The sequence below is a fragment of the Rhizobium sp. CNPSo 3670 genome (genome assembly GCF_057784555.1).
In genome coordinates this window covers 1-55,143 of the sequence record NZ_JBXSOL010000030.1, presented here as the reverse complement: position 1 = coordinate 55,143, position 55,143 = coordinate 1, and the positions used below count along the sequence as shown (strand labels likewise).

General features: G+C 60.9%; 57 protein-coding genes and 3 pseudogenes. 22 read left to right on the top strand and 38 right to left on the bottom strand.

The annotated features are described in order from the left end of the window. Nucleotides 1-230: 230 nt before the first annotated feature. Complete coding sequence (locus tag AC13QO_RS24725; RefSeq protein WP_488542145.1) at nt 231-752, bottom strand: winged helix-turn-helix transcriptional regulator; 522 nt, start codon at nt 750-752, stop codon at nt 231-233. Nucleotides 753-841: 89 nt separating this feature from the next. Between AC13QO_RS24725 and AC13QO_RS24720 the strand changes: the two genes are divergently transcribed. Beyond that, complete coding sequence (locus AC13QO_RS24720; RefSeq protein WP_488542144.1) at nt 842-1,483, top strand: dihydrofolate reductase family protein; 642 nt, start codon at nt 842-844, stop codon at nt 1,481-1,483. A 207-nt stretch (nt 1,484-1,690) separates the two neighbouring features. Here the strand turns inward: AC13QO_RS24720 and AC13QO_RS24715 are convergent, their stop codons facing one another. Next, a complete protein-coding gene (locus AC13QO_RS24715) occupies nt 1,691-3,136 on the bottom strand; it encodes a DUF5939 domain-containing protein (protein WP_488542143.1) in 1,446 nt (481 codons plus the stop codon). 369 nt (nt 3,137-3,505) lie between these two features. Here AC13QO_RS24715 and AC13QO_RS24710 point away from each other — a divergent pair. Continuing rightward, a pseudogene (locus AC13QO_RS24710) lies at nt 3,506-3,708 on the top strand (hypothetical protein). A 102-nt stretch (nt 3,709-3,810) separates the two neighbouring features. On the opposite strand, the gene AC13QO_RS24705 reads toward AC13QO_RS24710, so the two are convergent. Next, nucleotides 3,811-4,461: a TetR/AcrR family transcriptional regulator gene (locus AC13QO_RS24705; protein ID WP_488542142.1), complete on the bottom strand. Its 651-nt coding sequence runs from the start codon at nt 4,459-4,461 to the stop codon at nt 3,811-3,813. Nucleotides 4,462-4,552: 91 nt separating this feature from the next. On the opposite strand from AC13QO_RS24705, the gene AC13QO_RS24700 reads away from it, so the two are divergent. Further along, nucleotides 4,553-5,206: an O-methyltransferase gene (locus AC13QO_RS24700; protein WP_488542141.1), complete on the top strand. Its 654-nt coding sequence runs from the start codon at nt 4,553-4,555 to the stop codon at nt 5,204-5,206. Between the two features lie 151 nt (nt 5,207-5,357). Here AC13QO_RS24700 and AC13QO_RS24695 read toward each other — a convergent pair. After that, nucleotides 5,358-5,528, bottom strand: a pseudogene (locus AC13QO_RS24695) (GNAT family N-acetyltransferase); the annotation flags it as partial. A gap of 96 nt (nt 5,529-5,624) precedes the next feature. Here AC13QO_RS24695 and AC13QO_RS24690 point away from each other — a divergent pair. The 3 genes and pseudogenes from AC13QO_RS24690 to AC13QO_RS24680 all read left to right on the top strand — a co-directional run. Continuing rightward, nucleotides 5,625-6,437 carry a hypothetical protein gene (locus tag AC13QO_RS24690; RefSeq protein ID WP_488542140.1) on the top strand — a complete coding sequence of 271 codons (813 nt, stop codon included), beginning with the start codon at nt 5,625-5,627 and terminating at the stop codon, nt 6,435-6,437. Nucleotides 6,438-6,553: 116 nt separating this feature from the next. Next, nucleotides 6,554-7,552 carry a DUF808 domain-containing protein gene (locus AC13QO_RS24685; protein ID WP_488542139.1) on the top strand — a complete coding sequence of 333 codons (999 nt, stop codon included), beginning with the start codon at nt 6,554-6,556 and terminating at the stop codon, nt 7,550-7,552. Between the two features lie 141 nt (nt 7,553-7,693). After that, nucleotides 7,694-8,170: pseudogene (locus AC13QO_RS24680) on the top strand (NmrA family NAD(P)-binding protein); the annotation flags it as partial. Between the two features lie 139 nt (nt 8,171-8,309). Here AC13QO_RS24680 and AC13QO_RS24675 read toward each other — a convergent pair. After that, complete coding sequence (locus tag AC13QO_RS24675) at nt 8,310-8,777, bottom strand: Lrp/AsnC family transcriptional regulator (RefSeq protein WP_488542138.1); 468 nt, start codon at nt 8,775-8,777, stop codon at nt 8,310-8,312. A gap of 125 nt (nt 8,778-8,902) precedes the next feature. Here AC13QO_RS24675 and AC13QO_RS24670 point away from each other — a divergent pair, with 125 nt between their 5' ends. The 4 genes from AC13QO_RS24670 (at nt 8,903) to AC13QO_RS24655 (ending at nt 12,567) form a co-directional block, all read left to right on the top strand. After that, the gene (locus tag AC13QO_RS24670) at nt 8,903-10,117 is read left to right on the top strand and encodes an argininosuccinate synthase (RefSeq protein WP_488542137.1); all 1,215 of its coding nucleotides are present in this window, start codon (nt 8,903-8,905) and stop codon (nt 10,115-10,117) included. Nucleotides 10,118-10,403: 286 nt separating this feature from the next. Then, a complete protein-coding gene (locus AC13QO_RS24665; protein WP_176536321.1) occupies nt 10,404-10,577 on the top strand; it encodes a hypothetical protein in 174 nt (57 codons plus the stop codon). 317 nt (nt 10,578-10,894) lie between these two features. Beyond that, a complete protein-coding gene (locus AC13QO_RS24660) occupies nt 10,895-11,671 on the top strand; it encodes a phosphodiester glycosidase family protein (RefSeq protein ID WP_488542153.1) in 777 nt (258 codons plus the stop codon). A 497-nt stretch (nt 11,672-12,168) separates the two neighbouring features. Next, a complete protein-coding gene (locus tag AC13QO_RS24655) occupies nt 12,169-12,567 on the top strand; it encodes a GFA family protein (protein WP_488542152.1) in 399 nt (132 codons plus the stop codon). A gap of 39 nt (nt 12,568-12,606) precedes the next feature. Here the strand turns inward: AC13QO_RS24655 and AC13QO_RS24650 are convergent, their stop codons facing one another. Next, nucleotides 12,607-13,080: a VOC family protein gene (locus AC13QO_RS24650; protein ID WP_488542136.1), complete on the bottom strand. Its 474-nt coding sequence runs from the start codon at nt 13,078-13,080 to the stop codon at nt 12,607-12,609. A 162-nt stretch (nt 13,081-13,242) separates the two neighbouring features. On the opposite strand from AC13QO_RS24650, the gene AC13QO_RS24645 reads away from it, so the two are divergent. Continuing rightward, nucleotides 13,243-13,458, top strand: coding sequence for a hypothetical protein (locus AC13QO_RS24645; RefSeq protein WP_085778556.1), 216 nt, complete (start codon nt 13,243-13,245; stop codon nt 13,456-13,458). 144 nt (nt 13,459-13,602) lie between these two features. Next, on the top strand, nt 13,603-14,391 hold the full coding sequence (gene dapB, locus AC13QO_RS24640; RefSeq protein WP_285195771.1) for a 4-hydroxy-tetrahydrodipicolinate reductase: 789 nt from the start codon (nt 13,603-13,605) through the stop codon (nt 14,389-14,391). 31 nt (nt 14,392-14,422) lie between these two features. On the opposite strand, the gene AC13QO_RS24635 is transcribed toward dapB, so the two are convergent. The 4 genes from AC13QO_RS24635 to AC13QO_RS24620 form a co-directional block, all read right to left on the bottom strand. Further along, the gene (locus AC13QO_RS24635; RefSeq protein ID WP_488542151.1) at nt 14,423-15,361 is read right to left on the bottom strand and encodes an ornithine cyclodeaminase family protein; all 939 of its coding nucleotides are present in this window, start codon (nt 15,359-15,361) and stop codon (nt 14,423-14,425) included. 83 nt (nt 15,362-15,444) lie between these two features. After that, a complete protein-coding gene (locus tag AC13QO_RS24630) occupies nt 15,445-15,951 on the bottom strand; it encodes a GNAT family N-acetyltransferase (protein WP_285195772.1) in 507 nt (168 codons plus the stop codon). Between the two features lie 399 nt (nt 15,952-16,350). Next, a complete protein-coding gene (locus AC13QO_RS24625; RefSeq protein WP_085778559.1) occupies nt 16,351-16,722 on the bottom strand; it encodes a hypothetical protein in 372 nt (123 codons plus the stop codon). A gap of 140 nt (nt 16,723-16,862) precedes the next feature. Beyond that, a complete protein-coding gene (locus tag AC13QO_RS24620; RefSeq protein ID WP_488542135.1) occupies nt 16,863-17,684 on the bottom strand; it encodes a helix-turn-helix transcriptional regulator in 822 nt (273 codons plus the stop codon). A 93-nt stretch (nt 17,685-17,777) separates the two neighbouring features. On the opposite strand from AC13QO_RS24620, the gene AC13QO_RS24615 reads away from it, so the two are divergent. The 3 genes from AC13QO_RS24615 (at nt 17,778) to AC13QO_RS24605 (ending at nt 20,875) form a co-directional block, all read left to right on the top strand. Further along, nucleotides 17,778-18,701 (top strand): phytanoyl-CoA dioxygenase family protein, encoded by a 924-nt coding sequence (locus AC13QO_RS24615; RefSeq protein ID WP_488542134.1) that lies wholly within the window; start codon nt 17,778-17,780, stop codon nt 18,699-18,701. 164 nt (nt 18,702-18,865) lie between these two features. Then, nucleotides 18,866-20,269, top strand: a complete 1,404-nt coding sequence (locus AC13QO_RS24610) for a pyridoxal phosphate-dependent decarboxylase family protein (RefSeq protein ID WP_488542133.1) — start codon at nt 18,866-18,868, stop codon at nt 20,267-20,269. Nucleotides 20,270-20,386: 117 nt separating this feature from the next. Next, nucleotides 20,387-20,875, top strand: coding sequence for a hypothetical protein (locus AC13QO_RS24605; RefSeq protein ID WP_488542132.1), 489 nt, complete (start codon nt 20,387-20,389; stop codon nt 20,873-20,875). Nucleotides 20,876-20,983: 108 nt separating this feature from the next. On the opposite strand, the gene AC13QO_RS24600 is transcribed toward AC13QO_RS24605, so the two are convergent. Both AC13QO_RS24600 and AC13QO_RS24595 read right to left on the bottom strand, forming a co-directional pair. Further along, on the bottom strand, nt 20,984-21,406 hold the full coding sequence (locus AC13QO_RS24600; protein WP_085778563.1) for a TIGR02594 family protein: 423 nt from the start codon (nt 21,404-21,406) through the stop codon (nt 20,984-20,986). A 416-nt stretch (nt 21,407-21,822) separates the two neighbouring features. Further along, complete coding sequence (locus AC13QO_RS24595; RefSeq protein WP_085778564.1) at nt 21,823-23,406, bottom strand: Na+/H+ antiporter; 1,584 nt, start codon at nt 23,404-23,406, stop codon at nt 21,823-21,825. Nucleotides 23,407-23,622: 216 nt separating this feature from the next. Between AC13QO_RS24595 and AC13QO_RS24590 the strand changes: the two genes are divergently transcribed. Together AC13QO_RS24590 and AC13QO_RS24585 are read left to right on the top strand one after the other, a co-directional pair. Beyond that, nucleotides 23,623-25,524, top strand: a complete 1,902-nt coding sequence (locus AC13QO_RS24590) for a potassium transporter Kup (protein ID WP_488542131.1) — start codon at nt 23,623-23,625, stop codon at nt 25,522-25,524. Nucleotides 25,525-25,641: 117 nt separating this feature from the next. Further along, a complete protein-coding gene (locus AC13QO_RS24585) occupies nt 25,642-26,418 on the top strand; it encodes a dioxygenase family protein (RefSeq protein ID WP_488542130.1) in 777 nt (258 codons plus the stop codon). Between the two features lie 105 nt (nt 26,419-26,523). Here AC13QO_RS24585 and AC13QO_RS24580 read toward each other — a convergent pair whose 3' ends face one another. The 18 genes from AC13QO_RS24580 to AC13QO_RS24495 form a co-directional block, all read right to left on the bottom strand. After that, a complete protein-coding gene (locus tag AC13QO_RS24580) occupies nt 26,524-27,993 on the bottom strand; it encodes a right-handed parallel beta-helix repeat-containing protein (RefSeq protein ID WP_285195777.1) in 1,470 nt (489 codons plus the stop codon). A 351-nt stretch (nt 27,994-28,344) separates the two neighbouring features. Beyond that, the gene (locus AC13QO_RS24575; protein WP_488542129.1) at nt 28,345-29,835 is read right to left on the bottom strand and encodes a right-handed parallel beta-helix repeat-containing protein; all 1,491 of its coding nucleotides are present in this window, start codon (nt 29,833-29,835) and stop codon (nt 28,345-28,347) included. 382 nt (nt 29,836-30,217) lie between these two features. Further along, nucleotides 30,218-31,444: an ABC transporter permease gene (locus tag AC13QO_RS24570; protein ID WP_488542128.1), complete on the bottom strand. Its 1,227-nt coding sequence runs from the start codon at nt 31,442-31,444 to the stop codon at nt 30,218-30,220. Nucleotides 31,445-31,448: 4 nt separating this feature from the next. Continuing rightward, nucleotides 31,449-32,588 (bottom strand): ABC transporter permease, encoded by a 1,140-nt coding sequence (locus AC13QO_RS24565; RefSeq protein ID WP_488542127.1) that lies wholly within the window; start codon nt 32,586-32,588, stop codon nt 31,449-31,451. After that, nucleotides 32,585-33,289 carry an ABC transporter ATP-binding protein gene (locus AC13QO_RS24560; protein ID WP_488542126.1) on the bottom strand — a complete coding sequence of 235 codons (705 nt, stop codon included), beginning with the start codon at nt 33,287-33,289 and terminating at the stop codon, nt 32,585-32,587. The genes AC13QO_RS24565 and AC13QO_RS24560 overlap by 4 nt, the downstream gene beginning before the upstream one ends. A 309-nt stretch (nt 33,290-33,598) precedes the next feature. Continuing rightward, nucleotides 33,599-34,867, bottom strand: coding sequence for an efflux RND transporter periplasmic adaptor subunit (locus AC13QO_RS24555; RefSeq protein WP_488542150.1), 1,269 nt, complete (start codon nt 34,865-34,867; stop codon nt 33,599-33,601). Nucleotides 34,868-34,970: 103 nt separating this feature from the next. Next, nucleotides 34,971-35,978 carry a helix-turn-helix domain-containing protein gene (locus AC13QO_RS24550; protein ID WP_488542125.1) on the bottom strand — a complete coding sequence of 336 codons (1,008 nt, stop codon included), beginning with the start codon at nt 35,976-35,978 and terminating at the stop codon, nt 34,971-34,973. Between the two features lie 143 nt (nt 35,979-36,121). Beyond that, nucleotides 36,122-36,703, bottom strand: coding sequence for a dienelactone hydrolase family protein (locus AC13QO_RS24545; RefSeq protein WP_085778575.1), 582 nt, complete (start codon nt 36,701-36,703; stop codon nt 36,122-36,124). A 111-nt stretch (nt 36,704-36,814) separates the two neighbouring features. Further along, on the bottom strand, nt 36,815-37,180 hold the full coding sequence (locus AC13QO_RS24540; RefSeq protein WP_488542124.1) for a cytochrome C oxidase subunit IV family protein: 366 nt from the start codon (nt 37,178-37,180) through the stop codon (nt 36,815-36,817). Between the two features lie 7 nt (nt 37,181-37,187). Further along, nucleotides 37,188-37,907 carry a heme-copper oxidase subunit III family protein gene (locus AC13QO_RS24535; RefSeq protein ID WP_064810664.1) on the bottom strand — a complete coding sequence of 240 codons (720 nt, stop codon included), beginning with the start codon at nt 37,905-37,907 and terminating at the stop codon, nt 37,188-37,190. An 11-nt stretch (nt 37,908-37,918) separates the two neighbouring features. Further along, nucleotides 37,919-38,632, bottom strand: coding sequence for a cytochrome c oxidase subunit 3 (locus AC13QO_RS24530; protein ID WP_488542123.1), 714 nt, complete (start codon nt 38,630-38,632; stop codon nt 37,919-37,921). Further along, on the bottom strand, nt 38,629-40,407 hold the full coding sequence (gene ctaD, locus AC13QO_RS24525) for a cytochrome c oxidase subunit I (RefSeq protein WP_285195786.1): 1,779 nt from the start codon (nt 40,405-40,407) through the stop codon (nt 38,629-38,631). The genes AC13QO_RS24530 and ctaD overlap by 4 nt, the downstream gene beginning before the upstream one ends. 66 nt (nt 40,408-40,473) lie before the next feature. Continuing rightward, nucleotides 40,474-41,292, bottom strand: coding sequence for a cytochrome c oxidase subunit II (locus tag AC13QO_RS24520; protein ID WP_285195787.1), 819 nt, complete (start codon nt 41,290-41,292; stop codon nt 40,474-40,476). A gap of 144 nt (nt 41,293-41,436) precedes the next feature. Continuing rightward, nucleotides 41,437-41,826, bottom strand: coding sequence for a c-type cytochrome (locus AC13QO_RS24515; protein WP_198175452.1), 390 nt, complete (start codon nt 41,824-41,826; stop codon nt 41,437-41,439). Nucleotides 41,827-42,059: 233 nt separating this feature from the next. Further along, nucleotides 42,060-42,983, bottom strand: a complete 924-nt coding sequence (locus AC13QO_RS24510) for an MYG1 family protein (RefSeq protein WP_085780108.1) — start codon at nt 42,981-42,983, stop codon at nt 42,060-42,062. 155 nt (nt 42,984-43,138) lie between these two features. Then, nucleotides 43,139-43,702, bottom strand: coding sequence for a hypothetical protein (locus AC13QO_RS24505; RefSeq protein WP_085780109.1), 564 nt, complete (start codon nt 43,700-43,702; stop codon nt 43,139-43,141). Nucleotides 43,703-43,850: 148 nt separating this feature from the next. Next, nucleotides 43,851-45,128: a bifunctional sulfur transferase/dioxygenase Blh gene (gene blh, locus AC13QO_RS24500; protein WP_488542122.1), complete on the bottom strand. Its 1,278-nt coding sequence runs from the start codon at nt 45,126-45,128 to the stop codon at nt 43,851-43,853. 94 nt (nt 45,129-45,222) lie between these two features. After that, nucleotides 45,223-45,591 (bottom strand): DsrE family protein, encoded by a 369-nt coding sequence (locus AC13QO_RS24495; protein ID WP_085778582.1) that lies wholly within the window; start codon nt 45,589-45,591, stop codon nt 45,223-45,225. Nucleotides 45,592-45,693: 102 nt separating this feature from the next. Between AC13QO_RS24495 and AC13QO_RS24490 the strand changes: the two genes are divergently transcribed. After that, the gene (locus AC13QO_RS24490) at nt 45,694-46,689 is read left to right on the top strand and encodes an AraC family transcriptional regulator (RefSeq protein ID WP_488542149.1); all 996 of its coding nucleotides are present in this window, start codon (nt 45,694-45,696) and stop codon (nt 46,687-46,689) included. A gap of 26 nt (nt 46,690-46,715) precedes the next feature. Here the strand turns inward: AC13QO_RS24490 and AC13QO_RS24485 are convergent, their stop codons facing one another. Next, nucleotides 46,716-47,198 (bottom strand): cupin domain-containing protein, encoded by a 483-nt coding sequence (locus AC13QO_RS24485; RefSeq protein WP_488542121.1) that lies wholly within the window; start codon nt 47,196-47,198, stop codon nt 46,716-46,718. Between the two features lie 43 nt (nt 47,199-47,241). After that, nucleotides 47,242-47,622 carry a VOC family protein gene (locus tag AC13QO_RS24480; protein WP_488542120.1) on the bottom strand — a complete coding sequence of 127 codons (381 nt, stop codon included), beginning with the start codon at nt 47,620-47,622 and terminating at the stop codon, nt 47,242-47,244. Between the two features lie 167 nt (nt 47,623-47,789). Here AC13QO_RS24480 and AC13QO_RS24475 point away from each other — a divergent pair, with 167 nt between their 5' ends. Then, complete coding sequence (locus AC13QO_RS24475; RefSeq protein WP_488542119.1) at nt 47,790-48,269, top strand: 2'-5' RNA ligase family protein; 480 nt, start codon at nt 47,790-47,792, stop codon at nt 48,267-48,269. A 151-nt stretch (nt 48,270-48,420) separates the two neighbouring features. Here the strand turns inward: AC13QO_RS24475 and AC13QO_RS24470 are convergent, their stop codons facing one another. Beyond that, entirely contained in the window at nt 48,421-48,816 is a 396-nt protein-coding gene (locus AC13QO_RS24470; RefSeq protein WP_085778587.1) for a hypothetical protein, read from the bottom strand. Nucleotides 48,817-49,124: 308 nt separating this feature from the next. On the opposite strand from AC13QO_RS24470, the gene ftsZ reads away from it, so the two are divergent. After that, entirely contained in the window at nt 49,125-50,147 is a 1,023-nt protein-coding gene (gene ftsZ, locus AC13QO_RS24465) for a cell division protein FtsZ (RefSeq protein WP_085780110.1), read from the top strand. Nucleotides 50,148-50,798: 651 nt separating this feature from the next. Here ftsZ and AC13QO_RS24460 read toward each other — a convergent pair. Together AC13QO_RS24460 and AC13QO_RS24455 are read right to left on the bottom strand one after the other, a co-directional pair. Further along, nucleotides 50,799-51,254, bottom strand: coding sequence for a hypothetical protein (locus tag AC13QO_RS24460; RefSeq protein ID WP_198175453.1), 456 nt, complete (start codon nt 51,252-51,254; stop codon nt 50,799-50,801). 159 nt (nt 51,255-51,413) lie between these two features. Beyond that, nucleotides 51,414-52,238 (bottom strand): helix-turn-helix transcriptional regulator, encoded by an 825-nt coding sequence (locus AC13QO_RS24455; RefSeq protein WP_085778589.1) that lies wholly within the window; start codon nt 52,236-52,238, stop codon nt 51,414-51,416. A 91-nt stretch (nt 52,239-52,329) separates the two neighbouring features. Here AC13QO_RS24455 and AC13QO_RS24450 point away from each other — a divergent pair, with 91 nt between their 5' ends. Next, a complete protein-coding gene (locus AC13QO_RS24450; protein WP_488542118.1) occupies nt 52,330-53,232 on the top strand; it encodes an SDR family oxidoreductase in 903 nt (300 codons plus the stop codon). 80 nt (nt 53,233-53,312) lie between these two features. On the opposite strand, the gene AC13QO_RS24445 is transcribed toward AC13QO_RS24450, so the two are convergent. Both AC13QO_RS24445 and AC13QO_RS24440 read right to left on the bottom strand, forming a co-directional pair. Further along, on the bottom strand, nt 53,313-53,522 hold the full coding sequence (locus AC13QO_RS24445; protein ID WP_085778591.1) for a hypothetical protein: 210 nt from the start codon (nt 53,520-53,522) through the stop codon (nt 53,313-53,315). A 1-nt stretch (nt 53,523) separates the two neighbouring features. Next, nucleotides 53,524-53,724 carry a hypothetical protein gene (locus AC13QO_RS24440; protein WP_488542117.1) on the bottom strand — a complete coding sequence of 67 codons (201 nt, stop codon included), beginning with the start codon at nt 53,722-53,724 and terminating at the stop codon, nt 53,524-53,526. A 126-nt stretch (nt 53,725-53,850) separates the two neighbouring features. Between AC13QO_RS24440 and AC13QO_RS24435 the strand changes: the two genes are divergently transcribed. Continuing rightward, nucleotides 53,851-54,024, top strand: coding sequence for a hypothetical protein (locus AC13QO_RS24435; protein ID WP_097600084.1), 174 nt, complete (start codon nt 53,851-53,853; stop codon nt 54,022-54,024). 175 nt (nt 54,025-54,199) lie between these two features. Here the strand turns inward: AC13QO_RS24435 and AC13QO_RS24430 are convergent. After that, a partial coding sequence (locus AC13QO_RS24430; RefSeq protein WP_488542116.1) for a calcium-binding protein occupies nt 54,200-55,143 on the bottom strand: 944 nt, incomplete at its 5' end.

Genomic DNA, 55,143 nt, shown 5'->3' with positions numbered 1-55,143 from the left:
AATCGACGGCCAGGCGTTGCAAGTCAATCTGAAAGAGCGGATTGGGAGCGACTATAACAGGCAGGAATGCCGATGGGGATTGAAATGGACTTACGAAAACGCAAGCAACAACAGGAAAATCCTATTGGAAGGTTGAAAACGATCATAACCCCAGCCCCACGAGTCAATGATCAAAGCGACAAGATTAGTTAGTCGCAACGCACACCTTCCACCACCACCCTTCGCCTAAATCACGCCACCTCAGCCGCCATCTTCTCCCGCATCTCCAGAAATGCCGCCGTCAGCTTCGCCAGCACCGGCGAGGTCACCGTCCCGTTTGCCCCGCCGATCGGATCGACGATGTGGATCCGCCGAAGATCCTCCATGAATTCGTCCCAGAGCGGCTGTCCGCCCTCTTCCAGCAACTCGGCGCGAATGCTGAGGTCCTCGCTCACCGGCAGGTGACGCCTGCCCCAAGCGCCGATCATGGCGAACAGGGGAACGAGCTGGATTGCCGGTTCCGTCAGGCTGTAGATTGCTTTCTGGCTGTGGCTCGGATCGTCCCGCTTCCTGATGAAGCCGAGCGAGAGCAGCCGCTTCAGCCGGGCAGCCAGGATATTGGAGGCGATCCCCTCCTCCGAATGATTGAGCAGATCGCGGAAATGCCGGCGGTTGCCGAACATGATGTCGCGGATAATAATCAGACTCCATCGGTCGCCGAGCACCTCCATCGTCAGGTTGATCGGACAGCCGGACCGCAATTCTATATCCACGAAGCATCTCCTGCAGAAACCAGTTGCATTATAGGATCACACGTGCGAAATAACAACTAGTTTCAATTCGCAATCAGATGGAGGAAAGCATGTCTAAGGTGCGCGTCGCGGGGTTTTCCGTTTCCGTGGATGGCTTCGGCGCCGGGCCGGAGCAAAGCCTGAATGATCCGCTCGGAAAGCGCGGGTCGGAAATGTTTCAGTGGTTCTTCCACACGCGCACCTTCCGCGCGATGATGGGTAAGGACGACGGTTCATCCGGAATCGACGAGGATTTCGCATCCCGCGCCATGGCCAATTTTGGCGCCTTCATTCTCGGGCGCAACATGTTCGGCCCGATCCGCGGCGAATGGCCTGACGACGCATGGAAAGGCTGGTGGGGTCCGAACCCGCCTTACCACGCGCCGACCTATATCCTCACCCATTATCCACGCGAACCGGTTGTCATGGAGGGAGGCACCACCTTCCATTTCGTCACCGGCGGCATTCATGAGGCACTCGACCAGGCGAAGGCGTCGGCCGGCGATAAGGATGTGAAGATCGGCGGCGGGGTGGCGACCGTCCGCCAATATCTTCAGGCGGGTCTGATCGACGAGCTGCATTTCGCCGTCTCGCCCGTCGTGCTCGGCAAGGGCGAAGCGATGTTTGCAGGCATCGACCTTCCTGCTCTGGGCTTCCGCGTCGTCGAGCATGCCGCCAGCGAAAAAGCCACGAATGTCGTACTGGCTAAATAAGCGAGCCGCCGGTTCGGTCCGGCGATCTCGAGCGTGAGCATCGCCGGAAGAATATTTCTTCCGGCGTCAGAACCAGGCGTCTGCCATCGCCGTCTCGCCTCGCGTCGATCCCGTCACATTTTGCCCGTGCTTTTTTATGGGCTTCTCCACACGCATCTCGCGGTCGTCCATTTTCATGACGACTTTCATAAATCAACGGACTTGGGATTAGGCCGGCATCACCCGGTAGACGCATGCCATCCCTTCGACGCCCCGAAGCGGAGCCTCGAAGGCGACCACCCTGTGTCCGGAGAGCAGCCGGCTGACGTCAGGCGCCGAAAACAGGGCTTCGGATAGACAGATCTCGCCGGCCTCGGCCAATGATTGCACCCGTGCCGCGACATTGACGGTCTGCCCGAAATAATCGAGGTTGTCGTTCAAGGTCACGGCGATCGACGGACCGCAATGGGCGCCGATCTTCAGGATGATGCTGGGATCGCCATGCTCGCCGTTGAAGCGCTCAATTTCTTCAAGCATATGCAGAGCAGCCGAGATGGCGTCGCTCGGGCGGGAGAAGGCCGCCATCACCGCGTCGCCGATCGTCTTGACGATCGCGCCCGAATGCTCCTGCACCGTGGCGCCGAGCAGGGCGAAATGCTCGCGCACCAGCGCATAGGCATTGAGATCGCCGAGCCGCTCGTACATCGCGGTCGAACCCTTGAGATCGGTGAAGAGAAGCGTCACCTGGCGAATGCCGAGGCCCTCCCTTTCATCAACGCATTCGGAGCGAAACAGCCTCCTAAAAGTCTGGCGCGCAAGCAGCATCCCGCCCGACATGTAAGGATCGAAATCGAGAACCGGCTTGGTGGTCTGCGCCAGGATCTCGGGCGGCCAGTTGATGAGGAGTAGTGAGCCGCGCGCGGCAGCCGAGTTCTCGACTTCGACGATGACCGGGCCGGGCCGAACCGCTGAGGACAAAGGGCAAAAATGCCGACCGTCGTACCCGATCCTGAGGAGTGCCGGCGCCGTAACGGGCTGGCCTGTCACCGGCAGCGCAAAGCTCGCCTGGGTCTCCACATTGATGCCAGCGAGCGCACCTGGGCCGAGTTCAGCCCTGATCGTCGTAACTGAACCCGGTGTCAGGAAGGAAAGGCCGCGCACCAGCCCTTTCAGGACGTCGAGGAAGCGGACCTGCTGACCGGGCACTCGCGCATCGCTGAGAAACCGTGCCTTCCAGTGAAAATCCTCAACCGAGAGCGAGCCGGGATCGTGAAAAGACAGCCGGCGCAGCTGCGGCGACACTGTGAACGTGACTTCGATGAAATCGTCGAGGTCGGTTTCGCCGGAGACGTCGCACAGGCCGCAGACATAGTGAGTCTTCAGCGTTCTCAAGGCGCCGAAACTATCGAGCACCATTCCGGATTGGGGACATACGACGTCCCAGCTCATCTCGAACAAACCGCTGCGCGTCGCATAGAGAAAGAGATCGATGCTTTCCGCCTCCGAAATGGCGACGTCGTGCGCGAAAGCCAGCGGGTTGATCCGGTAGAGGGACAGATCGTCACCGCTGCGGATCAGGTTTTCGAATTTGGCGAGGCCCCGCGGGCTCCAGGACCGGGCCTGCTGGATCTCGGTCATCTTGCTCTCAAGGAGCCGTTCCTGAACGTCAGTCATCTGACGCCTCGCAAAGTTCGGCCAGGCCATGCGACCGGGGATCGTCGCGATTATAGCAGACGCTCGTCCGTGCGGATAAAACGGAGCCTAGCCGAGCAGAAGTCTTACGGATTAGCCCGGACAGGCGACGCCAGGGTTTTCAGAAGCTTTTCCCGCATCTCGGCATTCACTATCTGCGACATCCGGATTGCCTCATCGGACCATAACGCTCAGCAGTCCTGTTCTCGACCGGTCCTCAACTAAGCGTGTCCAAATAGCTGTGGCATTGCTGCAGAATGAGCGTAGAGTACGCGTCATCGGCCCATCGGATCATCGGCACGACCGCTTGAGAGACCGTCGTGCTCTTGCCGCTTCATTGAGGGTACGAAGATGCTCTTGTCGCTTATTTCACTCGACGACAGCCAAATAACCATCGTCACCGATGCCGTTCGGCAATGGTGCTGCGAGAAAAAGCTCGACATCGTAGCCTCGAAGGACGCCGCGCCATCACCGTTGCCGTCGATCTCGTGCAGATGAACACGGCCCGCGACCGGCTTTTTGCCGAACTGTCGAAGCAGTTGGATCACCAATAGGAATCCGAAATCGGTCCATCAGCCCCTGCGCCGTGACAGGGGCTGCGATAATCCGTGGCCGGCTCGCAGAAAGCCTCTCATTTGCCGTGTTGCGGTCGTTTGTTAGGAATTCACCGTGTCCCGGCCGGATTCGAGCTTTTCAAGGTAGGCTGCGAACATGTCGGCCATGGCTTCGGCGTAGGTTTCGATCTCGCTCAAGCTTCGGGGAGCCTCCGAGAACTGCTTGCCCACCGTGGCGAGCGTCGTGACGATCAGGTCACCGGCAAGTGCCCGGCTTGCCTCCGGGACCGACGGCAGCACCTCCTGCATGAACAGCCCGATGATGCGGTCTCCCGACGCTCTCACCGCCTGCGCCTCCGGCGCATCGCGATAAAGCGGCGCTGCGTCGTGAAGCGCCACTCGCATCGCCGCCTCCTCACACTCGGAGCGAAGAAAGGCATGAACAAGGCTGCGCAGCCGTTCGAACGGCGGTCGTTGTGCATCGGCAAGAATATCGGCGAGCATGCCGTTCGTCTGCCGCCATTCGTCGCTCTGCAGCCGGAAGAGGATTGCCGCCTTGTTGGGGAAATATTGGTAGAGCGAACCGATACTGACGCCCGCCCTCTCCGCTACCCTCGCCGTGGTGAAGCGATGGGCTCCCTCACGCGCCAAAACCTGAGCAGCAGCATCGAGGATCGCCGCCACGAGCTCCGTCGAGCGGGTCTGCTTAGGCTGCTTTCGTGAAGAAATCCGGGTACTTGGCCGGTCGCTCATGGCGGCGCTCCGCAATGCGATTAGAAAATGCGAGGGAATATTCGTATTTTTCACCCAGCGCAAGAACCTCATCATTCCAAGGAGCCCTTCAATGACGACACTGACCACCGCGCCGCTCGCGCCTCTCCTCAACCGCCTGTTCGAAGAAGCCGCCGCGGCGACGAGCCCCGCCGTATCCGAGCTTACCAGCGAAGAGCGGATGCGCCTGATCAGCAGCAAGACGGAATATCTCGACCTTTACGGGCGACTGAAGGATCTCTGGCTTCCTGTCTCGCGCGAAGCTGGCAAGCTGCTCTATGTGCTGGCGCGCAGCTGCCGTGCTCAAACGATCATCGAGTTCGGCACATCCTTCGGCATCTCGACCCTCCACCTTGCTGCAGCACTGCGCGACAATGGCGGCGGCCGGCTGATCACCAGCGAGTTCGAACCGTCGAAGTTGAGGCGAGCGCGCGAAAACTTGACGGCTGGCGGCCTCGTCGACCTTGTCGAAATCCGTGAGGGAGATGCCCTGTACACCCTCGGCACCGATCTTCCTGATACCATCGACCTCCTGTTTCTCGACGGCGCCAAGGGCCTCTATCGTGACATCCTGGAGCTGGTGGAAGACCGACTTCGACCGGGCGCCCTCATCGTCGCTGACAATGCCGACCTCAGCCCCGAATATCTCGCCCGCGTTCGCTCCGCCGCCGCTGGCTATCTGTCGGTCCCGTTCGAAGACGACATCGAGTTGTCGATGCGCGTCTGAGGATATTCGCAACCGGCTCCGCGCCCTCACCCTTGGATGCCCGCAATGGCATCAACGGTGAGGCCGCGCACAAGCATCGCACAGCACCATCGCAGCCACTTCCGGACAAAGCCGGTCGCGCTCAAAGACGCTTTTCGACGAACATATCCGGCTATGGATCGTCATTGAACCGCTCGATCTTGGTCCAGCCGATGCCGCGATAGAGCTGCTGGGCCTCGGGAAGCGCGCTGTTGGTATCCAGACGCAGGAGCCGGATGGACAACTCGCGGGCGATCGTCTCGGCAGCCGACATAAGCCGTTTTGCCATCCCGAGGCCGCTGGCTGCCAAAACTCGAAGTGTCAGGCGAATGCGCCGACCGTCTTGCGCATTCCCACTCACTCACCTATGGCAACGCACCCCCCTCCACAAGGCTGCCCCGTGCTCCGCTTTATCCTCCACGCTCTGATCGTCATCATTCTGACGCTGCTCACCCAAATCGGCGGCCTCACCTATTTGATAACGCTTGCCGTCGCACGCGCCTTGCGCCTGCGCCGACTTGCCGCCAACCTCGCGCTCTTTCTGCTTCTCTACGCCGGCGGCACCTTCGTCGCGCACCTCACCGCGCCCGCGTTTGGCCGGGTTCCGCTTGCCTGCTTCGTCGGCACCGCCGATCCGCTGGTCATCCGCTCGCCGATCTACTGCGCGCTCAACCGCAACTATGTGACGCCTGAACTGCGCGATCTGGCAGGGGCACTCGCCGCCCACATGGATAAGCAGTTTCCCGGTACCGTTACCGTCGCGCTGGATGCGAACTTTCCCTTCGTCGACGGTTTTCCGCTGCTGCCGCATCTCTCTCATGCCGACGGCAAAAAACTCGATTTCGCCTATTATTACAAAGATGCCGACGGCGCCTTCCTGAACGGCGCCACACGCTCCCCGATCGGCTATTTTGCCTTCGAGGAGCCCGCCCAGGGCGACGAACTGCCCTGCGCGGGTCGCCACGACTGGCTCACCACGCGTTGGGATTTCGACGCCCTGCAGCCACTCTTCCCGGCCTACCAGATCGAGGAGCAGCGCACCGCGGCAGCGATCGCCTGGCTGACGACGGAAGGCGTCGCGCGCTTTGGCCTGCAGAAGATCTTCATCGAGCCGCATCTGAAGAATGCGCTTCGCATCACCGACGCCCATGTCCGCTTCCAAGGCTGCCGAGCCGCGCGTCATGATGACCACATTCATGTCCAGATTGAATGAGCGGCTCGCTTACCTGACCTTTCGGTCAGGCACCGCCAAGCGTAGAGGCGCCCCTTTCCGGCTGCCGCCCGATTGGATATTCTCGCCGTCATTGTCCCTGAATGAGAGGTTTACTTGTGAGTGTCGGCCTGATTGCTCTCCTTGATGATGTCGCAGCGCTTGCGAAGGCGGCCGCCGCTTCTCTGGACGACGTGGTTGCCCAGGCGGGCAGAGCCGGCGCCAAAGCCGCCGGGGTCGTGATCGACGACGCAGCCGTCACGCCGCGTTATGTAACCGGCCTCTCGGCTGCGCGCGAATTGCCGATCATCGCGCGGATCGCCATCGGTTCCCTCAAAAACAAGCTGGTCTTCCTCCTGCCGGCCGCACTCGTCCTTAGCCTGCTCGTGCCGCAGGCCGTAATGCCGCTGCTCATGCTTGGTGGGCTCTACCTCTGCTACGAAGGCGCCGAAAAGGTCTACGAACTCGTCGTGCCGCACGCGGCCCATGCCCATGAGCACGCTCTCGAGACGATCAGCGTCGACCCTAAGACCTTCGAGGACGAAAAGGTCGCGAGCGCCATCAGAACCGATTTCATCCTCTCGGCCGAGATCATGGCGATCACCCTCGGCTCCCTGTCCGATTCGGGTCTGGCGATGCAGGCGCTGATTCTCGCCCTGGTCGGTACTCTGATCACGGCCGCCGTTTACGGGGTCGTCGCCTTGATCGTAAAGGCGGACGACTTCGGCCTCTGGCTTGTCCAGCGCTCTTCCCGCTCCCGGACAGGCGCGTTCCCTCGCATGCTCGGGCTCGGCCTTGTGCAGGGCATGCCCTATCTTCTCAAGGTGCTGGGTCTGATCGGGACAGCGGCGATGATCTGGGTCGGCGGCGGCATCATTGTACACGGCGCCGAAAGCTTTGGCTTTGCCTGGCTGAGCCATCTGCTCCACGATGCCGGGGAAGGCGCCGCGCACGCAATGCCTGCCGTTGGCGGCGTGGTTTCCTGGCTGGTCCAAGCTGCCGGTTCGGGTCTCGTCGGCATCCTCCTCGGGCTTGCGACCATCCCGGCCGTCGGCTACGTCGTTGCGCCCGCATGGCGGTGGTGCGCAGCACGCCTGCGCAGGATGAGGACTGCGTAATCGCGGAACAGCAGATCTTGCTTACGTCGAACCTCCGGCACCATCAACCGGCATCCCTTTCATCATACGCCCACGCTGCGCCGCAAAGATTGCGTCCATGTTCTGCTCCGCCCAGTGAGCGAGTGCCGAAACCGTATCCCCACGCCCTATGTCATCCTGCACCCGAACTGGTTTTCCGACAACTTCCACACCTTCTGGAAACCAGGCATCGACCACTCCAGATCGCGCTTCCCGCCGCCGAAGGCAAGTCGAGTTTCATCGACGCCCGAGACATCGCGGCAAGCGGCGTGGCAGCGCTCACCTCCTCGTCCTTCGACGGCAAGGCCTTCAACCTGACCGGCCCGGTAGCGCTCTCCTATGCCGAAGCCGCCGCCATCCTCTCCGAAGCAATCGGCAAGCCCGTCACCTATAACGCCGTCTCCGACGAGGCCTTCATTGAAATGCTGACGGGGGCTGGCGTGCCGGCCGGCTATGCAAGCTTTCTCGCTTCGATCTTCTATCCCGTCCCCCAGAACTGGACGGCCGCCTTGACCGGCGACGTCGAGACGCTCACCGCCAAGGCCCCCGCGCTCACTGAAGTCCTACGCGGCCGACTATGCCGCCGCGCTGAAAGCATAGTTGCCGAATGAAGCGCAGGCGGCGGATCGCCGCCTTCCGCGCCGCTCCAGCCTCACCCCGAGGCGCCCCGTAGCAGCCTCGAAGGAGGGGGCTAGTCAACCCCGCGCTATATGGCTCCGAAACGCAATGCCTTAGAACGCTACCGCAACGGCAGTTCGAAGCTCCGCTTCAGTGTTTCCATCGGCACATCGATCTTGACGTTGAGGACGCTCGGAATGCGCGTCAGGTGGTCGGCCTGAAAACGCCAGTAGCTGTGCAGATCGGCAGTGACGATCCGAAGCACGGCATCACACTCCCCTGCCGTCAGGTAACATTCCATCACCTCCGGAAAGCGCCTGACGGCTTCGGCGAACCGCATCGTGACCTCGGCATCCTGGGTCTTGAACCACACGCGGGCGAAAACCGTCAGCCCTGCGCCGACCTTGGCCGGATCCAGTACGGCGACGTAGCGATCGATGATCCCAGCCTCTTCCAAAAGGCGCACGCGGCGCAGGCAGGGCGAAGGCGACAGCCCCACCTCTTTTGCCAGCTCGACATTCGAAATACGCCCGTCACGCTGAAGCACCCGCAGGATATGCCGATCGATCGAGTCCAAAGTGATTGGCATTTCATGGCCCCAGTTTATCTTGAAACGGCATAACATGCCAAATCTTCGCAATTCTCAGGAAGCTTCGCAAGCTCATTGCGTATGAGCTGGCCTATTGTTCCATTGGTCAAAGCGGAGAGGGACTGGTGGCGAAAAAAATAGAGAAAATCGTGCTCGCTTATTCGGGCGGGCTGGATACCTCGATCATCCTCAAATGGTTGCAGGAGACTTACGGATGCGAGGTCGTGACCTTCACCGCCGATCTGGGTCAGGGCGAAGAACTCGAGCCGGCGCGGTCGAAGGCGGCAATGTTCGGGGTCAAGGATGTCCGCATCGTCGACCTGCGTGAGGAATTCGTCCGCGACTTTGTCTTTCCGATGCTGCGGGCCAACACCCTCTACGAGGGTCAGTATCTCCTCGGCAGCTCCATCGCCCGGCCCCTGATTGCCAAGCATCTGGTCGCCATAGCCCGGGAGGTCGGCGCGGACGCCGTTGCCCACGGCGCGACAGGCAAGGGCAACGACCAGGTCCGCTTCGAACTGGCCGTCGATGCGCTCGATCCGTCGATCGGGGTCATTGCTCCATGGCGTCGATGGAACATCCGCTCCCGCACCCAGCTGCTGGAATATGCCGAGAAGCATCGGATCCCTGTGCCGAACGACAAGCGGGGCGATGCGCCGTTCTCGATCGACGCCAACCTGCTGCACACCTCGACCGAAGGCAAGATCCTCGAAGATCCGGCGGCGATCGCACCCGCTTATGTTTACCAGCGCACCGTCGATCCGCTCGACGCCCCTGATACCCCCCAGACCATCACCATCGGTTTCGAGAGCGGCGACCCGGTTTCCCTGAACGGCCAGGCGATGACGCCGGCAACACTGCTCACCGAACTCAATGGCCTCGGCGGCCGGCATGGCGTCGGGCGGCTCGATCTCGTGGAAAACCGCTTCGTCGGCATGAAGTCGAGGGGCGTGTACGAGACGCCGGGAGGAACGATCCTGCTTGCGGCGCATCGCGGGATCGAGTCGATCACGCTCGATCGTGCCGCCGCACATCTGAAGGATGAGATCATGCCCCGCTACGCCGAGCTGATCTATAACGGCTTCTGGTTCGCGCCCGAGCGGCACATGCTGCAGGCGCTGATCGACCGAAGCCAGGCCTTCGTCAACGGCGAGGTGACGGTCAGGCTCTACAAGGGAAGCGCCTCGGTTATTTCCCGCAGCTCGCCCTGCTCACTATATTCCGCCGACCTCGTCACCTTCGAGGAAAGTTCCATCGCTTATGATCATCATGATGCCGAAGGCTTCATCAAGCTCAATGGACTGCGGCTCAGGAATTGGGCTGCCCGCCATACACGGTGAGCGGCTGATCTTGAATCGGCAGCGCCATCTCTCAGCATCCACCAATGCCTTCATCGAAGGCATTGCTCCTAACGCTTCGAGTGCTTGTTGGAGCGCACTATGCGGATCTCGCTCGCGCGGCCGAACCACTGCCCAATCCATGGGAAACCGAGGAAGCTAATTCAAACGATTTTAAAAAACCCCACCAAAAGCTAATCGATTTTAATTTTATCATTCAAATTTTCTTGTTGCAGCGCAAGAGAATTTAACCATTAATTTCCGCAGATGCTCAGTATGAGGAACCCGCATGACTGTGACATTTCCGTTGACCGAGAAGCGCGACGCAGAAGCGCTGCTGAAGCACTTGACGGCGCACAAACTTAGCTTTCCGGGAAACTGCGTCGTATCGCTCAAGGCGCACGTCGCCCACGTCTCATCCTCTCATACAACAGCGCTCGGCACCGCCCGTACCGCCTGGTAGGATTGAATGTTCCCACCTTTGCGGGGTGCCTGGATTCTGATGATGGAGGCGTTTTGCCGCTGAGACTCCTTCCCACCTCATCGGTCTGATCCACTCTTCTGCCAGCGGGAGAAGAAGAGCATGACGCTATCTTTTCGTTCCAGCAGAAGAAGGAGGCAGAACGCGTTTCACGAGAAATCTTGGATACTCATCCCGGCTGACAATCGTTGCTGTACCGGTAAAAATTCCTATTCCGGCCGTCGCCGATGGCGATGAAAAACCCGGTGCTGCCGCCGCACGATAGGAAATCATATCTCGTCATGACTATTCTGATACCAATGCCCTACGTCAAACAAGCCATGCTCGCCGCGGCCATGATGCTGGCGACAATGATGACATTCCTGCCTCAGGCGCATGCAGAGCCATGCGAACAGGAAACTTTCGACCAGGCGGCGTACGTCGTTTGCACGCTGGAAGCAGGAAAAGCCGACCTGCGCCTGTTCTGGAAGGGCGCCGATGGCCAACCATACCGCGCTTTTTCACGCTTGGCCGAAGCCGTTCGCGCCGAGGGGAAAACGTTGGCCTTGGCCATCAATGCCGGAATGTACCGGGCCGATTTTTCGCCGATGGGACTGTATGTCGAAAACGCCAGGGAATTGAAGTCCGCCAATACCGCAGGGGCCGGAGGCCCCCCCGGTCAGGTGCCGAATTTCTACAAGAAACCGAACGGCGTGTTCTTTCTTGGTGAAGCGGGCGCCGACATACTCCCGACCGATGAATTTCTGAGGCGTGCCCCCAAGGTGCGGTTCGCCACGCAGTCCGGCCCAATGCTCGTCATCGCCGGCAAGCTGAACCCGATCTTCATCCCCGGCTCGACAGACCGGAGCCGTCGAAGCGGGGTCGGCGTCTGCGCGGGTGGCGCGGTTCGCTTCGCAATCAGCGAAGACGGGGTCAATTTCCATGAATTCGCACGGCTCTTCCGGGACCGACTGCAATGCCCTGACGCGTTGTTTCTGGATGGCGGACGAGGTGTTGGGCTTTACTATCCAGCATTAGACCGCAACGATTGGTCCTGGCATGGCGGCTATGGCCCGATCTTCGGGCTTGTGGAATAGGCACGACGAATTCGGCCTTTATCGAGACCCACAGCGCCGTCAGCCGGCCCTTGCATTTGACCGGAGTCGATATCGACCATGACCCCGTAGTGATCGCTCGGCCATATTCCATCCACCGGCTGATCGAGGACGCGTTCGCAGGACGGGATTTCCGCCCGCGGGCACTTCGACCTATAGGGCAGAGGTCTTTCGAGGAGAGGCCTTGTTGCCGCCGTAGGTCATTCGGTCAGCCTTCAGGCGAGCCGGCGATGGTTACTCGATTGTCTTCGGGAATGAAGCCCCCAGTCGTTACGCCGTCGATGGTAGCCGAATGCCCCAGATGACTGTCAGATTGATTGCTTCACCGCCATCGACGTCAGCGCCATGGCGATGACCACCCCTCGGAACGGCCACAGGCCCGTGAAAGGCAGCGGCCGAGCGATCGACGCGCCAATTGCGGTCGTTGCACGATTGAGGCAGGATGCAGCCGTTGAACGGGGAAGTGGATCCGAGCACTCCTGCTGACGGGCTCATGTCATTGCGGCAAGACGGGCTGGACCCTCGAAGGCGATCCGGGATCGATCACCGCCTGCAACTGCACCCTCTGCCGACGCTACGGCACGCTCGGGGCCTATGATTACGAAGGAGAGCGGATCACCCTTATCGGCCAGACCGCCTCTTATACCCGGTCCGGCAGGGCAGCGTCGTCGCTTGAGATCTTGTTCTGCCCATCCTGTGCCTGCGTCTTGAGCTGGCGCGGTCTGCACCTGCAAAAGAATGGCCGCCGCATGGCGGTCAACATGCGGCTTGCACCGCCGGAACTCGTCGCCGATCTCCCCATCGATCATTTCGACGGGCTCGACACATTCAGAGATCTTCCCTCCGACGGGCGCTGCGTACGCGATCTCTGGTTCTGACAGCCCGACATCTGTCGGCCTCGGGCGGGCGATGGCGCCTCAACCGCGCCGAGCCGCCTCGATCGCCGCGACATCGATCTTTCTCATCGTCATCATCGCGTCAAATGCACGCTTTGCCTCATCACCACCCGCCGAGAGCGCTTCTGAGAGGACACGCGGTGTAATCTGCCAGGACAAACCCCATTTGTCCTTGCACCAGCCACACTCGCTTTCCTGGCCGCCATTACCGACGATGGCGTTCCACAAACGATCGGTTTCTTCCTGATCCTCCGTAGCGATCTGAAACGAGAAGGCTTCACTGTGTTTGAATGCAGGGCCGCCGTTCAGACCGATGCAAGGGATACCCGCGACGGTGAATTCAACAACCAAAACATCTCCCTGCTTACCGTCAGGATAATCTCCCGGCGCCCGAGTGACAGCACCCACCGCGCTGTCGGGAAACGTCGCGGCATAAAAGCGGGCCGCGTCTTCAGCGTCTTTGTTGTACCATAGGCAGATCGTGTTTTTTGCCATTGCGGCGGTCCTTCCCTCTTGGTTTGCAATTCTACTGAAATAAGAGAGAGATCGCCTTTCTCCAGCCTATGCATGTTATTTCGGCAACGGCCTTGCGTCCTCGCCGCAAAAGGGTGTCAGAGTGGCAAGCATCGTCTGCGCGCGATTGAAAGGGCCGAAGCCATGCACAAGTTCACCGTTACCCTCACCCGCGAGATCGAGGCCGATACCGCCGAGGAGGCAGCCTTGCTCCTGTACCAGGAACTTTCGAAGGGACCTGTCCCTGACCGCTACTCGGTCACCGACGAGACGAAGGTGACCACGGAGGTAAATCTCGACCGGAACAAGGCTGATGAATTCGCCAGCATCGATCACACCGCCGATCCCGGCAACTGGTAAGGCCAGTCGTTCACAGGGACGGGGGCAACAAATCCCCTGCTTTACGTCGGCAGCGCAATTGCGGTAGGTCCAGAATGCCGTTCCGGCGCGAACCCCGGATGCAAGCGGCCGCTCCATCGTAAATATTCCAGCCAAGGAAAACACGTGACCTCCCCTGTCAAAATAGCCGTCGCCGGCGCGAACGGCCGCATGGGTCGCACCATACTGCCGCTGCTCGCGGCCGATCCGGCTTTTGTCGTCATCGGCGGCATCGGCCGCCCTGGCTCCGCCGGTGAAGGGTTGATCGACCGTGCGGCCGCAATTGCAGCCGCCGACGTGATCCTGGATTTCACGACGGGAAATGCCGCCGCCGAACTCGCCGGCCTCTGTGCCTCGGCAGGCGGGCCGGCCCTGGTGATTGGAGCGACAGGTTTCGAGCCGGGTGATATCCAAAGGATCGCAGCCGCCGCCCAAACGATTCCGATCCTGCGCTCCGGCAACTTCTCCATCGGCGTCAACATGCTGGTCGGCCTCGTGGCCCAGGCGGCGCGCGCTCTTCCCCAGCATGACTGGGATATCGAAATCCTCGAAGCCCACCACAACAGGAAGATCGATGCGCCGTCCGGTACGGCGCTGATGCTCGGTGAAGCGGCCGCCGAGGGCCGCGGCGTTTCCCTCGCATCCGTCGAGCGGCGTGGGCGCGACGGCGTCACCGGCGAGCGACTGCCCGGCGAGATCGGCTTCGCCGTCCTGCGCGCCGGCGGGATCGTCGGGGAACACAGCGTCCTGTTCGCCGCCGCCGAGGAAGTCGTGACGCTGTCGCATTCGGCTCTCGATCGCGGCATGTTCGCCCGCGGCGCGCTTGCCGCCGCCCGCTGGATTGCAGGGCGCGCACCCGGCGAATATGGCATGCGGGATGTGCTGGGCCTGACGGCAGAAGGCGCGAATAGATAGAATGAACAGAGGCTTGAAGGGCGTCTTTGACTCAAGGTCTACACCGACACCCCACCCTATCGAGCACCGCCGCGGCGACGACGACTTCAGTTCCGGCAAGGCCTACGGAGCAGAACAGCGTTATCTCTTCGGGCGATCTCCGCCCTGACGCTTTCCCCGCAATGATGTCGGCGAGATCGACCAGGCGGCTGTCGCTGCCGGAGCCTGTCAGGAAAAAGGGCGATGGGTATGCGCGCGTTTGTTCGGGAGAATCCGTCGCGATCACGGCCGCCGCGTCTGCGAGATCCAAGCCGAGTTCGCATCCGTGAAGCGTTTTCGGGCCGACAGTGTTGACGTGCGCGCCGGGCTTTAAATCGCCCGCATGGAGGACGGGCGTTTGGCTTGTCGTCGCGCAGATGACGATATCGGCCTCATCAACGGCTTTCGAGACGCTGTCGACAGGCTCCACCTTAAGACCCAGGGCGAGCTGCATCTCGCTTGCAAAGTCAGCACGATTTTTCTCATCGCGGCTATAAACGCGGGCGTGATCGAGGTTGCGAACGGCGGCAGCCGCTGCAAGCTGGGTTCGCGCCTGCGCTCCCCTGCCGATGATGCCGACGATTTTGGCGTCAGGCGCGCCGAGATGCCGGATCGCCAAACCTCCGATCGCGCCAGTCCTGAGGCTTCCCAAGAGCGATCCGAGAATGATCCCTTTGAGCCTGGCGTCGTCGGCCGACCATACGGCGACGATCTGCGCATGCTCAGCCCCATCGAATGTGTCGTAGACGCGAAAACCCGCGAGCGGCTTCTCGCCCATGATACCGCCAACGGTAAAAACGAGATCGCCTCGATCAGGAAACGACACATGATGCCTCGGTGGCGAGATCAACCGGTTGGCGGCCCTGGCATGGAAGGCGGTCTCCAGCGCGTCGATCGCGACCGCCATCAACCCGCTATCGTCAATGTCCTTGTCCATCAGGATTTTCATCACGGCGACCTCCGATTCAGGCTGCATCCTGCAACCCCAATCCCACTTGAGGTCAAGAGGCCGATGGTCCGCCGCGCCGCGACGGCCTAACCCATCAGCCGCCGCGCCATCATCACATCGTCGATCTCCCGGCGATCCTCCAGCACGCCGCCGGGGATACGGCCGATTTCGGCAAAACCTTGCCGCTGGTAGAACCGTATCGCCGCCGTATTTTCGGCGCTGACGAAGAGTTCCAATTGACGGATGCCGATATTGCGCGCGTGATCGGAAATCGCCTCCAGTAGTTTGACGGCAAGGCCCGTTCCGCGCAGCTTGGCGCGGACATAGACCATGACGATCGTGGCGCGGTGGGCCATCTTGCTCGACCGCTGCCGAAACAAGCCCATGATGCCGACGGGCTCGCCTTCGCGAAAGGCTATGAAAACCGGCTCGCTCAGCCGATCGCGCCACTCCTGCAGAGACAGAATTTCCCAGTCTTCGTAGCGGCTGGCAAAGGAGGACGGCTCGGCGCGGAGCGCTTCCAGGCGGATATGCCGGAAAGCCTCCACCTCGTCTGCACCTATGAGCCTGATCGTCACGCCGCCTGCATCCATCGCCACCTCCCGGAGTATCGGAGATATGTCATCGCAGCCGACTGCAGTGGATGCAACCCGGAAGCGCGAGTTCGATTGGCGCCTGGCCCCATCGCGGCCCGCCAACACACAAGAGAGCCTCATCCTGAGAGCCTGTGAATCTATCGATTTTACAATTTTTCGATGCGAGTTAAATCAATGGCTCAGCTCTTTCGAAAACGACGAAATCCAAAAGGTTCACAGACTCTGAGGTGCCCGCAGGGCCTCGAAGGATCATCCTGACGGCGGGTGTATCGGCGGTTGATGAATGCAAGAAGCAGCGTTGAGCCGCGTGCTTCGAGGCTCCGCCCTCGCGGGCTGCACACCTTAGCATGAGGAGCCTTGGAGAAGGCCGCGCCCGAATGGCAGCGCCAACTCTACCTACTGCGCCGGCGTTCCCACCCGGCCGCCTTTGCGCACACCTGATTGATCGGGCTGCGCCTCCGGCTGATTGCCAAGCCGCAGATCCCATTGGTTGAGAGGCCGCATGGCGGGCTGGTCTGTCGTTGGTTCGCGGGTCGACCGCACGACCAGATCATCCGGTTCGAAGGCCGTTTGATCGCCAGGTCTCTCCATCTGAACCGGTGCAATCTGATGGAAGACGACGAGAAGAATTATCCCGACTACCGAGCACACGAGCGCATAGAGAATGAAATATTTCAGTGCATATCCCTCGCTGATCGACAGAGCGGCCTTGACAGCAGCGCGAATGATATTTCGTACATCATTGATGGATACTTCGAAAGAAGGCAATAGATTTCAGCAGATCCTTAGAAAATTTTGAAAACAGCCGGCATAAAATCAACATTTATTGGAGAAAATCGTCTTCCTCTTCACGTAATGCTTGATTTGTTCAAGATCGCAGCAAAGACCGCGATCCATACTGCAACAGCTCAACCTCGCTTATATCGCATCCGGAATTCACGGGGGCTGCAGCCCTCGCGCTCACGAAAGACGCGAGAGAAATAGAACGGGTCTTCGATACAGACCATGGCTGCGATGGTTTCGATCTTCTCGTCTGACATGGCGAGCAGTTGCTTGGCCTGGTCCATACGCGCTCGAAGCTGGAAGTCCTTTGGCGGCATGCCCGTTTCGGCTATGAATTTACGCCGCAGCGTGGCCGGCGACATGCCGTGCTCGGAGGCAAACGAGGCAAGGTCGAGCGGCTGCAGCGCCCTGCCCCGCAGCGTCTCGACGAGATCGGCGGACGCACCCTCGCCTTCGCGACCTGCGGCAGCGCTCGCCTGCCGCGCGGCGGTGATGACGATACGATGGAGCGCCAATGCCGCCGAGGCCTGTCCTAGATGGCTGTCGTCGACGAGATCGGCATGCAGCCGCGCGAAGAGCCGCACCACCTCCTCGAGATGGCGCAGCGTCACGAGGGGATGACGCTCGCCAATCAGCCGCATCCGCACGAAATCCCGCGTGAACGAACCTTCAAACAGCGCCCAGCGCTCGTCCCATCCAGCTTCGTCAGGCCCATAGGAATGCGGGCGGTTCGGAAACAACCAGAAGAGCGCCGGCCCCTCCACGGGTTGGCGCCCGCCCGCAGCGGTTTCGAGAAACCCCCGCCCGCGCTCCACCAACACGGCCGCAAAGCTCGGCAGCCTCCTGTCCTTCACGGCATGGCGCGCATGCTGCCTGCCGCTGCCCGTCACAGCAAGCCCGCCGGCCGCGGCAAGGGGAGATCGATAGATGGCCTCTGCTTCTCTCATGAGCGAAAAATCCAGCTGCAGCTTTCCTCCATGGCGATCGGCCCACGCAACCGACAAGCTGGAGGCAGGTAAGTCAAAGCAAGGATGAATGAAATGTCAATTGTCGCGAATGCTGCCGGGATGAAAGTGATGCAATCGCCCCTCGCCGCCCGTGGCAAGACAATCCCTGCAGAAAGGCTCGGCCTGCTGACGCAGACCGATCCTGCCATAGGCGTCGAGGCCATCCGCCGCCGCTATGAGGAGGATGGTTATGTCTGGCTGAAGGGCCTTCTGCCGCGCGCCGAAGTGATCGATTTCCGCCGCTGGGTCTTCGCCCACCTCGCCGAAACCGGCCTGCTGGCGCCCGGCCATGATTTCGCACTTGGCATCGCGGCCGCCGAAGGCTTCGACTGGAACCTCGCCAACCGCCGCCTAATGTCGATCGTCCGCTCCGCCGCCTATGAAGGCTTCTGCGCCCAGCCGCGGCTCGTTCGCTTCATGGACGCCTTCCTCCAAGGCATCTCCTATCTCCACAAACGCAAGCTGATGCGTTATTTCCAACCCGGCACGGCGGTGGCGACACCCGCCCACTACGATCTCGTCTACCTCCGCGGCGGCACCAGCCGGCTCGTCACTGCCTGGATCCCGATCGGAGACATCCCCGCCGAAATGGGCGGCCTCGTCTATCTCGAAGGCTCGCATGCGCTCGGCCGCAGGATGGAGGCGGAATTCCAGGCGAACAGCGGCACTCTCTCGCCGGAAGAGCGGATCAGCGCCTATAACAGTCAAATGGCCGAAGGCGGCTGGATCTCCAAGGACCTGCCTGATATAGCCGAGCGCTTCAACGCCCGCTGGCTCGCCGCCGATTACGAGGCTGGCGACGTCGTGCTGCACTCCCCCTACATAATCCACGCCGCCACCAACAACGAAGACCGCACCCGGCGGCTGCGCCTCTCCACCGACATCCGCTACCAGAACGTCGACGACGAAATCGACGCCCGCTGGAGCAACCACTGGAGCCTTGGGGATATGCTGTAAGCCTTTGGGTCCGCGCCGCAACGCTTCAGCCGAAGCCAAACCCGCCTGGATCGATTCTTCGCGAACCAAGACAGCGATGGCGATATCGGATAGACTTGCCGGCGCCGGCAGCTTGCCTGGAGGCGGTCCCCAGGACCGGCGGGCGTCCGGCGCAGGGGGATCGCATGTCGGCAATCGCATCTCTGTTTCAGGAAGCCGCGCGGCTTGCAGCCGGGTTTCGTGAGCGCGCGCCGGCCCGCCATATGCCCCGGCACGACTATGCCGCTTCGCTCGCCAGCTTCGACGAGCCGCTGCCGGCGGCCGGCGCCGATATGGCCGATGTCATCAGGCAGCTCGCCGCGAACGCCGAACCCGGCCTGCATTTCACCACGGGCCCACGCTTCTTTGGCTGGGTCATCGGCGGCTCTCATCCGGTCGGCGTGGCGGCCGACTTCCTGACCAGCGCCTGGGGCCAGAATGCCGGAAACCACGTCGCCGCCCCGGCCGCGGCCGCCGTCGAAACGGTCTCGGCGAGATGGCTTCTCGACATCCTGAAGCTGCCGCCCGAAAGCTCCGTCGGCTTCGTCACGGGAGCCACGGTCGCCAATTTCACTTGCCTTGCCGCTGCCCGCGGCGAGGTGCTGCGCAAGGCTGGCTGGGATGCGGACGCAAAAGGCCTGTTCGGCGCGCCCGAGATCACGGTGCTGATCGGCGACGACGCCCACACGACCGTCTTCTCGGCGCTTCAATTCCTCGGCCTCGGCCATGACCGGGTGTTGCGCCTGCCGACTGATCCAATGGGCCGGATCGATCCGGCCGCGCTCGGCGACGCGCTTACGTCGGTCATCGGCCCTTGCATCGCCATCCTCCAGGCCGGGCAGATCAATACCGGCGGTTTTGACGATTTTCGTCGGATCATCCCGACCCTGAAGGAAAAAGGCGCCTGGGTGCATATCGACGGCGCCTTCGGCCTCTGGGCGCAGGCTTCGGAGAAATTCAGCCACCTCAGCCGCGGGGTCGAGGCGGCCGATAGCTGGGCGACGGATGGTCATAAATGGCTGCAGACGCCCTATGACTGCGGCTATGCGATCGTGCGCAACGAGCTTGCCCACCGCCGCGCCATGACGATCGCCGCAAGCTACCTGCCACTCGCAGCCGAGGGCGAGCGCGATCCCTCCCATTACGTGCCGGAGCTTTCCCGGCGCGCTCGGGGCTTCGCCACCTGGGCGATGCTGAAACATCTCGGCCGCGATGGCATCGTCGCCCTCATCGACCAATGTTGCGCGTCGGCCCGCCTGCTGGCCGAGCATCTCCAGCGCGAACCAGGCATCACCATCTTGAACGAAATCACACTGAACCAAATCATCCTCCACTTCGCCACAGACCGCCCGGACGAAGAGAGCGATGCAATCACCCGCAAGACCATCGCAAAGATCTGTGAAAACGCCACCCTCTTCGCAGGCGGCGCCAAATGGCGCGGCCGCGACGTTATGCGGCTCTCCGTCACTAATTTCCAGACGAACGCAGACGAAGCCCGGCTGGCCGCCGACAGCATCATCGCTGCCTTCCGCAGTGTCAGCCGCGACTGACCTTGTTCCACTTGCAACCTCAACCATTGACGTCTTCCAGAGCAGGATTACGGTCCTCACTTCAGCACTGAGAATTCAACCAGCCCCTCCCTCGCCACGTGTCCTCAACGGTTTCCCATGTCTCGATATCTCCCCGCGATTGCCGCTCTTCTCACGCTGATTCCAGCCACCGGCGATGCCAGTGAGGCGCGTGGAAAATCTACGCCTCCTCCTGCGAAGGGCTGCGTGGAGATCGGCGGAACGGTACTACCAGGAATGGTCGGAGGCCCAGCCTATGCGGCAGCCGAGCTAAAATGCGGCGCAAAGCTTTTGCTGGTGCTTCGACGCCAGACCGGCATGAATGGAAGTCTCCCCGTCTGGACCGTGATCGACCAGGTAACGATCTCAAAGCCGAGCCCCCACCACGAACTTCTGCAGCCGGCCTTTTGCTCATCGAGGCGGTTTCCTGATGCCCCCATCTTTGCACTCGGCAGGATGGCGGAAGAGCCAGATGGCTCTTATCGATCCGAGAATCTGGTCAAAGCCTGGCGATTCGACATCACGCGCGAAAGGCTGGCCTCAACCCCAGTCGATGGCGTGCTATGTGCGTTGGACGGGTTTGATTGACGATCGGTGCGCAAATTCCGACGATAAGCCGCCCCTCTTCGAGGCGCAGCCTCCGAACCTCAGCACGAGAGCCGACCGTTGGGCCAGGTGCCAATCAACAGAACGGCTTTATCGTCGAACGGCAACGACCGAGCTGGCGCGGTAGCGTGACAGCTGGACGCGATTGGATTGGTTGCCGCCGAAGAGATAGACGTACTGGCGCCGCTGATCGAAGTGATCGAACAGGCTGACATGGAACCGCCTGCCGCTTCGGATCACAACGACATCTCCCCGCCTTGCCGAACGAAAGAAGACAGGTTTGCCGAAGCTTTTCCAGGAAACTGCCATATTGGGATTGGGCGGCGGCTGGCGTGACGATCGTTTGGCGACAAAGGCGAGGAATGCTCCGCACCACGACGTTCTGCGGGGATTGATGCTGAGAAATGAAATAGAACGTTCGTGCATGCGATTATATTTCGAAGCCGTGACGAGCATGTCGGCCTCACACGGCACGGCAAAAACCGTGAGGGCTATGACGAGAATAATTTTCATTGTTTCTCACCATTGTTTGGATAATTTCAAACATCCGAAATGTGGCGAAGAAAAAATCTCGGCTGGAACGTATATTTGAATCATGGCGGCAATTAGAAGCAATTTGACCGCGTATTTTTTCCTGTATTTAAAGAAATAAAACTTAGGCGACCGGCGACGGCACCCGCAAAACGGACGAATATTGGCAATCTGCAAACGCTCAGCTGGCGAAGTCGAAAAATGGAGAATTCGATGTTGGGGGTGACGAAAGCCCGATGCCATATGGGAGCCGAAGCGGAACAATCCGCCGGAATCTCGCAACGATCCGGTGGAACGGCATTAGTTACGATGGGATTTATATTTCCAGGATCGCATCGAATACTTCGAATGCAGTGCGTATTTTTACCGGCCGTCTTCGATCTGACTCGATTGCAAACTCAGGCTTTAGCTGAAATCGCGCTCAATTCCTCCAGATCGAGATCCCGTTCCAGCTCCTCCAGCGTCTCGTCGTCGATATCACCGGCGCGGTGGAGCCGAATGAGTTCCCGACGGCCGGTCGCAACCGCCTCGAGAACGACATCAAAATGGGCGTGAAGCATCGGGATATAATGTTCCGTTCTCGCGGCGTAATCGACGATAGCGGTGGCTCGGCGTTGGTATCGCTCCAGCAATTGCGGGTGGATGAGATTTCCCTCAGGGTCGTATGCCAGGTTTTGGACGGTTCCAAGCTGCGCCTGCGCCATGGCGGCTTCGGCCTGACTCATTGTGAGACGCGCCCTTTCCGTCTCCGGCTCCACCAGCCGTGCCCAGGCAATTATCCGCCCCAAACTCGTTCCCTGGACGAGCACGGTTCCGACAATGACGGCAAATGATGTTGCGAGGATGAAGTCGCGGCCGGGGAATTCTTCTGGCAGGCTGAGCGCCAGGGCAAGCGTCACCACGCCCCGCACGCCGGCCCAACTGAGGACGGTGGCGCCGCCGGCGCCCAGCGGCTCAGCGCGTTTGAACCCCAGCGGAGCACAAAGGCGGATGACGAGATCTGAGGCGAAGACCCATGCAAAGCGGGCGATCACGAGCGTCACGAGGATCGCCAGCATCGGTAGTCCCATGGTCGCGATAACTGTGGTAAAACCACCGCCGCGCTCAACGACGTCGCGCAACGACAGCCCGATCAATGTAAAAACTGAAGCTTCCATCAGGAAGATCATCACAGTCCAAAACGACGTGCCTCGCATGCGCGTTGCGGCCGAGAATACGGTGTGCTGGTGCCAGGAAGCGATCAGACCCGTGGTAACCGTGGCAATGACGCCGGAAACGTGCAGCAATTCGCCGAGCAGATAGGAAATCCAGGCGAGCAGCACAGTGGCGGCGATGATGAGATATTCGTCGCCCAGGCGCCGGACGAATTTCACCCACACCGTTCCGACAACGACGCCGACGACCATGCCGCCGAGCGCCAGCACAAGGAAGCTGGAAGCCGCCTCCATCGCGCTGAAACTTCCCGTTGCGGCGGCGGCGACGGCAAAGCGAAATAGAACCAGACCGCTCGCATCGTTCAGCAAGCTCTCGCCTTCCAGCAGAATCTGCAGCCGCCGCGGCAGCCTGACGCGCTCCAGCACGGCGCGGGCCGACACCGCATCCGGCGGTGCAACGATCGCGCCAAGTGCTGCACAGGCGGCCCAGGGAAGTGACGGAAAGAGAAGATGGGTCACGACGGCCACGACGGCACAGGTGAAGAATACTGCTCCGACGGCGAGCGAGGCAATGCCGATCATATGGCGCCGCAGCCGCACGAGAGCAATGGCCCAGGCGCCGTCCATCAAGAGCGGTGGCAGGAAGATGACAAGCACCAGCCCGGGATCTACGGTGATCGCCGGTAGCCCCGGCACGAAGGCTAGCAGAGCGCCGCCGGCCAGCAGCGCAACGGACGGTGGCAAACCCAGCCTGTGAGCAGCGTAATGCAGCGCGATGATCGCGAGAAACATCGCAATGACCAGCTCGAACAATTGAGTGGGTTCCATCTCACTCGCCCCCTGCCTAAAAAGTGATTTCGAATGCCTACTATATTATTTTCCGGGCCGAAATCGCTTCATTCCGAACTCCTCGCGGCAGACATGTCGGGGCCGACAGTCATGCTTCGCTTCGCCACGAAAAGATTGCACCGACACGAATTTACTTGCCCTTCTCCAATGCGGCATATGTTTCTGTCTGTAAGCAAGAGGCGTGAGCGGGGAAACATGACTTCAACACATGCGGACAAGAGCAGTGACCTCGGCAGTCGGAGCGGCTTTGTCGGATTGGTCGTCGGTGCAGTCGGCGTCGTATATGGCGATATCGGCACCAGCCCGCTCTACGCCTTTCGCGAGGCGCTCAGGCCTTTTGCTGCCGATGGCATACACGAGCCGGAAGTGATCGGCCTGATCTCTCTGATGGTCTGGACGCTAACCGTTATCGTGACTTTCAAATATGTGCTGTTCCTTCTCAGGGCGGACAATGACGGCGAAGGTGGTACCCTCTCGCTTCTTGCCCTCCTGATGAAGAAGATGGGACGAAACGTGCCGGTCCTGTTCTTCGCCGGGCTGATCGGGGCAGCCCTCTTCATCGGCGATGCAATGATCACGCCTGCCCTCTCGGTCATGTCAGCGCTCGAAGGTCTGAAGCTGGTCACGCCGACCTTTGCCGATTATGTCCCGCTCGCCTCGGCTGCGATCATGATCGTTCTCTTTGCCGCGCAGTCGAGGGGGACTGCAGCTGTCTCCATGTTTTTCGGGCCGATAACGGTCTTATGGTTTCTGGCCATGGCTGCCGGCGGCTTGATCCATATCGGCGACGACTGGAGGATTCTGGCCGCCCTCAATCCGATCAATGCGCTTTCGTTCCTCGCCCATGCCGGCACGGTCGGCCTCATCGTGCTCGGGGCCGTTTTTCTGACGGTGACGGGTGCCGAAGCGCTCTATGCCGATCTCGGGCATTTCGGCCGCCGCCCCATCCAGACGGCGTGGTTCGTACTCGTCTTTCCTGCATTGCTTCTGAACTATATCGGCCAGGGCGCGCTCGTTCTCGCCCATCCCGAAACGGCCACCAACCCATTCTTTCTGATGTATCCGGATTGGATCCTGTTGCCAGTTGTCATACTGGCGACGATGGCGACGATCATCGCCAGCCAGGCCGTCATCACCGGCGCTTTTTCTCTCGCCCGCTCGGCGGTTCATCTCGGCTTCCTGCCGAGGCTGCGGATCAAATTCACGTCCGAGACCAACACGGGCCAAATCTACGTACCGAGCGTCAATCTCCTCCTGCTGGTCGGCGTGCTGATGCTGATCTTTTCCTTTGGCGACTCCGAGTCGCTGGCGACTGCCTACGGTATCTCGGTAACTGGGACCATGGTCATCTCGACCATGCTGTCCTTCCAATTCCTGCGGGCTGTCTGGGGCTACTCGCTCACGCTCGCCGCCATGCTGCTGCTGCCGCTCTTCATTATCGAAGTCTTGTTCCTGGCAGCCAATCTGCTGAAGATCCACGATGGCGGCTGGGTTCCGGTCGCCCTGGCGCTGGCAATCATGATTTTGATGTGGACTTGGACCCGGGGGCAAGCCTACCTCAAGAGACTGCGGGCCAACAACGAAATTCCGCTCGATTCCTTCATCCGGTCGATCGAGCGGAAGTCGGATCATTCACCGGTTACCGTTCCGGGAACGGCGGTTTTTCTTACCAGCGTGCCAGACCGGACGCCGAACGTTCTGCTCCACAATCTCAAGCACAATCATGTGCTCCACGAACAGAACGTCATCCTGACTGTCTGGACCGAGGACGAACCCTATGTCCCCGACAACAGGCGCATCAAGATAAGCCAACTCTCGCCGCGTTTCCTGCGTCTCGATATCACTTTCGGCTTCATGGACGATCCCGATGTCACCAGGGCGCTAGCGCTCTGTAGAGAAGGAGGTTTCAAGTTCGAGATCATGAAAACGTCCTTCTATCTCGGCCGCCGCAACCTCGTCAGGACGCCGAACACCGGCCTGCCCGGCTGGCAGGAACGCATATTCATGGCGCTGGAAGGCTTTGCCATCGATCCCTCCGACTATTTCAACCTGCCGTCAAACCGCGTTGTCGAGCTTGGCGAACAGGTTGCCATCTAAGGTCTGATGGCATCGCCCTGCTTCGCCGACAGCCTCGTCGCCGTGATCATTACCGGGATTTAACTGAAGGTGCTGGCCTGCCCCTTACACGCCAGGTCTTGAGACAAAGGAGGACATATGAAGAGGCGCACTCTTGTACTTGGCGGCGCCGCGATTGCCGCATCCTCGGTTGTTGCGACGGCAATCTGGCCGCGGCGGCATGCCGCGGCGGCAGCCAGGAAATTCGACTGGAAGGGCACTGATTTTCTGAGCGGCGGCACCAAGTCTGTCGCCTTGGAAAAGCTGCCCGCGCCGCTCTTCCGCACTCGCCCGAATTGCGTCGTGACCCTGGCCCAGACCCGTGGCCCCTGCCATGTCAACGACGTCCCGGCCCGCCAAGACATCTCTGAAGGAGAAGCCGGACTGCCGTTGCGGCTGGCCCTCCGTATCGTCCATGCCGCCGACTGCCGGCCGGTCGAAAACGCCGACATCGAAATCTGGCATACCGATCACCGTGGCATCTATTCCGGCCGAGAGGCTGCGAAGATGTGTACGCTTAGTGACGCCGAGGCAATCAGCGGGCTCGCATTTCGCGGTCGCCAACTGACCGACGAGGCCGGGCAGGCAAGTTTTTTGACCGCCTATCCGGGATGGTATAGTGGCCGCACGCCGCATGTTCATTGCCGCATCCTCGCAGACGGCAAGGAGCTTCTCGTCAGACAGCTCTATTTCGACGACGCCCTGAGTGACATCATCTATGGTGAGCATCCCGACTATCGTGAACGCCCCCGCCGCGATACGCGCAACGACAATGACGGCCTCATTCCGCAGGACGCTACCGATCACATCTTCGATTTTGAGAAGCTCGATAGCGGCGTGCTTTCCGCCACGATTACGATCGGCCTCTCTTCCTGAGCCGATGGCGGCGAGCGACAAGAGAGCGTTTTTCACCGAACGCTGCTCGGCGACCTCTGATGCCGCCACGGCTTCTCCCCGTAGCGGCGATGCTCCCTGCTATCCTCAGTGCAGCATGCCGTGTTGAAGGATAGAGACGATCAGCGGATCCGCTTCTGAATGATGCAACGGCTGAGGCGTGATCTCATGGTGTGAAATTTCGCTGCCGTTTTCCGGGCCAGCAAGATCGGCGGCTTCCATGGTGACGCCGTGATCGCCGTTGCCAAATGTCGACCCGTGCTTTTCGACAGCAGCCTTGCCGAAGTGACGAAGCAGCAGGGTTTCATCCGATATGCCGTTTTCCCAGATTGGATTGTCATGATGAGCGCCGACTTTATCCGCTGCAATCTTGTCGGCAGCAAGTTTCAGGTCGTTGTGGGATGTGAGCCCGGTGTCCGATACGAGGCTGACGCTCGCATCCGCGGCGGCGAGGCTGTCGGCGCTCGCAAGCGTAGTAGGACCTTCTTCGACGATCGTGTTATCGCTGACGGGAAAGGTGCCTGCAGCGATGATCGAGGGGGAAATGCTGTATGGCGTGACATCGCTCGCGATAAAATTGTCATGGAAGGATCCGGATGCCGGCCGGTCGACCTTCAATGCCGCCTGGGTCAGGTCGTCGAAGAGATTGCCGTAGATCTCGATACCCTCGCGGACATAAGTGGTCGTGCCCGCGGCGCTGACTGCCACGCCCCAGGCGCCGTCATGGATGTAATTTCCAGCGATATCGTAATTACGCGTATCCCCCTGGTCGCCGAGGCCGATCGCATAGGACCAGCTGTAGCCGCCATAGCCTGAGATGTCGTTGTCATGGATGGCGACATTTGTGCCGGCTTGTGCGCTGATCCCGAAGCCGCCGCCGAGGATGGTGTTCCCCTCGATCACAGCATCCACAGGCCGGACGAGCGTCAGGACGCCCTTTGGCGTGACTGCACCCGTTTGATCAAGATAATTACCGCTGATGACGATGTTGCTGCTGTCGTTGATCTGGACGGCGTCGGCAGTGGTTCCGTGGGCATTGGTGACGGTGTTGTTGAGGAGCGTGACACCGTTGAACTTCTCGACCCAGATGCCGTCGCCATTGACGTCGTTAATCGTGCTGTTTTCGATCGTGATGTTCGAGCCGGTACGGAAGGTGATAGAACCGGATTTGGATAATCCGGTGTGATCAACCTCGACATTTCGGATGGTCCAATTTGAGACATAGCCACCATAGATGGCCGCGCCACCAGTATCTGATATCTTGATATTCTCAATGACGATATTCGATGCGTATAGGCTGTGAATGCCGTCATTAGGGCTCGTGATGACGGGCGCATCGCCGACGCCGTAGCTGCCGATGGTGATTGGGGCAGCGGCGGTGCCGGAATATTTCAGGTCAAGCTGGTCGTTATAAACAGTACCCGCCGCGAGCAGCACGCTGTCGCCCGGCTGCAGCTTCAAGTTTTCCACCGCCGAGAATGACGCAAAAGCCGCTTCTGCGCTGGTGCCGGCATTGGTGTTGGAGCCCGTCGCTGAATTCACATAATAGATTGTCATATCGCCGTGTTCTCGCATTGTCGCGCAGCCGTCTGGTTCGGCTGCAACGAGTGGATCTGATGCGATCGGGAGCTGAAGCCATGCTCAACAACATGGCGTTCCATTGCCGTTACGTTACGGCAGCCAGCAGACCATGGGCCTGCCTTATTCCCGAGAAGCGCCTGGCGGAGGCTACTCCCCTGGATAATACAACTTACGAGAAGATAATCTAGGAAATAACGACTAAAAGGTGAATGAACGGTAAGCGCCGTGCTGCCGCTTGACGGTCAGGACGAGGCCAAGGCGTCCGGCCAAAGGCCGGAGCCTCGGAACACGAGGGCGGGATCAACCCGCTCCTCGCACTCGGGCCACTCAGCTCAGCAAGCCATCCATATGGATGTAAACGGTCAGCGCATCCGCGTCACTATGATGCGAGTTGCCATCATTGATTTCGTAACTGAAGGATTCGCTCACATGTCCATCATGGTCGGGGAGCTTCGTTTCATCGAGCGTGTAGGAATAGTTGCCATCGCGCTCCACATGGATGACGCCATAATCGCCCGTCAGAGTCAGTCCGTGCTTGCCGACGGTTTCGTGGCCGAAGCGACGGAGCGCCAGGGTTCCGTTGTCTGAGCTGTCGTTTTCGAGAAGATTGCCGTGATGGGCCGCACCGGTGTCAGTGATGATCTTCAAATTGTCATGGGCAGCGACGACCGCGGCATCCATGGCCGCTTCCGTCGTAGCGGCAGCCTTGGTAGCCGAGATCGCCAGCACAGTCTCGACATTGGCGATGGTCTGGTTGTTGCTGACGGAAAAGGTGTGCGCGTCGGCAACGGAACGCGCAATGCTGGTGGCCGTGACGCCACTCTCGACGGTATTGTTGTAAAAAGAGCCCGATGCCGGCCTGTCGAGCTTCAGCGCCGCCTGAGACAGGTCATTGAAGACATTGTCGTGGACCTTGATATTCGTGCGGACATAGCTGGGGCTGCCGATGGGGGCGGTGATGACCACGCCCCATGCGCCATCATGGATATGATTGCCGGCGATATCGTAGTCTCGCGCGTCGCCCTGGTCGCCGAGACCGATGGCAAAGGACCAGTCGTAACCATGATATCCCGAGATGTCGTTGTCGTGGATCGCGACGTTCTTGCCCACCTGCGCGCTGATACCGAAGCCGCCGCCGGTGAGCACATTGTCCTCGACCACGGCATTTGCAGCCCCGATTAACGCGATAACGCCCTTGGGGCTGCTGGCATGGGTCTGGTCGAGATGATTACCCTTGACCAGAATACTGCTGCTGTCGTTGATCTGCACGGCATCTGCCGTCGAGCCATTCGCGCTGGTAACGGCGTTGTTCAGAAGTTTGACACCTTCGACTTTCTGAATCCAGAAGCCGTCGCCCCTGACGTCCGATATCTTGCTGCCTTCGACCGTGACATTCTTGCTGGTCCGGAAGGTGATCGCACCTGCACTTTTCAATAATCCGGTTTTGGCAATCTCGACGTCCCGCACCGTCCAATTCGTGACATTGCCGCCATAAATGCCCGCACCGCCGGTGTTCGATATCTTGAGGTTCTCGATCACGATGTTGGAGGCATAAAGACTGTGGATGCCGTCGCCGCCGCTGTGGATGATGGGGGCCGCCCCCGTCCCGTAACTGCCGATCTTGATCGGCGCGCTCTCGCTGCCGGAATATTTGATATCGAATTGTTCGTTGAACACGCTCCCCTTGGCGAGCAGCACGCTGTCGCCTGGTTTCAGAGCCAAGGATTCCACTTTGGACAAAGTCGCAAAAGCCGAGTTCTGGTTCGTCCCACCGTTGCGGTCGGAGCCAGTCGCTGAGTTCACATAGTAGATTGTCATATCACCAATGTTGCCCTGTTCGTCGGATCGCTATGTCGCCACTGAGACCGACCGGGATCGGCCGATCGTCCTGCGGCCGGGGCAACCGTCCACGGCAAGAAGGCGAGAAGATGTTGTCAATGCGGCAGCGACCGGTTTACGGGTTTTGTTCCACAGGCAACGGCGCCCGGTCCGACAAGGCGCTGAAAAGCCGCAACCCAAACAGGCAAAATGGCGACTCAGAGGCGAATAAATCGAGGAACGTCGGGCAGCGAGATATCTTCCTTCCAGGCTGTACCGCAGTGATTCTGCTCGCGATTCGCATGAAGCCCCAGCGCCAGCTTGGCCAATCAGCCCCGATCGTGAGCAGGCCAGAGGGCCTCTCGAATGACGGGGCGGGCGATCATCTCTGCGCTATTTCTCCCCTCGCCTGCAGCGCCGAAGTCAGCGGCAGGCGAGCGGCGGCAATCGCCGGCAGGGCGCCGCCCAGGATGCCGATGGCAAGGCCAAGAAGGCCGGCGGTGAACACCACGTCGGGAGTGACGTCGAGCTGAAAGGCCATCCTGGTCGTGTTGCCGCCCATCGTGCTTGCCTGCAAACCATCGAAAGCGAGCTTGGAGGCGAAGACACCGAGTCCGGCGCCGGCCGCCGACAGGAGTACCGCCTCCACCCAGGTAGCGACGAAGGCCGGCAGGCGGGCAAAACCGAGGAGGCGCAGTGTCGCGATTTCGACGCTGCGGTCGGAAACCGAACTCATCATCGTATTCAAGGCACCCGCCGCCGCGCCGATCGCCATCAGGAGCGCGATCGGCCAGCCGAATAGGCGGATCAGGCTTTCGGTGCGCTCGGCTTGGCCGGCGTAGAAATCAGCCTCGGAAACGACGACGAGCGGTGTACCGGGCAAGGCCAACAGACGATCACGCAACGTCGCCAGTGCTCTTGCGGGATCGCCTCCGCCATCGAGGCGGACACGCAGGCTCTGCACCTGCCCCTGCCGATCGAAAGCCGATTGCACCGCCTCCAGATCCGCCCAGATCTCGGATTCAAAGGCGCTGCCGTCTGAAGTGAAATGCCCGACGATCCTCCAGTCGAGCGCGCCAAGGCGGATCGTGTCGCCAACTGCGAAACCAGGAAAAGTATCGGCGATGCGGGCACCGACGACGATCTCACGCGCGCCTTGCGAAAACAGCCGCCCCCGCGAAAGCCGCGCGCGTTCACGCAAGCCGGGGCCCGCCGGATCCATGCCTCTGAGCGACAGCGTCTGCTCGACGCCTTCGCCTTGCCTGACATCGATGGGAACGACGGTCTCGCGCGACAATGCCGGATTGCTCGCGCGGTCGCGCGCGATCCCGGTCTCGCCGCTCATGGCCGCAAGGCTGCGGATTGCCTCGGCCGGCACCTCCGAACCGGTCTCCTGGTTGGTGCCGCCGCCGAGAATGACGGCGATATCAGCCGACCCGGCGCCAGCGAGCGCGGCCTCGAAACCGTGCGCCATCGCCAGGAAACCTGAGAGCACCGCCACGACGAGAGCGACCGACAGCACCATCGACAACGAGATCCACAGCCGGCGCGGCAAGCTGCCAAGGTTGACTCTGATCATAAGAAAGGTCTGCTTGAGCGTTGATAACATTGGATTATCTCGTTCTGAAGGCGTTGACGATGGGCAGGCGCACGGCGATCACCGCAGGCAACAGCCCGGTCAGCAGGCCGAGCCCTGCCATGATGGCGAGAGATTTCGCAAGCACGCTCGTGCCGAAGACGAGGCCGAACTCCGGTCCGATGGAAAGCGTCGCAAGCTTGGCGAGGACAAGTCCGCCCGCGCCGCCGACAAGAAAGATAAACAATGTCTCGCCAAGAATGAGCGCGAGAATCCGCGGACTGGAAAAGCCGAGCACCTTCAAGACGCCGATCTCGAAACGCCGCTCCCTCACTGCGAAGAGCATACTGTTGACCGCGATCATCAGGATGGTGACGAAGGCCGCCCCCACGACGAGGCTCACGATCAGGCCGATATCAGCGAATTGCCGGAGAAACGCTTCAAGGAACTGCTTTTCCGACTGCGTCCTCGTCTGCGCCGCCGAATTTGCGAATAGAGCATCGATCCGCGCTGCCAGCACACTTGGTGACACGCCCGGGCGCGGACGTACCACAAAGGCATCGACAGTATCCTTGTCGCGCGCACGAGCGGCATTGAGGGCGTCGTAGCGGGCGAGCATGAAATAGGTATCGGTGCCGGCATCCGCGCCCTCAAAAATACCCGCGATCGTGAAGCTCCAATTGCGGCTGCCGTCAGTCCTGGCAAGCTGCCCGGTAAAGCCGATGCGCTGGCCGATCGACCAGCCCTCGGCTTCCGCCAGTGCCCTGCCGACCAGCACCCGATCACCGGCCTCTTCCAATGCCGCGATCAACTCCGGCGTCAGTTTGAGCTCGTCGCCGTTGGCGGCGGCGATCGCCTGTGGATCGACGGCGCTGACGGCAACCACATTCTTTTCGACCTCGACGAAGCCCCGCATGCGTGCGGTATAGGCGACTGCGGCGACATCCCGGTCGGCCGCGATCCGGTTGAGGTAAGCAAGCGGCAACGGCAGCCCGCGACTCGATCTGTTGAAGACGCCGAGCAGATTGTTGCTGGCGCCGGCCGCTCCTTGGCTGCCGCTAACGAAGCTCGCCGTAAGCCCGTAGATCAGGAAGGCGACGCCGACTGAAAACATCAGCAAAATGGCGCGCAGCCGCTTGCGCCAGACATTGCGCCGCATAAGCTGGAGGAAGGTCATCGGCCCGTCCTTTCCTCGCTGATGAATTCGCCCTTGTTGAGACGTAGCGTGCGCCGGGCAAAGGAAGCGGCCTCGGGATCATGCGTGACCATGATGATGGTCTTCTGAAACTCGAGATTGAGAAAACTCAGCATCTCTAGGATATCATCGGCCGATTTGCGATCGAGATCGCCGGTCGGCTCGTCGCAGAGAATAAGACCGGGATCGGTGACGATGGCGCGGGCAATGCCGACGCGCTGCTGCTGCCCGCCCGACATGCTCGAGGGAAACTGCCGCTGCCGGCCCGCAAGCCCAACGAGATCCATCACCGTATCGACGCGAGCCCGCCGCTCCTTGCGGCCGAGCGGCTTCAACAGCAGCGGCAGCTCGATGTTTTCCGCCGCATTCAGCATCGGCAGTAGATTGTAAAACTGGAAGACGATGCCCATGGCATGTGCCCGCCAGACCGCCCTTGCTCCTTCGCCCATCTGCTCGATACGACTGCGGCCGACCCTGATTTCGCCGGCATCCGGGCTGTCGATACCACCGAGCATGTTGAGCAATGTCGATTTCCCGGAACCAGAGGGTCCCATGATCGCAACGAAATCGCCACGCGGAATGGAGAGATCGAGCCCGGAAAAGATCGGAATCGTCTCCGCTCCGATTCTGAAGGACTTGCTGACGCCGACAAGGGCGATATAGGATTCTGTGGTGTCTGTCATGGTTCTGCTCCTTGGTGTTGCTTGACTAATCCGAGATTTGAGGGACGGAGAGGCTGCCGTGAACGCCCTTCTCCCCAGCGGGGAGAAGATGCCGGCAGGCAGATGAGGGGGTGAGCGACGAGAGGAGCGAGTGCGCTGAGCGCAAGCGAAGGGCAATGAACGGAGTGCCGTGCGCCCCCTCATCCGACCCTTCGGGCCACCTTCTCCCCCGCTGGGGAGAAGGGGGGCAAGCGCAGACTTTGCGCGGGCACGTCCACTCTCTCCGGCCAGAAGGCCTCCCGCAGGGGACAACCGCGGCATCCACCATTCTCATCTTGACCCGCGATCCGCAGGATCGCCTCTAAAAACAGGAACACCCGCCTCCTCGCCCACCACCAGCCGAATGCGCGCCGCCATTGCAGGCCGCATGCCCGGTGGCGGCGAAGAGGCCGACAGGCGCAACGTCACGGTGCCCTTCTCCTTGGAAATGACTGGCGCAACTTTCGCCACTTCGACCGCGAAGGGCTTATCGGGAAAGCCGTCGAGCACGGCCTCGCCTTTGAGACCCGGGTGCATTAGCGCCATATTGACCTCGGCCACATCGGCATCGATGACCAGACTTGCCGTATCGGTGATGGCAAGCAGGCTTTCGTTCTCCCGCACGCTATCCTCGCGCGACAGCACGGTGTCGCCGACATGCGCATCAAGCCGCGTCACGGTGCCGGAAATCGGCGCCCGCACGGTCAGCGCCTCCATCTGCTCGCGCGCCCTGTCGAGATCGAGCTTCGCCTTTTCGAGATCCTGCCTTGCCTGTTCTGTGGCATTTCCGGCCGTATCGAAGGTGGTGCGCGCTGCCTCCAGCGCCTCGGCCGACATGGCGTCGCGCCCAGCCAACCGCTCTGCACGATCCAGCGAAGACCGCGCCTGGGCAAGCTCGATATTCCTCGCCTCCAGCGCCAACTCCGCCGCCCGCCCAGCTATGTAAGCGCCACGGAGCGCGAAGCGTGCACCAACATCATCAAGCCGCACGAGCACCTGGCCGGTTACGACCGGATCGCCGGCCGCGACCTCGATGGCGACGATCCGCCCCTCATATTTGGAAAAAACGGTGGCGATGTCGGGCGCCACGACATAACCGGAGCCTGTGATCTCGCGGCTTGCCGCGGTCGTACCCCTGGTCAGTGCGACGCTGTCCTGATTTGGCGTGGCTTTTTCAACCGTCGCATCCTCAGGCAAATCCATAATTGGCAACGCCGCTCCATCAGCCGGTAACGCTGCGTCATCGCCCACAAGCCTTGCAAGCGCCACCTCGATCCGCTCGAGCGCATCTGGCCGGTAAACCGCCGCCAGCGACACCGCCCCCGCAAGGGCCAGCATCGTTGCCGCTTTCAGCCGCCGGGCTCGGCGCTCCGGCGGCTTTGTCTCCAAGGCCGCGGGCTCGATCGAAAGCGATCTGAGCCTGGCGGCAAGGTGTCGTTCATGTTCCGATGTCGTGTTCATGCCGACAGAATGGCCACCGGCGATAAAGCCGCGACCTCGAACATGTTTCAGGCGGTCCTCGATCGCGATTGTGTACTTGGATAGGAAAGATTGGCGCAGTCCTCTTCCTTCGAGGACCCTGCGGGGCACCTCAGCAACCGTGTTGTTGCGGTGCGTAGGCCAGAGGCCGGAGCCTCGAAGGACGAGGGCGGGTGATTGCCGCTCACCTATTCCTCTGCCGCCAAGCCACCGGCGTCATATCGGTCACGCGCCGGAACTCCCGATTGAAATTCGACTTGGTCTGGAAGCCGACCTCGAACATCACCTCGGTCACCGATTTTTCGGTGGCGGAGAGCAGGCGGCAGGCCTCGCCGATTCTGTAGTCGTTGACATACTGCGAGACGTTTTTGTCCATCGCCCGATTGATCGCCGCCGAGATCTGACGGGCGGGGATTCCGGCCTTGCGGGCCAGCCGGTCGAGGTTGAGATTGGCGTCGCGATAAAGCTTCTTTGCCTCCATCAGCGCATCGACCGCCGCGATCGTCCCCTTGTCCTCGCTGGTATCAGACCTCGGCGCTACCTCTGTTATTTCCGGCGGCACCCGGCTGCGGCTAGCGGCTGCCGCAGCAATGCCGAGGATAACGAGGGCGGCGAGATTTCCCACGCTGATCAGTGCCAGCGCCCGCTCGCTATGCGCTGAGATGAAATCGAGGAAGACCAGAATATCGACAGCGGCCGAGAGACAAAGCGCGGCTGCCGCGAAGATGATCGCCCGATAGGCCGGCACGGCGCCTTCGAAGGGCGCGAGCCGCAGCGCGTCCGCCCCCGGGCGCATCAAAAGCAGGATTGCCACGGCGTAACCGAAGAAGATGAGCACCAGCGCCACGTCGATCGAATCCCGCCAGAAGGTCACCAGCAGCAGGATGAAGATAGCGGGCGCGGCATGCAGCCCGATCCGCCCAGCAAGCGACCGCCGGCTCGTCCTCACCAGCCTGGAAACCCCGCCATAGGCAAGCGGCGGCACCACTGCTGCAATCACGGGCGCAACCAGCCCCACGCCCTGCACACCATAGCCCCAACGCAGGCCGGAAAGCGCGGATTGCAGCGCCGAGACCAGGATCAGCGCCAGAAAAGGCAGGTTCGGCGCCACCTCCTCATCGCGCCTGAGAACAGCGACGAAGAGGATGAGCAGCAGGAGAGCAACGACGAAGGGAAGCGGAATGAAGATCATGGGACTCCAAGATCGGAATGACGAACGGCGCCATCATTGCCGAGTCCGGCGCCCGGCGCGACCTTCATCATGTTTCAGGACATATTTTATATGGGAATTTTAGATTTACGGTCGCGGGGTTCGAGCGGGCCATCAGCGCCGGATCAGACGCGCTCCAGAAACGCAAGCACACGGGCAGTGAGCAGCGCGGTAGCATCCGCGTCATATGTCGGAAGCGAGCTGTCGGCGAAGTAGTGCTGGTCGCCGGGATAGAGGAAAAGCTCCGCGTCCGCGACCTTCGCCACGATTTCGCGGGCGGCATCGATGTCACCCTCGCCGACGAAGATCGGATCGTTGTCCATGCCGTGGATCTGGACCGGGACGCTCTCCGGCCAGGGTCCGAAGGCCCACTCGCCGCTGATCGGCAGGCAGGAATAAAAAAGCAGAGCCCCGCGGGCTCCAGGCCGTGTTTGCGCCAGCTTCTGCGCTGGGAGCACGCCAAACGAGAAGCCGACATAGACCAGTTCGGGAGGCAGTTCGTCGGCGAGCCGGACGCCGTGTTCTCTGATGGTGTCGAATCCGATCTCGCCGATATAGGCGAGCCCCTCCTCGATGCTAAGGAACGTGCGTCCATCGAATAGATCAGGCGTGTGGACGATGTGGCCCGCCGCCCTGATGTCGTCTGCGAAGGCATGCACTCCAGGGGTCAACCCTTGTGCGTGGTGGAAAAGCAATATCTCAGCCATAAGGCGTCTCCCGTCGAGGTGTTGGCCCGTTCGATAAGAAAGTTCAGAGGAGTTCAGACCGGGCCTGCGGCAGTCATCTCGGACGTCGCACTCAGCCCCCGACGACAATATTTAAGGGGCCGCGCCGAAAAAGGCGAGCCGCGTAAAGATCGTGTATTGCGATTCCGATACCATCAGTGCCACGAAGACCAGCACCAGCACCGGCGGCAACAGGATGGCGTAGACGAGCGCCAGCCGCTCCCAGGCCATATGCATGAAGACCGCGACGATCAGCCCGGCCTTCAGCATCATGAACAGAAGGATCAGCGTCCATCTGAGATAGCCCTGAATGCCGAAATAATCGACCAGGTAGGAAAAAGCGCTGAGCACGAAGAGTAGGCCCCAGACGAAGAGATAGAGCCGGATCGGATGTTGCTGTCCCGTGTGTGCTTGTGCATGCGCCGTTTGGGCTTGGGCATGCGCCGTTGTCTCGCTCATGACGACCTCACCACAGATAAAAAAACGCGAAGATGAAGACCCAGACGAGGTCGACGAAATGCCAGTAGAGGCCCATGATCTCGACGGCCTCGTAGCGGCCTTTCCGGCTGGTGAAGAAGCCGCGCCGTTCCACGTCGAAATCGCCCCGCCAGACCTTGCGGGCGATGATGAGGAGGAAGATGACGCCGATCGTCACATGGGTGCCGTGGAAGCCGGTGATCATGAAGAAGGTCGATCCGAACTGGGCTGCCCCCCATGGATTCTCCCAGGGGCGCACGCCTTCGGTGATCAGTTTCGTCCATTCGAAAGCCTGCATGCTGACGAAGGTTGCGCCAAGAAGTGCCGTCAGCAGCATGAGTATCGCGGTCACGCGGCGGTCGCGGCGATAGCCGAAATTGACCGCCATCGCCATGGTGCCGCTGCTGGAGATCAGCACGAAGGTCATGATCGCGATCAGGATCAGCGGCACGTCCTGGCCGCCGATGTGGAGCGCGAAGACCTCGCTCGGATTGGGCCAGGCGACGGGCGTCGACATGCGGGCAGTCATATAGGCGATCAGGAAACAGCCGAAGACGAAGGTGTCGCTGAGCAGAAAAATCCACATCATCGCCTTGCCCCAGGAGGCAGTCTTGAAGGCGCGCTGATCCGAGCTGAAATCGGCCGCGACTCCGCGAAGGCCCGCGGGCCTGAGGTCTGCCTCACCGTGTGTCTGGACAGAATGTGCCATCTGCAAATCCCCTAGCTTATCAACGTGCGGCAGAGATCGACGAAATCATTCGCCCAGCCGGCAAAGAGCGCGAAGAGCAAAAGCCAGACGGCGAGCATGAAATGCGAATAGATGGCCGATAGGTCGACGCTGAGCCGCAGTCTATCCGGCGCGACATCGGCTGCGAACGCCTTGACCGTCGTATGCGCGAGCACAGCAAGCCCGCCCAAAATATGCAGCCCGTGCAGGCCGGTGAGCATATAGAAGAAGCTGTTGGCGGGATTGTCGGCCAGGATGTATCCGGCCGCCGTCAATTCCCGCCATGCCTGGATCTGCCCGGCGAGAAAGAAGACGGCTAGCGCAAATCCTGTCGCAAGCGCCGGCCGTAGGCTTTCCATGCGACCATGCTGTGCTTGATGTTTGGCCCATTGCAGTGCCGCGCTGCTCAAGGCAAGTGCCGCGGTGTTCACCCAGAGCAACCGCGGAACCGGCATCCCCCACCAGTCCGCTGAGGCCGCGCGCATGAAATAGGCGCTGACGGCAAGGCTGAACACCGCGCCGACGACTGCTAGAAACACGAAGAGGCCGATTTTCACCGCAGGCACAGGGGGCCGGTCTGCACCATGATGATCCGGCTGCTGCAGCGAGCCGGTTTCAAGCCAGGGCTTCGAGGTCAGCCGCTGTCCGGCCAGCCACCAGATCATGATGGCGGCTATGGCAGCGAGGAAGATCAGCACGACGTTCATGCCGGGACCTCCCGCGTTCCGCCGCCGCTTGCCGGCACATTCTGCGGAATGAAATCCTCGTCCGCCCCCGGCACGCTGTAATCATAGGCCCAGCGGTAGACGACGGGCAGATCGCTGCCCCAGTTGCCGTGTGCGGGCGGCGTCTCAGGCGTCTGCCATTCGAGCGTCGTCGCCCGCCAAGGATTGCCGCCAGCCTCCCTGCCCTGGAAAAGGCTCCAGACCAGGTTGAACAGAAAGACGATCTGCCCGGCCCCGACAACGAGCGCCATGACGGTGATAAAGATGTTCAGCGTATGAGCAGACGGTGGCACGAAGGCCGTCTCTCCCATCTCGAAATAACGGCGCGGCACACCAAGCAGGCCGAGATAATGCATTGGAAAGAAGATCGCATAGGTGCCGAGGAAGGTGATCCAGAAGTGGATATGGCCGAGCGTCTCGTCCAGCATGCGTCCCGTCACCTTAGGATACCAGTGATAGATCGCCCCGAAGATGACGAGGATCGGCGCCACGCCCATGACCATGTGAAAATGCGCAACGACGAACATCGTATCCGACAGCGGCACGTCGACGACGACATTGCCGAGGAATAGGCCGGTCAGACCGCCGTTGACGAAGGTGACGATGAAGGCGAGCGCAAAGAGCATCGGCAGCGTCAGATGGATATCGCCTCGCCAGAGCGTCAGCACCCAGTTGTAGACCTTGATCGCCGTCGGGATGGCGATGATCAGCGTCGTGGTGGCAAAGAAGAAGCCGAAGGCCGGGTGCATGCCGCTGACATACATGTGGTGCGCCCAGACGACGAAGCTCAAGCCCCCGATGATGACGATCGCCCAGACCATCATCCGGTAGCCGAAGATGTTCTTGCGCGCATGCGTGCTGATGAGATCCGAAACAATGCCGAAAGCCGGCAGCGCGACGATATAGACCTCCGGATGCCCGAAGAACCAGAACAGGTGCTGGAACAGGATCGGGCTGCCGCCGCCATGCTTGAGCTGCTCGCCCATCTCTACGATGGCGGGCATGAAGAAGCTGGTGCCGAGCAGGCGGTCGAACATCATCATGACGCAGGCGACGAACAGCGCCGGAAAGGCCAAGAGCGCCATAACGGTCGCTGTGAAGATGCCCCAGACGGTGAGCGGCATCCGCATCAGCGTCATGCCGCGCGCGCGTCCCTGCAGCACGGTCACCACATAGTTCAGGCCGCCCATGGTGAAACCGATGATGAAGACGATCAGCGAGGTCAGCATCAAGAGGATGCCCCAGTCCTTGCCGCCGGGTGTGCCTGACAAAACGGATTGCGGCGGATAAAGCGTCCAGCCGGCCCCCGTCGGGCCGCCGGGCGCGAAAAAGCCGGCGACGAGGATCAGCACCGCCAGCAGATAGATCCAGTAGCTCAGCATGTTCGCATAAGGAAACACCATGTCGCGCGCACCGACCATCAGCGGGATGAGGTAGTTGCCGAAGCCGCCGAGGAAGAGCGCAGTGAGCAGATAGATCACCATGATCATACCGTGCATGGTGATGAACTGGTAATAGTGATCGGCATCGATGAAGGCGAAAGTGCCGGGAAAGGCGAGCTGAATGCGCATCAGCCAGGAGAGCACCAGCGCCACTAGGCCGATCGAGATGGCGGTCAGCGAATATTGGACGGCAATGATCTTGGCATCCTGGCTGAACACATATTTCGTCCACCAGCTGTGCGGATGATAAAGCTCGACATCCTCGACTTCGGCGGTCGGGATGACACCTGCGCTGCCGGACGGAATCTCGACCATGATATCTCCTCCTATGTCAGCCCTTGGTTAGAGCGGCCTGCGGCCTCCGGCCGTCTTCCCGCCAGTTCAGTTTGCCGGCGGCGGCTCTCCCGATGACGCCGTCAGCTGAGTGAATGTCTGCTGCTGCCCGAGCCAGGTCTGATAGTCCGCGTCGCTGTCGACAATGACGGTGCCGCGCATCTGCGGATGACCGACGCCGCAAAGTTCGGCACAGAGGATCTCGAACGTGCCCGTGCGTGTCGGTGTCAGCCAGAAATAGGTGACCATGCCGGGGATCATGTCCATCTTGGCGCGGAATTCCGGCACGTAGAAATCATGGAGCACATCGACGGAGCGCAGCAATATGTGCACGGGCTTTCCGATCGGCAGATGAAGCTCGCCGCCTTCGACGATGATGTCGTCGAGGCCGTTTGCATCGTTCTTGTCGAGGCCCAGCGGATTGTCGGAAGTGACGTCACGCGTCTCGGCGCGGCCGAGCTTTCCGTCCGCGCCCGGCAGGCGGAAGCTCCACAGCCACTGCTGGCTGACGACTTCGACCGATCCGGCATCGGCGGGTACTGTGATGAACTGGTTCCAGACGATCAGGCCAGGCGCCAGCATTGCCGCGACGCCAACCGCCGTTCCCGAGGCCAGAAGCAATTCCAGTCTGCGATTTTCAGGCTCATAATGCGCCCGATTGCCCGGTCTGTGGCGGAAGCGGAAGACGCAATAGGCCATGAACGAAACCACCGCCACGAAAACGATGCCGGTGATCCAAAAGGTGATGACGAGCGTGTTGTCGATATAGCTCCAGTTGGACGCGATCGGCGTCCACCACCACGGGCTCAGCACGTGGAACAGCACGGAGCCAATGACAACCAAGACGAGAATCAGCACAACAGCCATTTCCGCCCCTCCTGGGCCGACCGACCGTGAAACCGCACTCCACAAAAATGTCGAGTTTATTATCGCACAAATAGAAAATGTCGGCAATTACGGCGATTTAGGCATGCGCCGCCGCCGGCAAATCGTCATTTGGAGTATTGCCCGTCATTGAGAATATTGTTTGAGATAGGCAATGAGATTGGTGATTTCCTGGTCATCCTTCACTCCTGCGAAGGCCATCTTGGTGCCCTTCACTTTGGCTTTCGGATTATGCAGATAGTCACGCAACGTCGCCTCGTCCCAAACGAGACCACCCTCGCCGGCCGCCTTCATCGCCGCAGAATAAGCAAAATCAGGATGCGTTCCGGCCTTTCGGCCGAACAGCTTGTTCAGTGACGGACCCACCTTGTTCGTATCGGACTCGACGACATGACAGGTGGCACATTTCTTGAAAACGGTGGCGCCAGCCGTCGCATCCCCCTCCTGCGCTCCAGCGTTGAGAGGGAAAAGGGCAATGACGGATGCAGTAATCAGCAGAACAGCACGGTAATCCACGGCAAACCTCATCCTCCTCAAGGTCGCCAGCCACTCTCACCCTCGGCCATCATTCGCGCGGGGGTGGTGGTTGCTACGGGTTAAAGTTAGTCCTTCGCGGATGCAAGTCAATCGCTTCCACGATTGCTGGCACTTGGGCGCAATCCGATATCTTGTGGCCCGATGCAAATACCGGGTCCGAAACCGGTCAGCACGCGGTGATCTGCTGGAGAATGGCGCCGCGAACACCCGACTTATACTCCGATCGAAAGCGCCTCTTGCACGGCCAATTCGGCCATGGCAAGCGCCGCCTCCCGGGTTTTGGCGGCAGCGATAAAGCGGCCGTTATGGCAGAAGCTAGCGCCCTCGATGCCGCAGACCGCCTCCAGCTCACTATTGGTAAGGCCGGCCCAGGTTGCCGGCAGATCGGCCCGGAGCTCGAACCCGTCGTCGCCACGGCGAATGCCGGTCACGCACCAATCCTTTTCGCGCGGGTGGACGACGAACAGCAGGTGATCGGCGCCGGCCTTGACGATGGCGGGACGGAAGGGCATCCCTCTCGGCAATTCCAGAATACGCCCCTGCCCAGCAACCTCGATCGCCCGATACACGATCGCCTCGGCTCGCAGTTTTGCGGCCCTCTGAGCGATCCCGGCATCGATGAAACTGCGGGCAATGGCCAGCGCCGCACGGAAGGCACGATCGTCAGCCTCGGGTTCCTCCTCATCGAACACCGGTTTCAGGGTCTCGAGCAGCGCCGGCAGCGTCAGGCTGGCCAAAGGGCCCGAAGGGCTGAGCGCGCCATTGTCGGTCAGGTCGATCGGCAGCACGAAACCGATGTCGAAAGTGGAGTGCAGGGCTTCGACATGATGATCGGGGAGACCGGAGGCTACGAGATATTCGCGGCCGTAGTGCTTCCAGATCAGGCCGAACGAACTGTAGGGCTGGCCGTCGTCTCGCAGTGGCGCGCCGCGCTGATGATGATCGAATATGCCGGCGGCAGGATCATAGGCTCCGCCGACATCATAGATGATCCGGTCCGGGGCTGGCGTGATCCATTCCGGCGCCCGGCTGCGGATCAGACGCGCCTGCGGGAAAAGCCGCGTCAGGATGACGCTCGACAGCAGCTCGTCGGCATGGAAACCACCGGAATGGGTAACGAGGAAATCGGGGCTCATCGAAGCTATGCGCCTTATGGTTTGGCGGAGGATCCGCTTGCGGGTCTGAACGAGATAGCCGTTGCCGGCCGCTATCTCAACCCGGCTTCGCGCATTCTGCATAGTGTCGGAAGGCGACAGGGCAGCTTTGAACCGATATGTGTAAGGGCAGTGGCCTAAGGCAGCGCCGGTCCCGGCTGTGCTGCAACGAGCGCGCGCCCGGCCGCTGCGCCGATATGCAGGCAGATCAGCCCGATTACGGCCAGAGAATTGATCAAAAGAACCTCGGCGACGACCGCTGCCGAAAACGCGCCATCGCCGGACGGAAGCGCTACCGTCGCTGCAAAGAGCACTGCTTCATACGCGACGAACCCGGCGATAAAGGCGGCGGCCATGGTGGCGGCAAGGCTGGCCTTGAGGCGAAGCACGCCGAGCGATGCCACGAGCGATGCAAATGCGGCGACACCGATCGTCAGCCCCCAGGCAAAGCTGTCGAAGGTCTGGGGATAGCCGAGTATGAGATATCCGACCGTCTGGTTGGCAAGCCAGGCGAACAGCACCGCCATTATCGCCATCTTCCGGGGAAGAACGACCGCCGAGACTGCCGCCAGGGCAACGAAAGGCGTAACGCAGGCAAAAAGCAGGCTGAGAGCGACGCTGGCGCCGGCAATGACCGTGACCCAGGCGACCGCGAAACCGGGTGCTGCCGGGCGCAAAGGAAGCTGATTTCGTTCGAGCATTTCGAAACTCCGTTCGAGCGGGCGCACACGCCCTCCGGCGCCGCGCGTCCTATCAGATGCGCAAAGCACGGGGCGGTAGGAAATCATAGGCCAATCCGGGAAAAAGGCCAGCGAGCTCATGGCGGCCGTCGCCGCCTCGCCGTCGCCGTCATAAAGCATCCAGCGGGATCTTCAGATACCGGCGGCCGTTCTCCTCTGGTTCCGGCAGCCGACCGCCGCGGATGTTGACCTGCAGCGCATGCAGCATCAGCTTCGGCTTGGGCAGCGTACGGTCGCGCGCCTCACGCAGCGCCACGAAGCCGGCCTCGTCCATTCCCGCAATATGCGGATTGGCGCGCTTTTGGGCTGCGACCGTGCTTTCCCAGCGCGGGTGACGACCCCCGGGCTGATAATCGTGGCCGGAAAAGAGGCGGGTCTCCTCGGGCAGCGATAGGATCGCCTGAATCGAGTGCCAGAGGGCGGTCGCGCTGCCGCCGGGAAAATCGGTGCGCGCCGTACCCGAATCCGGCGTGAACATCGTATCGTGCACGAAGGCGGCGTCGCCGACCACATAGGTCACCGATGCCAGCGTATGGCCGGGCGAAAACATCACTCGAGCCGTAAGACCGCCGATTTCAAACGAGTCGCCATCGGCAAAGAGCCGGTCCCATTGCGAGCCGTCGGTCGCGAGCGCCGGCCAGTTATAGATCTCCTTCCAAAGCCTCTGCACATCGGTGACATGGACGCCGATCGCTGTCGGCGCGCCAGTCTTTTCGTTGAGATAATGGGCGGCGGAGAAGTGATCGGCATGCGGATGCGTGTCGAGAATCCACTCGACCGTCAACCGTTCGCTCTCGATGTAAGCAAGGATGGCATCGGCGTTCACCGTTCCCGTCGCGCCCGACATCTCGTCGAAGTCGAGCACCGGATCGATGATGGCACAGCGTTTTGTCGCCGGATCGGACACGACATATTGCACGCTGCAGGTCCGGGGTTCGAAGAAGGCCTTCACCCGAGGTCGTCGGCTTGCCGCCTTTTCGAGCCAGCGGCGTGCGCCGGCAAGATCGAAGCCAAGGCCTTCGCCGAAGGTCTGGACATCCGCCGGCTTCATCCGCCCGTCGAGCACCTCGCCGAGCACATAGAGCGTCAATGCCCGCGTGCCGCTCTTGCAATGGGCGACGACCGGTCCCTTCGCCTCAGCCATCGCCGCCTGAAAGGCGCGAATGTCGGCCTCGGTAATCTCGTTGCCGTTCACCGGCACGAAACTGTAGGAAAGCCCGGCGGCGGCAGCGGAAAACTTTTCTGCCGCATTGCCTGGCTCGCCCGCCTCCCCATCGGGCCTGGCGTTGATGACGGCGGCGAAGCCCTCCTTGGCGAAATCGGCAAAATCGCCTGGATCGGGTTGCCCCGCCACCGATAGCCGCTCATTGACCCTCACCGGCATCATCGAAGCCTCCGCGCCGCCCTCATCACGCAGTATCGCACGTATAGCCGTACAATCTCACAAGTATATTGCCGAGCGCAAGAATAGAGGCGTCTGCTCAAAACGACAGCGTCGCCGCCCCTTGTTTGATCTCCGCATGCATGGCGCTGGCGCCGACGATGACGACTCCGTCGAGCAGGTCCTCCTGTGTGTAACCGCGTGAGGTCACGCAAGGCGGGCAAGCCCAGATCGTACCTCCGCGCTGACGGAAATTGTCGATCAGGCTCGGAAGCGGATCGAGCGGCGGCACATGCGTCAACCGCTGACCGCCCCTGCGCACCAGGTCGACCGCCGTGCTCGTAAGGAACACCGAGACCTTCAGCCCGGCGGTGATGCCGCCATTTGCAATAGTGAAGGCGACGGAGGACAGTTCGGAATCGATGCCCTTGGTGATCAGTACGACCAGTTTGTCGCTTGGCGTTTGCATAGTATTCTCCCAGTGAGTTGACGTTTTCATCCCAGCGAAGCTGTCCGGTTGGTGTGAACGAGCTGATGATAGGAGGATGCGCGGGGCGCGTATTTGGCCGTAATGCTTGAAGTCTTGCCTGAAAATCCAGACGCTCAGGGTGTCGCGCGGGACGACGTGCTTTCGTCGCTGCTTGCAACCATCCGCCTTTCCGGCTCACTGCAGTTCTGCTTCATGCCGACAGGCGACTGGCAGGCGGACGCTCAGCCGTCACTGGCAGGTCTTTCGGCCAAGGCACATGGCACCATGCCCTTTCACATCCTCGTGGCCGGGAGCTGCTGGCTGAAAACGGAAGGCGAAGAGACCGATCTGGAGGCCGGCGACGTAGTGGTCTTTCCCTTCGGTACCGGGCATCAGCTCGGCGCGGGCAAGGACGGCATGCTGGTGCTGCCGACCCGCGACCTGCCGCAGAAGCCGTGGCGTGAAATTCCGGTGCTGCGCTATGGCGCGGCGGCACACGGGGTACGGCTGCTCTGCGGCTATCTGCAGTGGGACGGCTTGAGCTTTGGGCCTCTGCGCCAGTCGCTACCGAAGCTCATCCATGTGAGAACCCGTGCCGCCAATGACGGCGATTGGCTGCGCGCCACCATCCGCCAGATGGTCGATGAAGTCGATCGGCCGCGCGCTGGCGGCGTCTCCATACTGCCGCGGCTGACAGAGATCATTTTCATCGAGATCCTGCGCCATCAGATCACCATGGCCGCGCCAAAGGCAACAGGCTGGCTCACTGCACTTGCCGACCCTGCTCTCTCGCGCTGCCTTTCCCTGATCCATGGCGACCCCGGCCGTGACTGGTCTCTGGAACAGCTGGCAGCGGCTGCCGGCCTCTCGCGCAGCGCGCTCGCCGATCGCTTCCAGGAGATGCTGACCACCTCGCCAATCCGCTATGTCAGGGACTGGCGTCTCACCCTCGCCAGCACAGCGCTCGCCACCACGGCCCGGCCGATTGCGGCGATCGCCTGCGACGCCGGTTATGCCACCGAAGCCGCTTTCAATCGGGCCTTCTCCCGTGCTTTTGCCACTCCGCCAGCAGCATGGCGGGCTATGGTCCGAAGCTGAACAACCGCCCAACCGGGTGCGCCTGGTCAGTGCGGTTGCGGTCCGGTCAATCCGAGAGCCAGCGTCATGTCGTTGACGATCCCGAGCCTCGCTTCGATCACGGCGATCTTTTCAGGCGTATCAGCGCCTGAGGTCTCGATATCGATAAACAATTGTTCGCAGCCGCCCGGCGTCACAGTGCCGAACATCTGGCCAAGTTCTTCGCCTATATTTCGCCAGCTATGGCGTATATGTGGCGGCAGAACGATGACGGTTCCCACCGGTGCGTCGAATTCCTCGTCGCCACACTGGAATCGATAGAGCCCGCGGATGATCCGAAAAACTTCCGTCTCCCGCGTGTGCGTGTGCGGAGCCGGGCCATGCCCCGGCGGCGTAAAGGTTTCCCACATGCCGAACGCGCCACCGGTTTCGGCGGCCGTGGCATGAATGACGATTCTCGCCCCGAACGGCGTCTTCGCGACCCGCTCCCTGCCAGGCAAAGAAACAACGGCATTTTTGAAACTCGGCATAATCGACCTCCCCCGGCGGCGATATCCTATGAGTCCGACGTCCTCACGCCTGCGGCACGGGTTCATTGATCATTGCCTCGCTATTGTATCCATCGGGATCGAGAACGAAGCAGGCGTAATAGTTTTCGGCATATTCCGGCCTTGGACCGGGCGCACCGTTATCTCGCGCTCCGGCCAAAAGCGCCGCCTGATAAAAGGCCGCGACCTCTGCCCTGTCTCGCACCCGGAAGGCGACGTGCACACGCGTGAGCGGCGGCTTGTCGTCAGTGCGCTGGATCTCGAACAGGCTGCCGCCGACGTCGAAGGCCCAGAATACCCCCTGCTTGCCGAAGGCGCAGCGGTAGCCAAGGGGCTCGAGAGCGCTTTCGTAGAATGCCTTGCTCTTCTCGAGGTCACTCACAGCGATGGTGATGTGATCGATCATCTCATCTCTCCCATTCCGTTTCCTGTCATGACTGATGTCCTCCTTTCGAGCCTGTCACGCGCATCTCCCGATGGCAATGTGCGCCGGCCGCAATCAGTCCTTTTGGCCGCTCGACATCGACTGGCGTGCGTTTATGGTCTACAGGAACGGATCGGATACGCTCGCAAATGCCTTTCGGGATCACCCTCAAATGTCTGAACGACACCGCTTCCCCGGTTTTCAAGAACTATCCGCCTCATGTCACCCTCGCCGTTTATCCGGAGATTGCGGTCGACCGGTTGGCAGAGGCAGCCGAGCGTGTTTTCCGCAGCCGCCCTGCCGTTACGTTAAGTTTTTCACGGATCGGTTCCTTCGAGAACCAATTCCTCGTCTTATGGGCGCGGCCGGATCACGACGAGTGGGTCTTCCAGTTGCATGCGGCGCTTCACCGGGAAATCGAGCCCGTCCACTGTCACGAGCACTATTGGCCCGGCAACTGGGTGCCGCATTGCACGATCGCCGCCAAAATCCCGAAGGCAAGGTTGCAGGCAGCGATCAGCTGGGCAAATCGGAACCGGAGGCAATTCTCGGTGACTTTTGATCCCGCAGACTGTGTGCGATTTCCGCCGGTGGATGTCTTGAGCGAAATTAGGCTGGCGTCGAGATGATCGCCGACAGCACCGGTCGCCAGCAAGCCCAGCCAATCATTGAAGGGCTGAATGCTGAAAATCGGTCGGCATCAAGTCCTGGAAGAATCAATGATTGCCTTCTGCCAATCAAAGCTGGCGCGCCTTGCGTGACAAGCGCGGCTGCGCGAAGTCAATCCTGGCCCTGCAGGCGATCCATCACCTGGAGCAACAGATCGGCGCAAACCTTCGTCGGTTCGTCCTCAGCGCATTTCAGGTCGATCCGGGTATTTCCATCCTCGATCTGGAACCGGGCCGCCTTGGACGGCGGCGGCAGGCGATGACCGCGATAATCACGGAAGCCCATGTCGCCTCTCGAACCATGCCAGCGGTAGTCGGGGCGATCTCGGGACTGCTCATCCGCCCCGTGACGCATCACCCTCTCATCATCAGGCGCAGGCGGGGCTGGCGATGCAGGCTCATTCGCTGCGGGTGGCTCGCCGGCGGGTGGTGGAGCGGGCGGCTGTTGGGCGAAGGCGGTGGCGGCCGATGCTGCAAGGGCAAGACCGGAGAGCAAGAGTCTTTGCATGGGGATGTTCCTTTCAGAGAAGAGGTATGCCTGTAAACACCGCGGCGCGGCTTTAGTTCACGCCCCGCCGGCGCTTGTGATCCAAATCAGCAGCACAGCTAGGATGTCTCGCCTGCGTCCCACTGCGAGAGGACATGCACTTGCCCGCCGCTTCGGATTTGCCGACGCAGAGCTGACGAGAACTTCGCGTCGCTCAAGGCGCCACCGCTTCTTTCGCCTCGCCTCTGCCTTGTTGGGCGACTATGCTCGACGCCGATTCGCTGTCCGCGACGAGGGCGTGCGGAAACGAGATATCAAAGGAGAAGACGATGACGGACGCCAAGAGCGGCATTACCGGGCTGCGGCCGCAAATCACGGTGGTTGGCGTCGGCGGCGGCGGCGGCAATGCGATCAACAATATGATCGCGGAAAAGCTGGCAGGCGTCGAATTCGTCGCCGCAAACACCGATGCCCAGGTTCTTGCCACCTCAAAGGCATCGCGCCGCATTCAGCTCGGCGCCAATGTGACGGAGGGCCTCGGCGCCGGTTCCCTGCCGGAAATCGGACATGCGGCGGCAGAAGAATCGCTCGACGAGATCATGGATCACCTGGCAGGATCACACATGTGTTTCGTCACCGCCGGCATGGGCGGAGGAACGGGCACGGGCGCAGCCCCGGTCATCGCGCGCGCCGCACGTGCGGCCGGCATCCTGACCGTTGGCGTCGTCACCAAGCCGTTTACCTTCGAGGGCAATCGCCGCATGCGGACGGCGGAGGCTGGCATCGAGGCGCTTCGTCAGGCCGCCGATACCGTTATTGTCATTCCCAATCAAAACCTCTTCCGCATCGCCGATGCGAAAACCACCTTCGCCGATGCCTTCATGACAGCCGACCGCGTGCTCTTTGCCGGTGTCGGCTGCATCACCGACCTCATCGTCAAGGAAGGTCTGATCAACCTCGATTTCGCCGACGTGAAGTCGGTCATGCAGGGCATGGGCCGCGCCATGATGGGCACCGGTGAAGCCGCCGGCGAAAGCCGGGCGATGAAGGCGGCGGAAGCGGCAATCGCCAACCCGCTACTGGACGATATTTCGATGAAGGGCGCCAAAGGCGTGCTGATCTCGATCTCCGGCGGCTCGGATATGACCCTGTTCGAAGTGGACGAAGCGGCAAGCCGCATTCGCGACGAAGTGCAGGACGACGCCGATATCGTCGTCGGCGCGATTTTCGACCGCAGCCTCGACGGCAAATTCCGCGTCTCGGTGGTGGCGACCGGCCTGGAAGGCAGCTCTCTCTCCGCGTCCCCTTCTCACGCGCCGGCTGAACCGATTCAGACGCGCACGCTGCAGTAATACGGTCGTTATTACCACGGCTCAGTCATGGCCGGGCTGCCAGATAAACGTTGTCCCGCCAGTGGAGAATGGGCGGGGCAAAGTCGGTATTAGGCCTGTGAAGGCCAATCGGACGAAGTGTATGTCCAAGGCGTCGTGCACCATGGAGATTTTGACAGTCTCAGTGCTTGAGATGCAGAGAGCATCTGCCGCGGTCCCCCGGCACGCGATGTTGATGCCGCTGCCTGTTGACCGCGGTCGCGAAGTCGGATGCCGTCACCGATACCCTCACTGCCCTAGGAATCGCCGAAGACGAACGTGCCGTCGGCTGCAAAGCCGTATCCGTTACGAGTTATGGATTCGATCGAGCTCAGTGTGCGCGCGCGTGCCGGCAAGAATCAACCTTGCGACGCATGCTTTGAGGCTTCGCCCTCACGGGCTACGCGCCTCAGCATAAGGGACGTCGTGGGATGCCGCCCCCTGACGGCAGACGTTGGAGAATGCAGCACCAGAGCTCGAGAGAGCCTGATCCTGAGGTGCGGAGGCCGAAAGCTGAAGCCTCGAAGGATGAGGCGGGTGTGCGGGCGACGCTTTGCGCTTTCAATTGCTAACGTTAAATCCCGATGAAAAGGGATCGGTTCCAGCGCTCACCGCGTCGAGGAAGGGCCGTGGTTATTGTTGTTTCTCCGGAAATTTCGCGTAATCACAAATTCCCGTAAAATAGAAGGTCTGCCCCGGAAGTTCGGTTTTTGACATGCCGAATTCGACGACGTTCATTTTCCTGTCGTGATATAAATACGTCCCGGTCAGAAACTCTGCCAAACGACCGCAGTCTCCGGTTCCGAAACCCGTATGAATTGGCAGTATCTTGCCCTTAAAGCTTCCTTTCAGCACCTTCTCGACCTCGAACTCGCCGCGCACCAAGCGCGGTATGTCGCTGTTCGATTTTGGATCTGGCATATCGACGCCGACGGTCACCGACTTCATGCGACCCCTTACGACCAGATCGGAACTGGCAAATTTCTCCTTGTCGGACATTTTTTTGCAACTGCAGGCGGATGCTGCGGACGCTGACAACACGACCAAGCTCGAAGCGGCGACCAAAACCACAGCACGATACAAATTCATTTGAAATCCCCCACCCGCCCGGCTTTCGCATCGATGCACAGCATCACTGTAGATATGTCCGGATTGAGGCGTTGTTATCGCTTAGCACAGCTAATAGGTGAAAAATTCCCGATAACGGTGAACCGATTAGCTCGCTGGTAAATAACGCGGATAAACCCGTCACTCCAGCAAACTCTTGATCCTCGCCGCATCCTCCGCCGTCGCCGGTTTATACACCACCATGCTCAGATCCGGCCGGCCGTCTACCTGAAAGGCCGAATATTCGAAGGAGAGCAGCCCGAGCGCCGGGTGCTTGATGTGCTTGGCGCCCTCGCCATGGGTGCGCACATCGTTGTCGCGCCACATGGCCAGGAATTCTGGGCTCTTGCGGCAGAGTTCGTCGACCAGCGGCTCCACCTCGGCGGCAGCACCTGCGCGCGCCGCATCCACCCGGAAGGCGGCGACGACGAAGCGGGCGACACTTTCCCAGTCATATTGAGCAGCGCGCACGCGCGGGTCGAGGAAGATGAAGCGCAGCACGTTGCGCTCTTCCGGCGGCAGCGCGCCGTAGTCGGTCAGTAGCACGGTCGCCGCCCGGTTCCAGCCGACCACGTCCCAAATCGCGGTGCGGATCAGCGCCGGGCACGGATCAAGCGCGTCGAGCACGCCCTGCAGCCGTGGCGTGATGCCCTGGTCGCTGCGGTAGCGCACTTCGGGCGGGCGGCCAAGCCCAATCAGAAAGAGGTGCTCGCGCTCGATATCCGTTAGCATCAAAGCGCGCGCGATCCGGTCGAGCACGTCGGCCGAAGGCGCACCGCCGCGGCCCTGCTCCAGCCATGTGTACCAGGTGGGGCTGATATTGGCGCGGCTCGCCACCTCCTCGCGGCGAAGCCCCGGCGTACGGCGCCGGTCGCCGGCAAAGCCGAGGGCGACGGGATCAAGCTTGGCGCGGCGGTCCTTGAGGTAGGCGCCGAGCCGGTTTTCGGAGGCCACGAATTCGCTCATCCTGTTAGCTTTTATACCATGATAAGATCACTACTTTACCATGATATCAGCCTGCTCGATATCTGTCTGCGTCCAATCAGGAGATATCGACATGCGCATATTCGTTACCGGAGCCACAGGCTGGGTGGGCTCGGCCGTCGTCAAGGAGTTGATCGGCGCCGGCCATCAGGTTCTCGGTCTCGCCCGCTCGGACAAGGGAGCGGCCGAACTGGCGGCATCAGGAGCCGAGGTCCAGCGCGGCACGCTTGACGACCTGGAGGGTTTGAAGCGCGGCGCGGCTGAGGCCGACGGCGTCATCCACACGGCCTTCAACCATGACTTCTCGAAATTCGCGGAGAGTTGCGCCGCCGACCGGCGCGCCATCGAGGCGCTCGGCGAAGCCCTCCGGGGCTCCAACCATCCGCTGCTGGTCACAGCGGGCCTTGGCCATGCGCCTGGCCGCATCGGCACGGAGAAGGACCCACCGATGCCAACGACCGAAACCTATCCCCGCGCCTCCGAAATCACTGCGGCATCGCTTGTCGCCCGCGGCGTGCGCGCCTCCACCGTCCGGCTCCCGCCATCAGTGCACGGCCATGGCGATCACGGCTTCATCCCGATCCTGATTGATATCGCCCGGCGGAAAGGAATTTCCGCCTATATCGGCGACGGGGGCAATCGCTGGCCAGCCGTGCACAGGCGCGATGCCGCCCGGGTCTACCGCCTGGCGCTGGAGCATGGCGCCAGCGGTGGCCCCTTCCTCGCGGTCGCCGAAGAGGGTGTGCCCTTCCGGGAGATTGCGGAGCTCATCGGCCGCCGCCTCGGCGTGCCTGCCGTCTCGCTGTCGCGGCAAGAGGCGGCTGAGCATTTTGGCTGGTTTGGAATGTTCGCCGGCTTCGACGTGCCCACCTCGAGTGCACACACCCGCACTCTCCTCGGCTGGCAGCCCATGGAACCTGGCTTGCTCGCCGATATCGACCACCCGGCCTATTTTGCCGGGGCAGCCCAAGCCTGAATGTCGGGCCATCGCTCACGAGCCTCATCCTGAGTTGCCCCGCAAGGGGCCGCGTCGGATGAGGCGGGTGCGCTACCGGCTCAGCGCATCCGTCCCTCATTCATATCGGCGGGATCGTAATTGATGTCCCAGTCCTTCTCGGGCTTCTTTTTACCCGGCGGGTTCTTGTTCACCGTGGCGTCCTCCGAGCCGGTGATCACAGTCGGCTTGGCGCTGGCAACGCCGCTGGCTTTCCGGTCAGCTCGGGATTTGGCAAACTGACCGGCGGCGTCCTTTTTCGGATTGCCCATGTCATTCGCCTTTCTGCTTCATAGCGTCGGAAATTTCGTTCATTTCAGGATCGCGGTTGTTCTCACCATTGGCGTCGCGATTCCTGTCCGGATCGTCCTTGGGTTTGAGATATCCGCGCGGGGTGTTTCCCTTCGGTCCTTCCCACCGAGGCGATTGATCGGTGGTGCCGGGGGCGCCGTCCTTGGGGGTGGTCATGCCCATCGTCGTTTCTCCTTGGTTGAATAGGAAAAACCGCGAAAGCCTGGAAGTGTTCCGGCAGAAAATTTGGAACAGTCCCGGTCCCCATCGGTTGGTGAAAAGTCGAGAACCTCGAAAAAGGAGCCGAACATGAGCAAGACCAACGTTCGAGAACTTCAGAAACGCGCCGAACAGCAGGTCAGAAACACCAGCGCCGGCGGCCATCTCGGCGGCACCTATTTCGGCCAGCAACCGGACGGAAAAACCGCGTCGGACACTACCAATGACAGCGCAAAGGCAAGACCAAACGATGGGACCAATTGAGGTGAGCGGGATGCCGTAACGCGTGACATGACACTATCTGCCACCCGACAAAACCTGTGCGCCCAGAGCTCTGGGCGCACAGACTCCCGAGAGGCCCCGTCAGGCCCGGCCGCCGAAATGACCTTCAGTCCGGCTGCTGTCGGAAAACTACCTCGTTACGCAATCCCAAACCGCCTCAACCAAACAAGAAGTCGCCCGAGTTAAAATTCGCAAGCCCGCCGAGGGTGGTGATGTTGTCGAATTCCGCCACCAGCACCGCGCCGCCGGCTGAACCTGGGTTCTGATCGTAGTAGACCGCCGCATGGCCGAGATCCGTATTGTGGAACACGAACAATGCCCCTGTGGTTATGTTGCCGTAACCATCGATGGTGCTCTGGACGGTTGCGTTCGTGACGCTCACGTCTGTTTTGACAGCAACCTCCGTTCCGGCAACATTGATCGTGGCGTTGCTCCCCACCTTCACATTGTCCACAATTGTATTGTTGTTGCCGACGGCGAACTCGAATGTGCCGCCTCCAACGTCCAACTGGAACCTGTCAACGGTTGTGCTATTCGTCCCAGCATTGAAATCAGTCATATGGTTAGTGGTGGTGGCAAACTTTTGGAAAAAGAAGGTGTCATTTCCCACGCCACCGGTAAGAATGTTGTTGCCAGCACCACCGTTTAGCGTGTCGTTGCCGTCTTGACCGAAAAGAGTGTCGTCACCTCCCAGCCCAAACATCATATCGTTACCGCCGCCACCGTAGAGCACATCGTCGCCGGTTCCACCGGTCGGATTGTCCACTGAGTTGCCATTGCCACCGGTGATTACAGTGAACGTCTCGGTCTTTTCGAAGGTCGGCCCTATAGGATCACCGGTCTGCGTTGCCGTTACCGTCACTGAAAATGTACCGTTCGTCGATAGTGCACTCGAATGAAGCGTATTGCCGGTTATCGAAAACAAGCCCGGATTCGACTGCGAAGCAATGTTGAAGCTGAATCCACCCGCGTCGGGATCAGTCGCCGACAGCAGACCACTGAACTCGAAACTATTGAAGTTGACGCTGTCCGCCGGAACGACGGGCGTCAGCTTAATGTCGGTCGGAGCCTGCCGAGCTGGACCATCATCTGCGCCGGTGA

Excerpts from the sequence above, each read along its gene's own strand:
- AC13QO_RS24720 (WP_488542144.1), top strand. The coding sequence starts at position 842 with ATGTCTAAGGTGCGCGTCGCGGGGTTTTCCGTTTCCGTGGATGGCTTC.
- AC13QO_RS24715 (WP_488542143.1), bottom strand. The coding sequence starts at position 3,136 with ATGACTGACGTTCAGGAACGGCTCCTTGAGAGCAAGATGACCGAGATC.
- AC13QO_RS24705 (WP_488542142.1), bottom strand. The coding sequence starts at position 4,461 with ATGAGCGACCGGCCAAGTACCCGGATTTCTTCACGAAAGCAGCCTAAG.
- AC13QO_RS24700 (WP_488542141.1), top strand. The coding sequence starts at position 4,553 with ATGACGACACTGACCACCGCGCCGCTCGCGCCTCTCCTCAACCGCCTG.
- AC13QO_RS24675 (WP_488542138.1), bottom strand. The coding sequence starts at position 8,777 with ATGCCAATCACTTTGGACTCGATCGATCGGCATATCCTGCGGGTGCTT.
- AC13QO_RS24665 (WP_176536321.1), top strand. The coding sequence starts at position 10,404 with ATGACTGTGACATTTCCGTTGACCGAGAAGCGCGACGCAGAAGCGCTG.
- AC13QO_RS24660 (WP_488542153.1), top strand. The coding sequence starts at position 10,895 with ATGCCCTACGTCAAACAAGCCATGCTCGCCGCGGCCATGATGCTGGCG.
- AC13QO_RS24650 (WP_488542136.1), bottom strand. The coding sequence starts at position 13,080 with ATGGCAAAAAACACGATCTGCCTATGGTACAACAAAGACGCTGAAGAC.
- AC13QO_RS24645 (WP_085778556.1), top strand. The coding sequence starts at position 13,243 with ATGCACAAGTTCACCGTTACCCTCACCCGCGAGATCGAGGCCGATACC.
- AC13QO_RS24630 (WP_285195772.1), bottom strand. The coding sequence starts at position 15,951 with ATGGATGCAGGCGGCGTGACGATCAGGCTCATAGGTGCAGACGAGGTG.
- AC13QO_RS24620 (WP_488542135.1), bottom strand. The coding sequence starts at position 17,684 with ATGAGAGAAGCAGAGGCCATCTATCGATCTCCCCTTGCCGCGGCCGGC.
- AC13QO_RS24615 (WP_488542134.1), top strand. The coding sequence starts at position 17,778 with ATGTCAATTGTCGCGAATGCTGCCGGGATGAAAGTGATGCAATCGCCC.
- AC13QO_RS24610 (WP_488542133.1), top strand. The coding sequence starts at position 18,866 with ATGTCGGCAATCGCATCTCTGTTTCAGGAAGCCGCGCGGCTTGCAGCC.
- AC13QO_RS24605 (WP_488542132.1), top strand. The coding sequence starts at position 20,387 with ATGTCTCGATATCTCCCCGCGATTGCCGCTCTTCTCACGCTGATTCCA.
- AC13QO_RS24600 (WP_085778563.1), bottom strand. The coding sequence starts at position 21,406 with ATGAAAATTATTCTCGTCATAGCCCTCACGGTTTTTGCCGTGCCGTGT.
- AC13QO_RS24595 (WP_085778564.1), bottom strand. The coding sequence starts at position 23,406 with ATGGAACCCACTCAATTGTTCGAGCTGGTCATTGCGATGTTTCTCGCG.
- AC13QO_RS24590 (WP_488542131.1), top strand. The coding sequence starts at position 23,623 with ATGACTTCAACACATGCGGACAAGAGCAGTGACCTCGGCAGTCGGAGC.
- AC13QO_RS24585 (WP_488542130.1), top strand. The coding sequence starts at position 25,642 with ATGAAGAGGCGCACTCTTGTACTTGGCGGCGCCGCGATTGCCGCATCC.
- AC13QO_RS24580 (WP_285195777.1), bottom strand. The coding sequence starts at position 27,993 with ATGACAATCTATTATGTGAATTCAGCGACGGGCTCCAACACCAATGCC.
- AC13QO_RS24575 (WP_488542129.1), bottom strand. The coding sequence starts at position 29,835 with ATGACAATCTACTATGTGAACTCAGCGACTGGCTCCGACCGCAACGGT.
- AC13QO_RS24570 (WP_488542128.1), bottom strand. The coding sequence starts at position 31,444 with ATGTTATCAACGCTCAAGCAGACCTTTCTTATGATCAGAGTCAACCTT.
- AC13QO_RS24565 (WP_488542127.1), bottom strand. The coding sequence starts at position 32,588 with ATGACCTTCCTCCAGCTTATGCGGCGCAATGTCTGGCGCAAGCGGCTG.
- AC13QO_RS24560 (WP_488542126.1), bottom strand. The coding sequence starts at position 33,289 with ATGACAGACACCACAGAATCCTATATCGCCCTTGTCGGCGTCAGCAAG.
- AC13QO_RS24550 (WP_488542125.1), bottom strand. The coding sequence starts at position 35,978 with ATGATCTTCATTCCGCTTCCCTTCGTCGTTGCTCTCCTGCTGCTCATC.
- AC13QO_RS24545 (WP_085778575.1), bottom strand. The coding sequence starts at position 36,703 with ATGGCTGAGATATTGCTTTTCCACCACGCACAAGGGTTGACCCCTGGA.
- AC13QO_RS24540 (WP_488542124.1), bottom strand. The coding sequence starts at position 37,180 with ATGAGCGAGACAACGGCGCATGCCCAAGCCCAAACGGCGCATGCACAA.
- AC13QO_RS24535 (WP_064810664.1), bottom strand. The coding sequence starts at position 37,907 with ATGGCACATTCTGTCCAGACACACGGTGAGGCAGACCTCAGGCCCGCG.
- AC13QO_RS24530 (WP_488542123.1), bottom strand. The coding sequence starts at position 38,632 with ATGAACGTCGTGCTGATCTTCCTCGCTGCCATAGCCGCCATCATGATC.
- ctaD (WP_285195786.1), bottom strand. The coding sequence starts at position 40,407 with ATGGTCGAGATTCCGTCCGGCAGCGCAGGTGTCATCCCGACCGCCGAA.
- AC13QO_RS24520 (WP_285195787.1), bottom strand. The coding sequence starts at position 41,292 with ATGGCTGTTGTGCTGATTCTCGTCTTGGTTGTCATTGGCTCCGTGCTG.
- AC13QO_RS24510 (WP_085780108.1), bottom strand. The coding sequence starts at position 42,983 with ATGAGCCCCGATTTCCTCGTTACCCATTCCGGTGGTTTCCATGCCGAC.
- AC13QO_RS24505 (WP_085780109.1), bottom strand. The coding sequence starts at position 43,702 with ATGCTCGAACGAAATCAGCTTCCTTTGCGCCCGGCAGCACCCGGTTTC.
- blh (WP_488542122.1), bottom strand. The coding sequence starts at position 45,128 with ATGATGCCGGTGAGGGTCAATGAGCGGCTATCGGTGGCGGGGCAACCC.
- AC13QO_RS24495 (WP_085778582.1), bottom strand. The coding sequence starts at position 45,591 with ATGCAAACGCCAAGCGACAAACTGGTCGTACTGATCACCAAGGGCATC.
- AC13QO_RS24490 (WP_488542149.1), top strand. The coding sequence starts at position 45,694 with ATGCTTGAAGTCTTGCCTGAAAATCCAGACGCTCAGGGTGTCGCGCGG.
- AC13QO_RS24485 (WP_488542121.1), bottom strand. The coding sequence starts at position 47,198 with ATGCCGAGTTTCAAAAATGCCGTTGTTTCTTTGCCTGGCAGGGAGCGG.
- AC13QO_RS24480 (WP_488542120.1), bottom strand. The coding sequence starts at position 47,622 with ATGATCGATCACATCACCATCGCTGTGAGTGACCTCGAGAAGAGCAAG.
- AC13QO_RS24475 (WP_488542119.1), top strand. The coding sequence starts at position 47,790 with ATGCCTTTCGGGATCACCCTCAAATGTCTGAACGACACCGCTTCCCCG.
- AC13QO_RS24470 (WP_085778587.1), bottom strand. The coding sequence starts at position 48,816 with ATGCAAAGACTCTTGCTCTCCGGTCTTGCCCTTGCAGCATCGGCCGCC.
- ftsZ (WP_085780110.1), top strand. The coding sequence starts at position 49,125 with ATGACGGACGCCAAGAGCGGCATTACCGGGCTGCGGCCGCAAATCACG.
- AC13QO_RS24460 (WP_198175453.1), bottom strand. The coding sequence starts at position 51,254 with ATGAATTTGTATCGTGCTGTGGTTTTGGTCGCCGCTTCGAGCTTGGTC.
- AC13QO_RS24455 (WP_085778589.1), bottom strand. The coding sequence starts at position 52,238 with ATGAGCGAATTCGTGGCCTCCGAAAACCGGCTCGGCGCCTACCTCAAG.
- AC13QO_RS24450 (WP_488542118.1), top strand. The coding sequence starts at position 52,330 with ATGCGCATATTCGTTACCGGAGCCACAGGCTGGGTGGGCTCGGCCGTC.
- AC13QO_RS24445 (WP_085778591.1), bottom strand. The coding sequence starts at position 53,522 with ATGGGCAATCCGAAAAAGGACGCCGCCGGTCAGTTTGCCAAATCCCGA.
- AC13QO_RS24440 (WP_488542117.1), bottom strand. The coding sequence starts at position 53,724 with ATGGGCATGACCACCCCCAAGGACGGCGCCCCCGGCACCACCGATCAA.
- AC13QO_RS24435 (WP_097600084.1), top strand. The coding sequence starts at position 53,851 with ATGAGCAAGACCAACGTTCGAGAACTTCAGAAACGCGCCGAACAGCAG.